This window comes from Pseudomonas sp. NPDC089741 (assembly GCF_044748825.1).
GTDB classification, from domain to species: domain Bacteria; phylum Pseudomonadota; class Gammaproteobacteria; order Pseudomonadales; family Pseudomonadaceae; genus Aquipseudomonas; species Aquipseudomonas helmanticensis.
Genome location: NZ_JBIVGT010000037.1, coordinates 1 through 55510, shown reverse-complemented (window position 1 = coordinate 55510; position 55510 = coordinate 1). Strand labels below are relative to the sequence as shown.

The following is a 55510-nucleotide window of genomic DNA, read 5'->3' as shown; positions in this document are numbered from 1 at the left end:
CGCAGTTCTGGCTACCGGTTGCAGCCGCGCATCGAAAGAAACCGAAGCACGTCTGACCGCTACTGAAGACGCAGCTGCTCGCTCCCAGGCTCGTGCAGACGAAGCTTACCGTAAAGCTGATGAAGCTCTGGCTGCTGCTCAAAAAGCACAACAGACTGCTGACGAAGCTAACGAGCGTGCACTGCGCATGCTGGACAAAGCTAGCCGCAAGTAATAATCCCTCGGGATTGTTATCAAGCCGACCCGATTTTCGGGTCGGCTTTTTTATTGCCTGCAGCTTTTGTTCAGGCAATAAAAAACCCGCCGATGCCTGACGCATCGACGGGTTCTGCACCGCGACTTACTGCTGCAAGTCGACGGGTGTATTCGAAACCATCGGCGCCGAAGTATTCGGCGTGCCGATTTCAGTTGGCAGGCCATCTTCGGCCGCGACCACATCACGCACTACATCCCAGTTCACGCGCAGGTTGCTGGTGACGTCTTCACGCTTGAGCATCGCATTGATCACCGCAGTGTGCTTGTCGACCACCGATGGATTGCCCTTGTCGTCGATCGGCGTGTGCGCTTCCAGATAGACCTTGCCGCCACTGCTGCCGAACTTGTACGCATCGTTGAGGATGCGCACCGAAGTCCCGACCGGAACCATGCTGGCCATTTCCAGCACGTTGTTGTTGAACATGCGGAAGCAGCCGTGGCTGGTGCGCATGCCGATACCGAACTTCTTGTTCGAACCGTGGATCAGGTAGCCCGGCGTGCCAAGGGTGAACTTGAACGGCCCCAGCGGGTTGTCAGGGCCGGCCGGCACCACGTTTGGCAACGGATCACCGTCAGCGGCGTGCTCAGCTTTGATCGACGCAGGAGGCGTCCAGGTCGGGTTTGGCGTTTTGGCGGTGATCGAGGTGTGCGCGATTGGCGAACCCCAACCCTCACGGCCGATACCCAGCGGGAAGGTGTACACGACGTTCCGGCCTTTCGGGTAGTAATAGAGGCGGTATTCGGCAAGGTTGATAACGATGCCTTCACGCGGACCCGGCGGCAGAATGAAGCGGGTCGGCAGGACGATTTCGGTACCGGCGCCCGGCAACCAGGCATCGACGCCCGGGTTGGCCGCGACCATTTCCGAATAGCCCAGATCGTAGGTCGTGCCGAGGTCGGCGAACGTGTCCTCGTACTTGGCCTTGATCACCTGCACCTGGCCGATGATGTCCTCACCGGGCGGTGGCAGGGGAAACTCCAATGCAGCAACGGGACCGGCCACACACAGGGCGGCAAGTGACAGGCAGCGGGTGACGGCAGGAAAGCGCGGCAACATCCGGAAAATCCTTCGCATGATCAACAAGGGTATAAGAGCGCGATTGTACACCGCACTTTGAATATTCGGGGAGCCACGCCGATGGACCGTGCTGAATGCGAAAAGATCGCAGCCTTCGGCAGCTCCTACAGGTGTACACCCTTCCTTGTAGGAGCTGCCGAAGGCTCGGGCCGCGATCGGACGATATTTTGACCTTAAAGCTCGAAACGCAGCTCCGGCCAGATCGGCGACGTGCCACGCTTCTGCGATTCCAGAATCGCCCGGCACAGCGAACACAGGCGCTGATCCTGGAACACCCGCCGATCCACGCTCGACCAGCGTGGCTGCGCCGGCAGCAGGCTGCCGCACAGGGTGCGATCCGCCGAACCACCGAGTTCCAGCTGACGCGTCACCAGATGCACCCGCACTTCCTGGCAGGCGAACAGATCCAGCTGCTCGTCAGGCTCGATCAGTTGATAGGCAAACAGGGACCAGGCAGAACGCGACATCTGGGGCTCCAAATAAGGGGGCGCCACATTAGCCGAAAGCCTGCCCTTAGAAAAGCCTCATAACAGCGGTTTTAGCGTCGGCCAGACATTTTCCAGCAACTTGTCCTGAGCCCCGGCTGCCGGGTGCAGACCATCGGCCTGCATCAAGTCCGGATGCCCGCCCACGCCGTCGAGGAAAAACGGCACCAGCGGGATCTTTTTAGCGTCGGCCAGTTTGCCGTAAACCTCGGCGAAAGCGTCGGTGTAACGCTTGCCGTAATTAGGCGGCAGTTGCATGCCGAGCAACAACACCTTGGCGCCGCTCTGGCGCGAACTGTCGATCATCGAGGCAAGATTTTGTTGCAATTGAATTGGCGGCATTCCGCGCAGGCCATCGTTACCCCCAAGCTCGAGGATCACCAACTCAGGTTTATGCTCTGCAAGCAGCGCCGGCAGGCGCGCCTGGCCTCCGGCACTGGTGTCGCCGCTGATCGAAGCATTGACCACTTTATCGTCGAAACCCTCCTGTTTGAGCCGTTGCTCAAGCAACGACACCCACCCCAAGCGGGTATCCAGTCCGAAACCGGCGCTGATACTATCGCCAACGATCAGGACAGTACCCGCCGCTGCGTTCTGGGCCATGCACATCAAGGCCAGGCCAGCACTCAAAAACCACACACGCATCGGATTCTCCATGGGCGCAAGCATTCTCACCGCGAAGAACCTCAGCAAAGTGGTTCCCAGCGCGGAAGGTGAACTGACTATCCTGCACGAACTCAGCCTGGAACTGAACAAGGGCGACAGCCTGGCCATCGTCGGCGCGTCCGGTTCCGGCAAATCCACCCTCCTCGGCTTGCTCGCCGGCCTCGACCTGCCGAGCAGCGGCGAAGTCATCCTCGCCGGCCAAAGCCTGAGCAATCTCGATGAAGACCAGCGCGCGCGCATCCGTGCCGAGCACGTCGGTTTCGTCTTTCAGTCCTTCCAGTTGCTCGACAGCCTCAATGCGCTGGAAAACGTCATGCTGCCGCTGGAACTCGATGGCCGCAAAGACGCCCGCGAGCGCGCCACCGAATTGTTACAGCGTGTTGGCCTCGGCCAGCGCCTGACCCACTCGCCGCGCCAGCTCTCCGGTGGCGAGCAGCAACGTGTGGCGATAGCCCGCGCGTTTGCCGCCGAACCTGACGTGCTGTTCGCCGACGAGCCGACCGGCAACCTCGACAGCCACACCGGCGAGCGCATCAGTGATTTGCTCTTCGAATTGAACAAGGAACGCGGCACCACCCTGGTGCTGGTGACCCACGACGAACGCCTGGCCCATCGCTGCCGGCGCCTGATCCGTCTTGAAGCCGGGCTGTTGGTCGCCCCTCTGGAGCCTTGATGGCACGTTTGCCGCTGTTGCGTCTGTTCAGTCTCGCCATCCGCCAGCTCATGCGCGATGCCCGCGCCGGAGAATTGCGCGTGTTGTTCTTCGCGCTGGTGGTCGCCGTGGCGGCGAGCACTGCCATCGGTTATTTCGGTGCTCGCCTCAACGGCGCCATGACCCTGCGCGCCACCGAGTTTCTTGGCGCCGACCTGGTGCTTGAAGGCAGCTCGCCGGCCCGCGAAGAACAGATCAAGAGCGGCACCGAGCTGCGTTTGGCTCACGCACAAGTGGTCGAGTTCTCCAGCGTGATTGCCACCGACAACGGCATTCAGCTGTCGAGCATCAAAGCCGTCGACCGCGCGTATCCATTGCGCGGCGAACTGAAAAGCGCGCCCGCACCTTTTGCCGCTGAAGACATTGGCGGCGAACCGCAACCCGGTGAAGCCTGGGTCGAGGCACGCCTGCTGACGGCGCTGGATCTGAAGATTGGCGACAGCATCGACGTCGGCATGAAGACGTTGAAGCTGACCCGGATTCTGACCTACGAGCCGGATCGCGCCGGCAACTTCTACAGCCTGACGCCACGGGTCATGATCAACCTCGACGACCTCGCCGCGACCGGGGTGGTGCAACCGGGCAGCCGGGTGAGTTACCGCGAACTCTGGCGCGGCGAACCACAGGCGCTGGAAACCTATCGACAACTGATCAAACCGGGGCTGGCGGCGAATCAACGGATTCAGGATGCCCGCGATGGCAACCGGCAGATTGGCGGTGCGCTGGGCAAGGCCGAGCGTTACCTGAACATGGCCAGTCTGGTCGCCGTGCTGCTGGCCGGTGTGGCCGTGGCATTGTCAGCGAATCGTTTTGCCAGTCGGCGCTTCGACGCCAGTGCCTTATTGCGCTGCCTCGGCTTGTCACGTTGGGAAACCATGCTGCTGTTCAGCATCCAGCTGACCGTACTCGGCCTGTTCGCCGCGCTCAGCGGTGCGGTGCTCGGCTGGTTGGCGCAGCTGGGTTTGTTCGCGCTGCTGCATGATCTGCTGCCAAGCGATGTGCCTCCGGGCGGTCTGTTTCCGGCCATCGCCGGCATCGGCACCGGGCTGGTGGCATTGGCCGGATTTGCCTTGCCGCCCCTCGCTGCGCTCGGTCGCGTACCACCGCTGCGTGTGCTGCGCCGCGACATGCTGCCAATTCCATCGAGTACCTGGATGGTTTACGGCGCGGCACTCGGCGCGCTCGGACTGATCATGTGGCGCCTGAGCCTGGATCTGCTGCTGACGTTCGCCCTGCTCGGCGGTGGCGTGGTCGCTGCGTTGCTACTGGGTGGCTTGCTGTTGTTGTTGCTGCAAAGTCTGCGGCGGATGCTCGCCAAGGCATCGTTGCCGTGGCGCCTGGGTCTTGGGCAGTTGTTGCGTCATCCACTGGCGGCGGCCGGTCAGTCGCTGGCATTCGGCCTGATCCTGTTGTCGATGGCATTGATCGCCCTGCTGCGCGGTGAATTGCTCGATACCTGGCAAAACCAGTTACCGAAAAACGCGCCCAACTATTTCGCCCTGAATATTCTGCCGGCCGACAAACAGGCCTTCAGCGATCACTTGATCAACGTGTCAGCACAAGCCGCGCCGCTCTACCCGGTTGTGCCGGGACGGCTGATCAGCATCAACGGCGATCCAGTGCAGCAAATCGTCAGCAAGGATTCGTCCGGAGATCGAGCGATTCAACGGGATCTGAGCCTGACCTGGGCGGCGGATTTGCCGGCGGGCAACAAGCTCACTGCAGGTGAGTGGTGGAAGGATCAGCCAAGCGACGCTGTACCCGGTGTCTCGGTGGAAGGCAAAGTCGCCGAAAGCCTCAAGCTCAAACTCGGCGATCACATGGTGTTCAGTGTCGGCGGGGTCAACCGCGAGGCGAAGGTCACCAGCCTGCGCGAAATCAACTGGGACAATTTCCAGCCGAACTTCTTCATGATCTTCCAGCCTGGCACCCTCAAGGATCTGCCGGCGACCTACCTGACCAGCTTCTATCTGGCGCCCGGTCATGACCAGCAGATCGTTGAACTGTCGCGAGCCTTTCCGGCCGTGACCATCCTGCAGGTCGAAGCCTTGCTCGAACAGCTGCGCAGCATCCTCGCCCAGGTCACTCTGGCCGTCGAATATGTGTTGTTGTTTGTCCTCGCGGCGGGGATGGCGGTGTTGTTCTCAGGCTTGCAGGCGACGCTGGATGAGCGCATTCGCCAAGGTGCGCTGTTGCGTGCCTTGGGGGCCGAACGCAAGTTGCTGATCAAGGCACGACGCATCGAGTTCGGTTTGCTGGGCGCGGTCAGCGGTCTGCTCGCGGCCATCGGTTCGGAAGTGGTGAGTCTGGTGTTGTATCGCTACGCCTTCGATCTGCCATGGCATCCGCACCCGTGGTTGCTGGTGCTGCCATTGATTGGCGCGGTGCTGATTGGCGGTGCCGGCGTGTTCGGCACACGGCGGGCACTGAATGCCAGCCCACTGACAGTGTTGCGCGAGGGTTGATAGACTCAGGCGCTCTTAACCACAAGAAGTTGCCATGAGCCGTTATCGCCCTCCTCGCACCGCCGGCACCGCGCTGATCACCCCTGAAGGTGAAGCGCGGATGCGCGCCGAATTCCATGAGCTGTGGCACGTGCGTCGCCCGCAGGTGACGCAATCGGTCAGCGAGGCGGCGGCTCAGGGCGATCGCTCGGAAAACGCCGAGTACACCTACGGTAAAAAGATGCTGCGCGAGATCGACAGTCGCGTGCGCTTCCTCACCAAACGCCTGGAAGCACTCAAGGTGGTCAGCGAAAAGCCCAGCGATCCGAACAAGGTCTACTTCGGCGCTTGGGTGACCATCGAAGACGAAGACGGCAAGCAATCGCGCTACCGCATCGTCGGGCCGGATGAACTGGATCTGAAACTGGGCCTGATCAGCATCGACTCGCCTCTGGCCCGCGCCCTGATCGGCAAGGCCCTGGACGCCGAAGTGCGGGTGCATACGCCGACCGGTGAGCAACTCGTCTACATCGTGGCGATCGATTACCCGTAAAGGCTGTCAGCGGCGGGTGATCAACCCCTGCCGCGCGACGCGGACCAGTTGCTTGATCATTTCCGGGGCGTCTTCAGTGTTGGGTGCCTGAATCACCGCCAGATCGAAACTGTCACTGGCAAAACGCGCCAGCGATTCACCGTGTTCAACGAACTGGATCAGGAAGGCCGCAGGGCCGCCGCTGCGACGTGGCCAGCCATCCAGATAACGCAACAGCGTCGGCTGGTGTTTGCCGCCAAGCAGGATTTTCGGGTTGCGCTGGGTGATATGTGCCGTGATCGGCGCGGGACGTGCTGGAGGGCGTAGTGCATTCATCGTGTCGTGTCTCTGCCTCAAAAGTCTGCATGGCAGGTGAGAGGCAACACCGAACCAGCGCTTTAGCGGTATTTCGAAGCCCTGTTCCGGCTTCTGACGGCAACTGTTGAAGTCACCTGGCGCCCCGCAAGTAGCTGTTTAAATCGGCGCATGAGCAACATCCTAGAGAACGTGACCGATCAGTGTCAAGAATCAGCCGCAACAAAAAAGGCCCGCACAATGCGGGCCTTTTGGCTGAGCCAGAGCGCTTAACCGGCGATGGCGCGATCCACCGAAAGCTTGCCGGCACCTTCGATCAGCACCGCGAGGCTGCCACCGAGCAGGGCCAGAGCGAACTCGTAACCGTTGTTGGCCATGAACAGACCGTTGCCGATGTGCACGGTGAAGATTGCCACCAGCGACAGGAAGGTCAGGCCCAACGCCGCCGGACGCACCAGCAGGCCGATGATCAAGGCCAGACCGGCGAAGAATTCGGTGCCGCCCGCCAAAGTGGCCATGACATAACCCGGGTGCAGACCGATGCTGTCCATGTATTGCGCGGTGCCCGCCAGACCGTACCCACCAAACAGACCGAAGAGTTTCTGCGAACCGTGAGCGGCGAAGATCACGCCGACGGCGATGCGCAGAATGGTCAGACCGTAACCGGCGCGGGTGAACAGTACCTTGTTGATCAGAGAGCTCATGGTGCATTCCTTGTTTTGCGAGAAGTTATGTGTGTTGGTTGGCCGCTATATTAATCAGTAAACCAAATGTTAAAAGCGCAATTATTTCGCCATAACAATCAGTTTAGTTGATCATTTGCGCGAAGCCACCTTCTGGCCTCCGGGCTCCAACGACTCCCGCTCCCGGTCGAACGCCAGGAAATACTTGTTCACGCTATTAACATAGCTGACAGGCCCCATTCCCACCTGCTCCATGGCAATACGCTCAACCTGGAAGAACCACTGGTTCGGATTCAGCCCACGCCGCCGGGCTTCAGCGCGCATGCCCTGGACGCGTTCCGGGCCGATGTTGTAGGCGGCCAGCGTGAAGGCCATGCGCTCGCGCTCGTTGAGTTTGGGGCTGTTGAAAAACTTGCGGCGGATCATCGCCAGGTACTTGGCCCCGGCCTGCACGTTCGCATCGAGATTCTGGATGTTATTGACGCCGACGCGCTGCGCGGCGGACGGTGTGATCTGCATCAGACCGGTCGGGCCGCTGCCGCTGCGGGCACTGGGTTGCAGCGCGGATTCCTTGAACGCCAGCGCCGCCAGGTTCAGCCAATCCATGTTCTGCGCAGCGGCATGTTTCTGCAGGGTCGGACGCAGTTTTTCCAGGCGCTGGCGGTCGGCCTTGGCCAATGGATAGTGGACTTGATAGAGACGGCGGTAGATGCGCAAAAACGCTACGTCCTCGTTCGAGGGCTTCTTGTAACCGCTGAGAAAGCGATCGATGCTCGCTCGCAGCATCGACGCATCACGACGCACGAACCAGTATTCCTCGCCCGGCTCGCTGATTATCATCTGCCGGTCGAAACGCAACTTCGGCAGGATCTTGCCCCAGCGTTCGGCGATCGGTTGCTCGACAATCGTCAGATGAAAAATCCCGCCCTGGACCATCTCCAGCACGTCTTCGACGGCCAGTGTCGGATCGACCCATTCGATCTTGATTGGCGCCAGTTTGTGCAGCGCCAGTTTCTGGTTGAGCTGACTGACCGCCTCCCCCGCCGCACTGCCGGTCGGCAACGCGAGGGTTTTACCGGAGAGTTGTTCGACCTTGGTGTAGCGTCGCTCGCCCTTGATGCCGACCAGCACCAGCGGCACGTTGCTGGCAATCGGTTCGCTGCTGGCGACCGCATGGCCTGCCTGCAGATCGAGCAACTCGCCCGGCGCCACCAGATCACCCTCGCCACGCTGCAAGGCGCCGAGCAATTGATCCTTGGCTTTGGGAATGATCTTGAGGGTGATTTCCTGGCCGTCGCGGGCATGGCCATTGAGGTATTGCTCGAAGGCGCGCAGGCGATGGTATTCGACACCGATGGCCTGGCCCTGGACTTCGCCGGAGCTGTTGCGGCTCTGATTGACCAGCACGCGCAGCACGCGGCTGCTGCGAATCTCCGAGAGGTCGCGCACCTTGGCGGCCGGCACCGCTTGCAGTGGCCCGGGCAGGCGCGCAACCGCCGTCATCGGCAGTAGCAACGAGGCACACAACAACAGCAAAATCGAGGGACGAATCATCCACTCTCCGGAAAGAATACGGGGCAATTTCACCGCTGAACGGTCGAAATCACCGACGAAAACAGAGCGCCTGGAGCGCTGGCAACGTGCGAGAGACTGGCACAGTGATGGCATCGTTGCCAGACCGGCTTGCCTCGCGGCATCAAGAGACAGCTATAACTCGTTGTAGTTCTTGGCTTTTCTTCTGAATCTACAGCTCTGGTATGCTTTCCGGCCTTCGGCCCGAGGTAGCAACCATGCAACTCATCGATATCGGCGTCAACCTGACCAACCCAAGTTTCGCCGACAAACACCAGGCCGTACTCGACCGCGCCTACGCCGCCGGGGTCTGCCAACTGGTGCTGACCGGCACCAGCGTCGAGGGTAGCGAGCAGGCGCTTGAACTGTGCCAGCAGCTGGATGAAAGCGGCCAGCGCCTGTTCGCCACCGCCGGTATTCACCCGCATTCGGCCAGTGACTGGAACGCTGACAGCGCGCGGCGTCTGCGCAGCCTGCTGAAGGAATCCAGCGTCGTCGCCGTGGGTGAATGCGGGCTGGATTTCAATCGTGATTTCTCCCCGCGCCCGCAACAGGAAAAAGTGCTCGAAGAGCATTTGGCGTTAGCCGTTGAACTGCAATTGCCGGTGTTTTTGCACGAGCGCGATGCCAGTCAGCGCCTGCTGGAAATCCTCAAGGACTACCGCGATCAACTGCCCGCTGCGGTGGTGCACTGCTTCACCGGCGAGCAAAAGGCCTTGTTCAGCTACCTCGATCTGGATCTGCACATCGGCATTACCGGCTGGATCTGTGACGAGCGTCGCGGCACGCATTTGCATCCGCTGGTCAAGGAAATCAAGCGGGGACGGCTGATGCTGGAAAGCGACGCGCCGTATCTGCTGCCGCGCACCTTGCGGCCGAAGCCGAAGAACGGGCGTAACGAGCCGGCGTATCTGACAGAAGTACTGCGTGAAGTCGCGTTGCATCGCGGTGAAACCGAGGACGATCTGGCGGCGCACACCACCGCTTGTGCACGCGCATTCTTCAATCTGCCGACATTGGTGTAATTCGTAAAAGATCGCAGCCTTCGGCAGCTCCTACAGGGGTACGCCATCCCAATGTAGGAGCTGCCGCAGGTTGCGATCTTTTAATCTGTTGACCCACATCAAATCCCCCTTCCTGCGTAGCGGCACAATGCTGGCACCTTGCCGAAACTGTTTCCGCTATCAGAGAAGACCTCCATGGGTGCCTGGCTTAGCAATATCTCGCTGAAATACAAATTCTGGGCGGTCAACGCGGTCGCCTTCGTCACCACCCTGCTGCTGGTGTTGTACGCCGTACAACTCGAACAACAGGCACGCAGCCATGCCTTACAGGCATCTGCGCAAGCTCAGGCGCAATTGCTCAAGGCCTGGCCAGCCGGTCAACAACTACCCAAAACTGATCAGGTGTTGACCTTCAAACGCGGTGAAGCGCCGCGCCTCAACGATCAACCGCTGCTGGAGATCACCGACAGCAACGGCTGGTTCGAGATTAATCACATGCCGCTGTTTGGCGATAACCCATTGATGGGCGCCGAAGTGTTCAGCCGCGCCGATGGCCAACAGGTCGCCGTGATTGCTCATGGCCCGAGCCTGAGCCAGGTGTTCAGCGAGCGTTTTGCCAACTACGCGGTCGCGGTGTTTATTCTGATGCTGGCGATGCTCGGCGCTTCGCAACTGCTGATCCGCTTCCTACTCAGTCAGCTCAACACCTTGAAGGACGTCATGCTCCACGTCGAGAAAAGCGGCGACCTTTCAGCCCGCGTGCCGTTGGCCGGTAAAGACGAAGTCGGGCAGATGGCCAATGCGTTCAACGCGATGCAGGCCGGTTACCAGCGCGTGGTCAGCACCGTGGCCAACACCGCCCGGCAACTGGATGTCGGCGCAGCGCGGCTGGCGTCGAGCATGAACGAGGTGCGCCACGGCATGCTCGGCCAGCAAAGCGAAACCGATCAGGCCGCCACCGCGATCAATGAAATGACCGCCACCGTCTACCACATCGCCCAACACGCCGGCGCCACCCGCGATCTGTCGCAGACTGCCGACGGCCTCGCCGGCAGCGGTCAGCAAGTGGTCGCCCGCGTGCAGCAGTCGATTGCTGGCCTGTCCAGCGGTGTGCAGCAGACAGCCGAGATGATTCAGCGCCTGGCCGAGGACAGCCAGAAGATCAACGGTGTGGTCAGCGTCATTCACAGCATCGCCGAGCAGACCAATCTGCTGGCCTTGAACGCTGCCATCGAAGCTGCCCGCGCCGGTGAGATGGGTCGGGGTTTTGCGGTGGTCGCCGATGAAGTGCGCAACCTCGCCAAACGCGTGCAGGCCTCGACCGACGAGATCACCACCATGGTTTCGGCGTTACAGGCCGGCACCCGCGATGCGGTGGATTTCATGCAGGAAAGTTCGTACAAGGCTGACGATTGCGTGCAGCAAGCGCAGGAGGCCGGCGCAGCGCTGGCGGAAATCACCGGGGCGGTGGCGCAGATGCGCGAGAGCAATACGCAGATTGCCGTGGCGGCGGAACAGCAAAGTCAGGTTGCGGAAGAGATGAACCGGGCGGTGGTGAGCATTCGCGATGTGACAGAGAACACTGTGCAGCAGACGGTGGACTCGGCGACGACGAGTAATGAGCTGGCGACGTTGGCTGGAGAATTGAGCAAGGCGATTGGGCAGTTGAAGCTTTGAAGATCAAAAGATCGCAGCCTTCGGCAGCTCCTACAGGTGTACGCATTTCAATGTAGGAGCTGCCGAAGGCTGCGATCTTTTTTGCTCATCACACCTATCAGGCCAATAGCCAAGCTTGATTCGCCGCCCTCCGCGCCCCGGCCTATTCTTCAACCATGTGTTCAACATGGATCGAGGAGTAGTCAACATGGGCAAACGTCACCCCAACCTTCCCGCGTGGCAATGGCGCGCGTACCCGAACAACCATCAGCACCCGACCAATCTGGTATTGCACCTGCTTGCCGTGCCGCTGTTCATCGTGGCGTTTTTGCTGATCGTTTCCGGAGTGTTCAGCCTGAGCCTGGCCAGCGTCGCCATCGGTGTGATCGGCATCATCGCCGCGTTGGGTCTGCAGCGTCACGGTCACAGCCTGGAGGCGCAAGCCTCCGAGCCGTTCAGTGATCGCAAAGATGCCGTGTCACGTTTGCTGGTCGAGCAGTTCCTGACCTTTCCAAGGTTTTTTCTCAGTGGCGGCTGGTGGCGCGCCTGGCGTGAGCGCCACCGTCGGCATTGATTCAGGCAAAGATCGTGACAGTCTGACGGCTCATGGCGATCAGCTCACCTTCCGCGCTCCACAGCTTGGCGGCGGCATGCCCGTAGCCGTCGGCGGCGTATTCGGTTTCCACGCGATATTTGCACCAGTCCAGCGTACTCAATGGCCGCAACGGCTGAACGAATTCGATGGTCCAGGTCAGCGTGCTGCCCATGGCCGGTTTCTTCAGGTGCGGCAACAGCGACGGCGGCCAGGCGTCGACCAGCGCGAGAATATGCGCCTCGCTCACCGGTTCTTCCTTGACGTCGCCGCGCAGGCGCACCCAACCGCCCATCTCCCGCGAATCGTTGCCGCTGAATGGCAGGCCACCGATGCTCCAGCGCATCGCCAGATGACGCATGAACTCCGGCAGAACACCTTTGATAAACGGCAGTTCCTGACATTCGTCCCAGTGTTTCATCTGCGGGGCCGGCAGCGCTGCGACCGCCACTTCCGAGGCGCGCGAGGCACCGAAACTGCCTTGCACCAACGTCACGACCTGACCGTTCTGCACCGCCCGCCCCAGCACTTGGCTGACCGCTTTGCCTTCGCGCAGCACGTCGACTTCAAAGCGCACCGGCACATCTGGCTCGACCGGGCCGACAAAGGTGATCGCCAGCGAACGCACGAGGCGATCGGCGGGCACCTTGGCGCGCATGGCTTCATATTGCAGCGCGGCGACCAGGCCACCGAAACTGGCGCGACCTTGAGCCCATTCGGCAGGAATGGTCAGTTCGGGATCGCGGCGGACGGCATCGAGCAGATCGCAAAAGCGCATGGCAACCTCAGAAAACGAAAAGTGGATGCAGGGATCTTAACCAGCTCAAGACGGGGCCGCAGCGTCTATTCCGGTCAAAGAGACTGACAGATCAGACACCACGTCCGTGTAGGAGCTACCGCAGGCTGCGATCTTTTTGATGTTGATCTGTTTAAAAACAGGATCAACGGATCGCAGCCTGCGGCAGCTCCTACAGGGGATGTGTGGTTTTCAGGATTTGAAGCAGGTTGAGCTGAGTTTTTCGAGTACGCGATCAGCCTTGATTTCGGCTTTGATCATGGTCGCCTGCCACGTCGCCACGCAGGGTTGCAGATCTGTTTCGAGTTCGGCTTTCGCCAGCCATTGCCAGCAATCATGCCAGTCGCCCAGCGCGCCTTGCGCAGACTTCAAACGCGCCAATGCCGCTTGCGGCAAACGATCCAGTTCGGGATAGGCTTCGATGCCATAGCGCACCCGTTTGATCAACAGACGCAGACGATGGCGGTCGTGCGCCGGATCACGCAGCGCTGCGCCGAGATTGTGCCATTGTTTGCCCAGGCGCTTTTCGATGCGCCGGTCCAGGCCCTTGAGCAGGCCTTGACGCTGAGAGGCACGCAGAAAGCGCGGGAAGGCGTCGAGAATCATCAGCAGCGAGGCCACTTCCGCACTCGCCGCCAGTGCCGGATAAGCTTCGGCCATCTGCGCCATGCGCCGTTGCGCAGCTTCCGGTTGCTGATGTTTCAGCAGATAGTCCGCGAGCACTTCGCGATCGCGCCACGGCGTAGTCAATTGGCCGACAGCGGACGCTGCGTCTTCGAGTTGCTCGACCCCCGGCAAACCGCGCAATGGCCGCAACAGGCTACGCAAGCGGCGTACCGTGGTGCGCAAATCGTGCAGCGCCTCGGGATCGGTGCGCGCGGTCAACCGCGCCTGACAGGCCAGCAAGCGCACCTCAAGGCTCAGGACATGAGCCACCAAGCGGTCAACCAACGCAGACATCTCTTGCTCCCGTATCAAATGGCCTGGGGGATGAGTCTGGCGCTTTGCCAAGCCTGCATCCTTGCTTCAGGTCAGCAGCTTAGCGCCCGGCGCGGGATTCGCGAATGTAGAAGCGCGCCTTCTCGGCTTTGCTGCTGCAACCTTCGAACCCTTCAAATTGCTGTTGGGTCTTGGCTGCGGTCAACAGCGACAGCGCTTTGGAATAACTGACGGTGCCGGCAAAACCTTCGGCCTTGGCCAGGTCCAGTTCATGCCAGGCGGCGTCGAGCTGGCTGCCACAACTGTCGCGGTAAGCGGTTTTACCGGCGCAACCGGCCAATGCCAGGGCAATCAACGGCACACAGATCCAGGCTTTCATCACTCACACCTCAAAGATTGGTCAACAGTCGTGCAGGTAAGACGGTCAGGCCGGGGAAAAGTGCCTTGCCGGCGGGTAAATCTGCGCTGGCGAAAAGGATAGCGCCGAAGGGTCACTGAGTATCGAAAAAACGACGTCAGCGGCGCACCCGACGACTTCGACGATTGAGCCGCCTGCCCGATGGGTGCATTGTGCAACCTTGTCGGGAGGAAGTTTGATGAAAAAGCGTGTCGCACTGGTGCTGGGCTCCGGTGGCGCCCGGGGCTACGCCCATATCGGGGTCATTGAAGAGATTGAACGACGCGGTTATGACATCGCCTGCATTGCCGGATGTTCGATGGGTGCGGTGGTCGGCGGGATCTATGCGGCTGGCAAGCTCGATGACTATCGCCGCTGGATCGAAAGTCTCGACTACCTCGATGTGTTGCGTCTGGTCGATGTCAGTTTTCGCCTCGGCGCGATTCGTGGCGAGAAGGTCTTCGGGCAGATTCGCAAGATCGTCGGCGAGATCAACATCGAAGACTTGCGCATCCCCTACACCGCCGTCGCCGCCGACCTCACCAATCAACAGGAAATCTGGTTTCAGGAAGGTTGTCTGCATCAGGCAATGCGCGCCTCGGCAGCGATTCCAAGCCTGTTCACGCCGGTGATGCAAGGCAATCGCATGCTGGTCGATGGCGGCATTCTCAATCCGTTGCCGATCGTGCCGGTGGTCTCCAGCCACTGCGATCTGATCATTGCGGTCAACCTCAACTCGACCAACCAGCGCCATTACAAATTGCCGGTGATCGAGCGTCCGCCGGCCTTCCGTTCGCGCTTCGACAGCCTGATCAACTCGCTGGGTTCGAAGATGCCGTTCCGCCGCAAACAGGCCGAGCAGTTACTGAAACTGGAGCAGGAAGCCTTGCGTGCCGAGGCCGCTGAGATCAATCCGTGGCTCGAAGGTGCCGAGCCGGAGAACCAGCAACCGGCGGCAGCTCCGGAGCGTGAAGGCGCGCCGAAATCCGCGACCGGTTCGTTCATCATCGATAACGTCGGGCCGGCGTCGCTGCTGGACTTGATCAACCAGAGTTTCGAGGTGATGCAGACCTCGCTGGCGCAGTACAAGATTGCTGGCTATCCGCCGGACATCCTGATCAACGTGCCGAAGCGGGTTTGCCGGTTTTTCGAGTTTTACAAGGCGCCGGAGTTGATCGCGCTGGGCCGCGAGATTGCGCGCGATACGCTGGATCGGTATGAGAGTGAGCAGCAGCAATAAGATCAAAAGATCGCAGCCTTCGGCAGCTCCTACATTGGAAAAGATTCCAACAACCGATAACCAACACCTGCCTCGGTCACGATAAACCGTGGCCGGGTCGGATCGTCCGCCAGTTTCTGGCGTAAATGCCCCACCACAATCCGCAGATAATGACTGTCCTCGGTGTGGGTCGGCCCCCAGATATCCTTGAGCAATTGCTGTTGGGTGATCACTCGGCCCGGATGCCGCGCCAGTTGCGCCAGCACCGCATACTCCTTGCGGGTCAGCGCTACTTCGACGCCGTCGAGCAACACCCGCCGATACGCCAGATCAACCGTCAGCGGGCCGAAATTCAGCGCCGCTTGCTGCGCCTCTCCTGCTGGCGCCTGGCGCAACAATGCCCGCACCCGCGCCAGAAATTCCTGAATCCCGAACGGCTTGGTCACGTAGTCGTTGGCGCCACCGTCGAGGGCCTGGACTTTCTGCCCTTCGCTGGCCCGCACCGACAGCACCAGTACCGGCGCCGTGGCCCATTCGCGAAACTCGCGCAGCACTTGCTGGCCGTCCATGTCCGGCAAACCGAGATCGAGCACCAGCAAATCGGGTTTGTTCAGCGCCGCTTGCGCGAGGCCTTCGGCACCGGTGCCGGCCTCAAGCACTTTGTAGCCTTGCGAAGCGAGGCTGATGCGCAGGAACTTGCGGATTTGCGGTTCGTCGTCGATGACCAAAATGGTCGCGGTCTGGCTCATGGATTCACATCAACAGAAAAGATTGGCAAGAGAGTAGCGCAGGCGAATTCAGGCTTCATCATCCATCCCCGGTTGCGCCTGCAAGGGCAAGTGCAAGGTGATGCAGGTGCCGCGCCCTTCGATGCCATCGGCAACGCTGATCCGCCCACCGTGCGCGCCGACCATACCCTGACAGATCGCCAACCCGAGACCGGTGCCCTGGCCGCCGCGATCACCGCGTGCGGCGGTGTAGAACATGTCGAAAATCTTCGCCCGCTCGTCTTCGGGAATCCCCGGCCCTTCGTCGCTGACCGAGAAGAAAATCTCCTGGTCATCGGCGCCAGCGCGCAATTCCAGACGTCCGTGAGGCGGCGAGAACCGTGCGGCGTTTTCCATGACATTGACCAGCGCCTGCTCGATCAGCGCGGCATGCACGAACAGCAGCGGCAACTCGGCCGGCACCTCGGTACTGACCTGCAACGGCGCGAGCACCGCGCGCAGGCGATTGAGCGAACTGCCGACAATGTCCGCCGGCGACACCCAGTCTCGCGCAAGTTTCAAGGCGCCGTGCCCGAGGCGGGTCATGTCGAGCAGATTCTGGATATAGCGATCAAGGCGTTCGGCTTCATCGCGGGTGCCTTCGAGCAGCTCGCGGCGATCCTCCAGCGGAATGGCTTCGCCCAGCGCCAGCAGACTGTCGATGCTGCCGCGCATGGCGGTCAGTGGCGTGCGCAGATCGTGGGACACCGAGGCCAGCAAGGCGCTACGTAATTGTTCGGTTTCGCCATGCAGGCGCGCAGCCTCCAGATCATCCGCCAGTTGCGCACGGGCCAGCGCTTGCGCCAGCGGTTGACTCAGCGCGGTGAGCAAACGCCGACGCTGACCGCTCAAGGTCTGGCCCTCTTTGGCGCAGACACCGAGCAATGCCAGCGGCCCGTCCTCAACCGACAGTGGCCACCACCACCAACGCCCGAGCGGCAGCGTGCCGGTGCCCATGCCCGCCGGTTGATCGTGTTGCCAGGCCCAGTCGGCGGCGGCGCGTTCGGGCTCGGTAAATTGCAGCGGGCCACCGGTCTCGACTTTCCAGCCGTTCTGGCCATCGCGATTGAGCAGGCACAGCTGCAGATCGCTCCAGCCATTGAGGTGTTGCGCGGCGGCGCTGACCACAGCCTGACGGTCGGTGGCGGCCGTCAATTTGCGCGACAGGTCGAGCAACTCGGTGGTCTCTTCCTGAGTGTCGCGCAACGCCTGCAATTGTCGTCGCTGACGCGCCGCGAGATTGCCGGTGAGCGCCGCCATCAGCAGGAAAAACAGCAAGGTCAGCACGTCTTCTTCGCGCTGGATGCTGAAGGAAAAATTCGGCGGAATGAACAGAAAATCGTAGGTCAGAAACGACAGCGCCGCACAGGCCAGCGCCGGGCCGAGGCTGCTGCGCACCGCGACCAGCAACACCGCCGCGAGGAACACCAGCGAGATGTTCGGCAACGGCAGCACACTCGACACGGCCCACGCCAAGGCACTGGCCAGCACCGTCGCGACCAGCGCCAGGGCATAGTCAAACCACACCAGTGTCAGCGGGCTTCGCGGACGCGATTGCGGGTGTTGATGATCGTTGTCGAGGACGTTGATTTCCAGGCCATGGGCCTGACGCAACAGACGCGCGGCCAAGCCACCGCCAAACAGGCGACGGCGCAGACTCGGCCGGGACTGGCCGACCAGCACCAGGCTCGCACGACGCTCGGCGGCATGCTGGATCAGGGTTTTCGCCACTTCACCGGCGCGCAGTAAAACCACCTCGCCACCGAGGCGTTCGGCCAATTGTTGCGCGTTTTGCAGACGCAGACGCGATTGCTCGTCACGCACGCTGCCGTTGTCGACATGCACCAGACTCCACGGCAAATGCCGACGCTGCGCTACACGACTGGCATGCCGCACCAGACGTTCGGCCTGGGCATCGCCGTCGACGCCGACCAGCAGCCTCCCGCGCACTGCTGGCGCGGCCTGACCGAGCTGGCGATAACCTTGCGCAAGATCGTTATCGACCTGCGCAGCGGCGGTTTGCATCGCCAGTTCGCGCAATGCCGTGAGGTTGGTCTGGGTGAAAAACGCATCGATGGCCGCCCGCGCCTGCTCCGGCACATAGACCTTGCCCTCGCGCAGACGCTCGAGCAACTCGCGTGGCGGCAGGTCGATCAGCAGCAGTTCATAGGCTTCTTGCAGGACCCAGTCCGGCAGGGTTTCGCGCACTTGTACGCCGGTAATGCCGCGCACCTGATCGTTGAGACTTTCGAGGTGCTGGACGTTGACCGTGGTGAACACGTCGATGCCGGCGGCGAGCAATTCCTGAATGTCTTGCCAGCGCTTGGTGTGACGACTGCCAGGAGCGTTGCTGTGCGCCAGTTCATCCACCAGCACCAGCTTCGGTCTGGCCGCGAGGATGCCGTCGAGGTCCATTTCTTCGAGCATCACGCCACGGTATTCCGAACGCACCAGCGGTTGCTGCGGCAAGCCGCCAAGCAACGCTTCGGTTTCGGCGCGGCCATGGGTTTCAACCACGCCGGCGATGACTTTGACGCCCTGACGCAGTTGCGTGTGGGCGGCCTGGAGCATCGCGTAAGTCTTGCCGACACCGGGGGCGGCGCCGAGGAATACCTTGAGCCGGCCACGGCCGTCGCGGGGCAGGTCTGCTAACAGTGCGTCGGCGCGGCCGGAGTCGCTCATCTGGGATTGCCTTGTGCGGTTTTGAATGATCGTTCCCACGCTCTGCGTGGGAATGCAGCCCGGGACGCTCTGCGTCCCACCAAAGCGGACGCGGAACGTCCATTGATACATTCCCACGCAGAGCGTGGGAATGATCATCTTCTACAGCTTTTCCAGTGCCATGTTCAGCTCCAGCACATTGACCACCGGCGGCCCCACCAACGGCTGTTCGATGTGCGCATCAAGCAGTTGCTGCAAAGTCGCCACCGGCAGGTTTCGCGCCGTCGCGACTCGCGCCAGTTGATAGGCAATTGCCGCCGGTGGCAAGTGCGGATCGAGGCCGCTGCCGGAGGTGGTCAACAGTGCCAATGGCACCGGGCCCTGGCCAGGCACCTGGAGCTTGTTGGCGTCATCGATCACTCGCGTGGCAAGGGCCGGATTACTCGGCGCCAGGTTACTTGCGCTACTGGAAACGGTGGCAAACGCACCGGCGGATGGACGCGGATGGAACCACGCATCGCCGACAAAATCCTGGGCGATCAGCGACGAGCCACGGACCTTGCCGTCGGCGTCATGGACCAGACTGCCATTGGCCTGTGCGGGAAACGCGACTTGCGCAACACCGGTCACCACCAGTGGGTAGGCAACGCCAGTGATCAAGGTCATCAGCACCAGCAGGCTCAGGGCCGGACGTATCATTGTGGACATTTCATAATCCTCGAATTCGTTGGGCAAACTTTTGTGGGGTGTCAGGGGGATCGTTTCCCCCTCACCCCAGCCCTCTCCCACAAGGGGGCGAGGGGAAAGGGAGCCGATCTTTGTGCTTTTGGAGACCTGAGTTCGACTCGATAGCTCAGGTCGACGTACCTCTGATAAACCACTCGGTCAGTCCCCTCTCCCTCCGGGAGAGGGCTAGGGTGAGGGGCTCTTAAAACTCAAACCAAATGCAAAGCCGTGAGCAACATGTCGATCGCCTTGATCCCCACGAACGGCACCAGAATCCCGCCCAGCCCATAGATCAACAAATTGCGCCGCAATAACGCAGCCGCACTCGCCGCCTGCACGCGCACACCGCGCAGCGCCAGCGGAATCAGCACGACGATGATCAAGGCGTTGAAGACGATCGCCGAGAGGATCGCGCTCTGCGGACTGCTCAGGTGCATGATGTTCAGCACCCCCAGTTGCGGATAGATCGAGGCGAACAGCGCCGGCAGGATCGCGAAGTATTTGGCGATGTCGTTGGCGATGGAGAACGTCGTCAAGGCTCCGCGAGTGACCAGCAATTCCTTGCCGATCTGCACCACGTCGAGCAGCTTGGTCGGATCGCTGTCGAGGTCGACCATGTTCGCCGCTTCGCGCGCCGCTTGTGTGCCGTCGTTCATCGCCATGCCGACGTCAGCCTGGGCCAGCGCCGGAGCATCGTTGGCACCGTCGCCGCACATTGCGACCAGTCGACCGTCGTTCTGCTCGTGGCGAATGCGCGCGAGTTTTTTCTCCGGCGTGGCTTCGGCGAGCACATCGTCAACCCCCGCTTCGGCAGCAATCGCCGCAGCGGTCAGCGGGTTGTCGCCGGTGACCATTACCGTACGAATCCCCAGTTTGCGCAGCTCGGCAAAGCGCTCGCGAATACCTGGCTTGACCACGTCCTTGAGGTGAATCGCGCCGAGCAATTTGCCGTCGGCACAGACCAGCAACGGCGTGCCGCCGCTCTGGGCGATCTTGTCGATTTCCCGCGCCAGCGCCGGGGCCAGATCAGCACGTTTCTGACCAAGGAAGGCCAGCAGCGAATCCACCGCGCCCTTGCGATAAACCCGGCCCTGATAGTCGACGCCGGACAGGCGGGTTTCAGCGCTGAACGGCACGGCGGTGAGGGTTTCCAGCGCCGGTTCCGCTTGCGGATGCAGACCGCGCAGGTACTCGACGACGGACTTGCCTTCAGCGGTGTCGTCGGCCAGCGAAGCAAACAGCGCACCTTCGGCCAGATCGCGACCACTCACACCCGGCGCGGCATACACGGCGCTGCAACGACGGTTACCGAAGGTGATGGTGCCAGTCTTGTCGAGCAGCAGCACATGCACATCGCCCGCCGCTTCTACGGCGCGACCGGATTTGGCGATCACGTTGAGGCGTACCAGACGGTCCATGCCGGCAATGCCGATGGCCGACAGCAGACCGCCGATGGTGGTCGGAATCAGCGTGACCAGCAGCGCCACCAGAAACACCAGCGGCAGGCTGCCGTTGGCGAAATGGGCGAACGGTTGCAGGGTCACCACGACCAACAGGAAGATCAACGTCAGGCCGATCAGCAGAATGTCCAGCGCGACTTCGTTCGGGGTCTTCTGGCGTTTCGCGCCTTCGACCAGCGCGATCATGCGGTCGAGAGTCGACTCACCGGGATTGACGGTGATTTTCACCAGCAACCAGTCGGACACCAGTCGCGTGTTGCCGGTGACCGCCGAACGGTCGCCGCCGGACTCGCGAATCACTGGCGCAGATTCACCGGTAATCGCCGCTTCGTTGACTGCGGCGATGCCTTCGATGACTTCGCCGTCACCGGGGATCATCTCCCCCGCTTCGACACGCACCACATCACCTTTGCGCAGACTCGCGGCAGGCACCACTTGAAAGCTGCCATTGGCCAGTTTGCGCCGCGCACTGAGGCCTTCGCTGCCAGCTTTGAGGCTGTCGGCGCGAGCCTTGCCGCGACCTTCAGCCAAGGCTTCGGCGAAGTTGGCGAACAGCACGGTGAACCACAGCCACAGTGCGATTTGTGCAGCAACAAAGGTCGGCACATCGGCGTCGGGAATGAAGCACAGCACGGTGGTGAAAATCGCCGTCAATTCGACCACCAGCATCACCGGCGAACGTTTCAACTGCCGAGGGTCGAGCTTGACGAAGGCTTGCACCAGCGCCGGACGCCAGAGGGCCGAAATCGCGGTTTTCGCTTGTTCCGGCGCCTTGACGGCGGCCGGTTTGATTGCGGGCATATTCATCATCCAGCTCCTAAAATGAAAGGCTTAGAAGCCCATACTCAGATGCTCTGCGATTGGCCCCAATGCGAGGGTCGGCAGAAAGGTCAGGCCGCCGACCAGCAAAATGGTCACGGTCAACAGGGTCACGAACAGCGGGCCATGAGTCGGGAAGCTGTTCTGGCCGATCGGTGCGGTTTTCTTCATTGCCAGGCTACCGGCCAGGGCCAGCACCGGGAGGATGTAGCCGAAGCGACCGATCAACATGCCCAGCCCGAGCATCAGGTTGTGGAACGGCGTGTTCGCGCTCAGGCCACCGAACGCCGAACCGTTGTTGGCACTCGCCGAGGTATAGGCGTAAAGCAACTGGCTGAAACCGTGTGGGCCGGGGTTGCTGATAGTGGCTGCCGCACTGGGAACCGTGGCAGCAATCGCACCGAGCACCAGCACGCCGACCGGCATCACCAGCAAGGTCACCACCAACAATTGCACTTCACGCGCCTGCAGTTTCTTGCCGAGGTATTCCGGGGTACGGCCGATCATCAAGCCGGCGAGGAACACCGCGATCAGCACGTTGAGCAACATGCCGTAGAGCCCGGCACCGACGCCGCCGAAGATCACTTCGCCGACCATCATGTTGACCAGCGCGACCATGCCACTGAGCGGGTTGAGGCTGTCGTGCATGCCGTTGACCGAACCGTTCGACGCGGCCGTGGTGGTCACCGACCAAAGCACGGTGGCGGTGGTGCCGAAGCGCGCTTCCTTGCCTTCCAGCGGCGCGGTCTGTTCGACGGCGGCGTTGTTCAGGGTCGGGTTCGGTTGGTACTCGGCCCACAGCGACGTCGCGCCACCGATCAGGAACAGCGCCAGCATGCAGGCGATGATCGCGCGGCTCTGACGCAGGTCTTTGACGTAATGGCCGAAGGTGAACACCAGCGCCACCGGGATCAGGATGATCGAAGCGACTTCGAACAGGTTGCTCCACGCGCTCGGGTTCTCGAACGGGTGCGCCGAGTTGACGCCGAAGAATCCGCCACCGTTGGTGCCCAGTTGCTTGATCGCAATCTGGCTGGCCGCAGGACCCAGCGGAATCACTTGATCAACACCTTGCATCGTCACCGCGTTGACATACTGCGCGAAGGTTTGCGGCACGCCCTGCCAGACCAGATACAGCGCCAGCAGCAGGCACAGCGGAAGCAAACCGTAGAGGGTGGCGCGGGTCATGTCGACCCAGAAGTTGCCCAGCGTCTTGGTCGATTTGCGACCGATACCGCGACACAACGCAACCAGCACGGCGAGGCCGGTGGCGGCGCTGACGAAGTTCTGCACGGTGAGGCCGACCATTTGGCTCAGATAGCTGAGGGTCGCTTCGCCGCTGTAGGACTGCCAGTTGGTGTTGGTCATGAAACTGACCGCGGTATTGAACGCCTGGGTCCATTCCTGGCCCGGCAGATTCTGCGGATTCAGTGGCAAGTGATCCTGGAACAGCAGGATCGCGAACAGCAGCAGGAACCCGGCGAGGTTGAACGCCAGCAGTGCCAGCGTGTACTTCTGCCAGCTCTGTTCAGCCTGCGGATCGACCCCGGCAACGCGGTAACAACCGCGCTCGACCGGGCCGAGAATCGGTGTCAGCCAGGTGCGCTGACCTTCCATCACTTTGTAGTAGAAGCGCCCGAGCAGCGGCGCCGGCAGCAGGACCACCGCGAAAAACGCGAGGATCAGCCAATAGTCATAACTGTGCATAGCCGCTCCTAGTTCCGATCCGCGCGCAACAGCGCAACCAACAGATAAATGAACAGCCCCACTGCCAGCAGCAGTGACACCCCGTCCAGAACGCTCATGGAAGATCTCCGTGTTACGGCGTATTGCCGCGTGTGGGGTGATTGTCGGAAAGGAGGCTGTAAAGGAACGAGACCGAGGGGTGCGGCGGGGCATAAAGAAAGCGTAAAGAGTGGGTTTATACGGGCGTTACAGGAGGTTTTGTGGCGTTTGGGCCGGCCTCTTCGCGAGCAGGCTCGCTCCCACATTTTCAAATGCATTCCCCTGTGGGAGCGAGCCTGCTCGCGAAGACGGCAGCACAGGCAACATCGCACCCAACTGGCGCACAAATGTGTGGCCATCCATCTGCGAACATCCCCGATACGACAGCTTTCAACTCATTACGACTTGTTTCACCGCAATGGCACGTCCACTGCACGCGCCCTCCCCCGAGCTTTCCAAACCGTTCAGGGAGCAACCGCATGAACACACAACTCAAACCCACGCTGGGCACTTTGCACCTGTGGGGCATTGCCGTGGGGCTGGTGATTTCCGGGGAGTATTTCGGATGGAGTTACGGCTGGGGCGTTGCCGGGACGCTTGGCTTTCTGGTGACTTCGTTCATGGTCGCGACCATGTACACCTGCTTCATCTTCAGCTTCACCGAACTGACCACCGCGATCCCACACGCGGGCGGGCCGTTTGCCTACAGCCGTCGTGCGTTCGGTGAAAAAGGAGGATTGATCGCCGGGCTGGCGACGCTGATCGAATTCGTCTTCGCCCCGCCAGCGATTGCTCTGGCCATTGGCGCTTACCTGAATGTGCAGTTTCCGGCGCTCGATCCGAAACACGCCGCGGTCGGCGCGTACATCGTGTTCATGGGGTTGAACATTCTCGGCGTGAAGCTGGCGGCGACGTTCGAATTGATCGTCTGCGTACTGGCTGTGGCTGAATTACTGGTGTTCATGGGCGTGGTCGCGCCAGCGTTCAGCTTCAGCAATTTCGCGCTTAATGGTTGGGCCGGCTCGGACGTATTCGGCGCGCCGGCGATTGCCGGGATGTTCGCCGCCATTCCATTCGCGATCTGGTTCTTCCTCGCCATCGAAGGCGCGGCTATGGCCGCCGAAGAAGCCAAGGACCCGAAACGCACGATTCCCAAGGCTTATATCAGTGGGATCCTGACATTGGTGTTACTGGCGATGGGCGTGATGTTCTTTGCTGGCGGCGTCGGCGACTGGCGCACCCTGGCCAACATCAACGACCCGTTGCCCCAAGCGATGAAAACCGTGGTCGGCGACAACTCCGGCTGGCTGCACATGCTGGTCTGGATCGGCTTGTTCGGCCTGGTGGCGAGTTTCCACGGGATCATCCTTGGCTATTCACGGCAGTTCTTTGCCCTGGCCCGCGCCGGTTACCTGCCTACCTCACTGGCGAAACTCTCGCGCTTCCAGACCCCGCACCGCGCGATCATCGCCGGCGGCATCATCGGCATCGCGGCGATCTACAGCGACGGCCTGATCAACCTCGGCGGCATGACCCTCACCGCCGCGATGATCACCATGGCGGTGTTCGGCGCGATCGTGATGTACATCATGAGCATGCTCAGCCTGTTCAAACTGCGTAAGTCGGAACCGAACCTGGAACGTACTTTCCGCGCGCCGTGCTATCCGTTGATCCCGCTGATCGCGCTGGTGCTGGCAGTGGTGTGCCTGATCGCCATGGCATGGTTCAACGCGCTGATCGGCTTGATCTTCCTCGGATTCATGGCCGTCGGTTTTACCTACTTCCTGCTTACCGGCCAGTTGCGCGCCAATGCCCCGGCCGACGCCATGCTCACGGGCCAGTGATCCCCTGTAGGAGCTGCGGCACGCTGCGATCTTTCGACTTTACTTTGCCAAAAGATCAAAAGATCGCAGCGTGCCGCGGCTCCTACAGGGATTTCGGGTGCAGCAGGGATAACCGGCCTAGAATGGAACCACTGCGAAGTCACTTCGCTCAAAAGTGGTAAGCAGCGTTGCACGGCGAAATCCTCGTCCGTCACGCTGACATTAAGGAGAGCCGTTATGCCCTGGTATGCCTGGTTGATTCTGGTCGTTGCAATCGGCTCGATCGTCGGCGGTTTGATGATGTTGCGTGACACCGCCAACAAGGTCGAACTGACCGATGAAGAACGCAAACGCGTCGCCGCCCGCAATGCCGAAGCGGACGCCAAAGAAGCGCAAGACCGCTGACAAAAACCCCGCCTGATTGGCGGGGTTTTTCGTTCGGGTTCCTTTCGGACTTATCTGCATGCTTTTTAGAAGTAGAAGTACAGTCACCATTTAATTTTCCTTGGTTAAGATGGTGGCATTGTTGCGGAGAGTTCCACATGCGTTACTCGCAGGACCATAAAGCCCAGACCCATCAGCGCATCATCAAGGAAGCCTCGGCACGATTCCGCAAGGACGGCATCGGCGCGACTGGCTTGCAGCCGTTGATGAAAGCACTGGGGTTGACCCATGGCGGCTTCTATTCGCACTTCAAGTCCAAGGACGAGTTGGTCGAGAAGGCTTTGCAGGAGGCAGGCGATCAGGTCGATGGTCTATGCGCTGAACTGTTTTCTCAGGAACACCCTCGCGAAGCATTCATCGAAACCTACCTGTCTGAATGGCACCTGACGTCGCCCCATGAGGGATGCCCGCTGTTGACCATTTCCTCTGAACTTGGCTTGCGTGGTCAGGCAAGTCCCACCAGCGACAAAATTCTCAATGCGCGGCTGGAGCAGATAGAGGAAACCCTGAGCGGCGAAAACAGCGCTGACCGTGCCATTGTCATCATGTCGACACTGGTTGGCGCGCTGCTGCTGTCACGCAGTGTCGCGGATGCCGATTTTGCGCAACGCATTCTCGATGTCGCCCGCGAACACCTCAAACAGTCCGAAGGTTAAGCCTGCCAGCGCTTGAACAGCACGCTGGCATTCACCCCGCCAAAACCGAAGCCGTTGGACAATGCATATTCGATCGGCATCGACCGCGCTTGCCCATGGACGATGTCCACGCCTTCGCTCGCCGGATCTGGATTGTCGAAGTTCAGCGTCGGCGGCACCACCTGATCGCGAATCGCCAACAACGTGAAGATCGCCTCGAGCCCACCCGCCGCACCCAGCAAGTGCCCCGTGGACGATTTGGTCGAGGTCACGGCAACTTTCTTCTCGGTGCCAAAGAGCGACTTGATCGCCGCCAATTCGCCAAGATCGCCGACCGGCGTGGAAGTGGCATGAGCATTAAGATGCTGGACCTGATCCGGGGTTACCCCGGCCTGCGCCAACGCCAGAGTCATCGCCCGGCGCGCGCCGCTGCCGTCCTCCGGCCCGGCGGTCAGGTGATAAGCGTCGGCACTGGTGCCATAACCGACCAGCTCGGCCAGAGGCTGAGCGCCCCGGGCCAAGGCATGTTCCAGCGATTCGATCACCAGCAGACCGGCACCCTCGCCCATTACGAAGCCATCACGACCGCTGTCAAAGGGACGTGATGCGCGCTCGGGAGTGTCGTTGTAACCACTGGACAATGCACGGGCAGCAGCAAACCCGGCAAGGCTGACCCGATCGATCGCCGCTTCCGCCCCTCCGCACACGGCGATATCCGCCTCACCGGCGCGAATCAGGCGTGCCGCATCACCAATCGCCTGAACCCCGGCAGCACACGCCGTCACCGGCGCGCCCAAGGGACCTTTCAAGCCGTGCTGGATCGACACGTGGCCGGCCGCCAGATTGACCAGAAACGACGGAATGGTGAATGGCGACAAACGTCGCGGGCCACGGCTATCGGTGGTGCGCACGGCGTCGGCAATGGCGCCGAAGCCGCCGACACCGGAGCCGATGATGGTCGCGGTGCGTTCCTGATCAACGCTGTCGGTCGGCTGCCACCCCGCCTGCTCAAGTGCCTGACGGGCGGCCTCCATGGCGAACTGAATGAAGCGGTCCATTTTCTTCTGTTCTTTCGGTGGCGTGGCGCGATCCGGATCAAATCCCGCCTCGGCATCCTCCTCAAGGGACAAAACCCTGCCGCCAACGCGGGTCGGCAAGTCGGCGACCACTGCATCGGGCAAATGACGCAGACCCGAGCGTCCGGCTAGCAATCGCTGCCAGACGATTTCGACATTACTGCCCAACGGCGAAACCAGGCCCATCCCTGTGACGACAACTCGACGCTGATCCATACCGTGGTTACCCCTGATCAATTGAATGGCCTTACTTGTAGCGTTGGGCTGCCGAACTGTGCGAAAGGTTCGGCGCCAGGACATGACGCGCAGCAACGAACGCCTGCCAATCCCCGGCATCGGGCAACGACGGGATGGTAATCAACTCACCCTGATCCAGACCGGCCAGTGCCGCGTCGACCATCTCGCCAGCTTCCATGACCATCGCGGCCGGAATGCCGCTGGCATCGATCCCGGAACGCTCCCAGATTTCCGTGCGGGTTACGCCGGGCAAAACCGCCTGGACTTGAACACCGGTACCTTCAAGTTCGGCGTTCAGCGATTGGCTCAGGCTCAGCACATAAGCTTTGCTGGCGCTATAGGTTGCATTGAAGCGCTCGGGAAACAGCGCCACTACCGAAGCGATATTGATGATCACGCCACGTCCAGCCTTGGTGAAACTCGCGGCGGCCGCCGCTGCCAGACGCGTGACAGCGGTGATGTTCAACTGGATCAAGCGCTCCAACTGATCGAGGTCTGCATTGGCCAGCAGACCGTCAGCGGCAACCCCGGCATTGTTCACCAGCAAGCTGATGCCCGAATCGCTGCGCAAGCGCTGTTCAAGTTTCAGCACGTCGTCCTTTTGCGTGAGATCCGCTTTGAGCACCTCAACCTGAATGCCATGCGCATCGCGTAATTTGGTCGCGGCGATCTCCAGACGTTCCTCATCACGGGCTACCAACAGCAAATCAAAACCGCGTGCAGCCAACCGCTCGGCGTAGATCGCACCGATACCGGATGAAGCGCCAGTGACGAGAGCTACGCCTTGGTGTTTTGCGGAATTCATGCCAGTACTCCTGAAAATGCTCGAAATGAAAAGCCACTGAGGGAACACGCGGTCAGAGGCGGTGATTTATTATAGGCATAATCTTAACGAGATATGATAGACGTAATTTTTTATCATCCGACGAACGTGTTCATGACCTTGTGGCCCGTCCGTGTACTGATGAAACAAAAAAGGCCGGTCAATGACCGGCCTCATGGCTTGGAAAACCCAGCTTAGTTCACTTCCAGCTTTTCACGATTGCGATCCAGAATCGCTTTGCCAATACCCTTTACTTCCAGCAACTCATCCACTGACGCGAACGGCCCATTTGTTTCTCGATATGCAACAATCGCCTTGGCCTTGGCCTCACCTACACCGGACAGCTCTTTCTGCAAGGTCGGCGCATCTGCGTCGTTCAGATCGATTTTTTCCTTCGAGGACGCGGCTGACACCTCCATCACCAGAGGCGCCTTTGGCAGCTCCGGCGTAGCAACTGGCGCCGCAATCGCCGTAATCGAGGCGCTGGTGAGCAGGGTAAAAATCAGCGAGTAGAAGTAACCGGTACGCATAAAGTGACGCTCCATCATCATTTGAGAAAGCAGCTTTCCGAAGCTGCTCCCCAAACTTAGGTCACGATGGGCATAAGTCAAAAATGCGTACGTTACAGGATGTGAAACAATCAGGGCTCGAGACGGCGCTGCTGGTAGATCCAGTCAACGATCTCGCCGTCGGGGGTGTAGCCGCTGACGGTTTCACGCAGGAGTTGGCGGACGCGGGAGTAATCATCCTTTTCGACCGCAACCAGCAATTCGCTCAGCCTGGCCTTCAGCACATCCCAAGGCAGGTGATCTTCGTTAGCGGTCATGATCATCGGGTGCGGTGTCGCTGCAACGTTGTCGCCGATCAGCAGCTCCTCGTAGAGCTTTTCACCAGGTCGCAGCCCCGTGAACTCAATGGCCAGATCACCCTGTGGATTGCGATCCGAACGAATGCTCAAACCGGAGAGATGAATCATTTTCTCCGCCAGTTCGACGATTTTTACCGGCTCGCCCATATCCAGAACAAAGACATCACCTCCCTGCCCCATCGAACCGGCCTGGATCACCAGTTGCGCAGCTTCAGGGATGGTCATGAAGTAGCGGGTGATCTTGGGGTGAGTGACTGTCAGCGGGCCGCCTGATTTGATCTGACTGTGAAACAGCGGAATCACCGAACCGGACGAACCCAGTACGTTACCGAAACGCACCATGGTGAATCGCGTCTTGTTGACTCGGGAGACGTTGGAACTGTCGCCAAACAATACCGGGGCAATCTCACGGCTCAACGCCTGAAGGGTCAACTCGGCCAGACGCTTGGTACTGCCCATGACGTTGGTCGGGCGCACGGCCTTGTCGGTTGAAATCAACACGAAGTTTGACACGCCAGACTGCAATGCCGCCTGGGCAGTATTGAGCGTGCCAATGACGTTATTGAGTACGCCTTCAGCGATATTGTGCTCGACCATCGGCACATGTTTATAAGCGGCGGCATGGTAGACCGTATCGACCTTCCACGTTTTCATCACGTCGAGCAGTTTGTCCGGATGACGGATCGAACCGAGGATCGGCAGCAGCTTGACGGGGACCGATTCACGACAGCTACGCTGTTCCAGCTCCGAAAGGATACTGTAAAGGTTGAACTCGCTGTGCTCGAACAACAACAGCGTGGTCGGCTCCAGGGAAAAGATCTGCCGGCACAGTTCGGAACCGATCGACCCGCCGGCACCGGTGACCATGACAATCTTGCCTTTGATGCAGCGCTCCAGCAGATCAGGCTGGGCCGGCACCGCGTCACGCCCAAGCAGGTCGGCAATATCGACTTCCTGGATGTCTTCGACCTTCACGCGGCCGCTGGCCAGGTCAGTGAAATTGGGAACACTGCGCACGTGCAGTGGAAAACCTTCAAGCAGATTGAGGATTTCCCGGCGTCGCGCACGCGTCGAGGACGGTAGCGCGAGGAGAATCTCCTGCGCGCCGGTCATGTCGATCATCTGCTGAATGTGTTTGGGTTTGTAGACCTGAAGCCCGGAAATCGAGCGATCCGAGATGCCCGGGTCATCATCGATAAAGGCTACCGGGCGCATGACCCGGCCCATACGAAGCGCTGCCACCAACTGATTACCTGCGACACCCGCGCCATAAACAGCAACTTTGGTCAGGCCGTCGTCACGATTGGTGAACGGTACATGCTGGGCTGCGGTGAACCAGTCGCCCATGAAGTAATGGCGCATGCACAGGCGCAGGCCGCCGATGATCACCAGGCTCAGCCACCAGTAATTGAAAATGATCGAGCGCGGTACGACCGCTTCGTGATTGCTGTACCAGTACACGACCAGCGCCAGGATCAACGAAGACAAGCTGACCGCCTTGATGATCACCACCAGTGCGTCGTTGCCGAAATAGCGCATGACTGCCCGGTACATGCCAAACCGGATGAACAGCGGGATGGCAACGATGGGAGCGCAGACGAACAGCCACAGGTGCACTTTGAACGGATTGACCATCTCGTCGATGCCCAGCCGGACGATGAACGCCAGCCACAGCGCCAGCCAGACGAGGCCGACATCGGTCAAAACCTGAATCAATCGTTTCTGGCGACGTGGCAATCCCAGCAAGAATTCGCGCATTCTGTTCATACTCCCCTGTACCAATCTGGCCTACTCCCTTGGGTTGAATCGGCGGTTGACATTGTACGGAGGTGAGGGCTTTCGTTACAGAAAAAAGAACTGGCCAAGCGCAGCAACTGTCGAAGCATGTAATTTGCGTCAATTACTCAGACCCTAGCAGCGACTTTCCCGTTCAGCCGGGAAAATTTTATCCACTGCCCGCCACGTGTTACTGCGACTGGTCAGGTGAGCGAGTATACTCTCGGGCGCGTTTGCGACCGGCTCCTGGCCTGTGCGAGCCGTTGGGTAGCTCTGCAAACTGAGTTCCCCGTCTTACGCGCCAAAGAAATCAACAATCAGAAAGTATAGGGAAGTGAGCACACGTTATGCACACCGGGTTCAGGATAAAGGTAAAGACACTTACAAAATGGACAGCCCTGGTCGTCATCCTGACACTGGCTCTAACGTGGTTACTACTCAAAAGTCCAATATTAACGCCGACGCTGAAAATCGAAACTCTTGAATTCCCTGCTGAAAAATCACAGTTATTCTACAAAAGACTTTCACCTTATACCGAGCAAAACTCCTCCTATACAAAACTCGACTCTTCCCGAACAGCGTTTCAGTTCAGTCTGCCAGTCTATGACGATGACCTGCGATGGGACCCACTCGAAAAAGCAGGGGATTTCTACCTGACATCGGTGAGTATTAACTTGCTGGTCTACCACTCCGTGGTGTCGATGGAAAATGTAAATCCATCGTTTCAACTTCAAAAGGGCATTCGCAACAACCGTACTTTCTTTATTGCACCAGCTGGTTCAACGGACCCCCAGATCTCCATTCACATAGACAGTGCGCATCTCGACAAAGTAAGAGTTGGCATGGCTATTACCTTGGCGGCATTGATTGCACTGGCGATCGTCATATGGATCAACTGGCACGCGGCCATTCTTGACTATACCCAACGGGAAAGCGGCTGGATCGCACGATTGAAAGGCGCGCTAAAAAAAGACGGTTTCTCGCCAACCGAGTTTTCAGCGCTGCTGGGCGCGGGGATTTTTCTGAATCTTATTCCCATGAGCCAGTTCTTCCTGTCAGTGGATGACGAGGTGGGTGCCTTTCGCACAGATCCTTCAGTCTGGATTTCGGACGGACGATGGACTGCGTTCCTGGTAGAAAAGTTTATTTTCCCATTGCCGGTCTTGCCATTTGCTCCGAACCTGTTTTTTTATATCTGCCTCGCCTTGTCATACATGGTGATATTACGTGCACATAACCTAAAGTTCAGCTGGATCACAACGTTCGCCTACTGTGCATTTGTCGCACACCCAACCTGGTGGTTCATTGGCGAGTTCTATTCAAACTTGCCATCAACCGGCCTTGGGGTATTGTGCTTATCCATCGCCGTATACATCACATCTCGTATAAATATTTCCGCTCGATTGTATCGAGGCCAGATACTCCAGTTCGCCAGCGCCAGCTTCTTTCTCTCACTGGCTATTGGCGCCTATCAGTCGCTGGCAATGTTTTATCTGGTGGTCGCAATCGGTAGCGTCATATTTGCGGCCCGAGACAAGATTAACGAACCACCTACTGCTTTGCTGGTGCTTGTTAAAAGGATTGCTGCGCTGGTAACTGTTTTCCTGAGCGGTTTGATTTTATATGCGTTCTTCAACAAGGTCGCGAAGCACTTTTACCCGGTGAATTACGGTTATCTGGACAGTTTCCTGAAAATTGATGAGCTACTCGCAAATCCTTTGCAGATCACAAAGCTGACCGTTAATGAGATGTTCAAGATCTATACGGGATCGGTGCAGAGCTTCGGCGTCAGTTTCTTCATTTCCACGGTGGTCCTTGGCATCGCCACACTGCTTCTGATTACGCAAAAAACGCTGATATCCTCCGCTCGCATGATGCTGTTTATAGGCGCCCTGCTACTCTCGCCTTTCCTGCTGCATTTTGTCACCGGGGGTTCGTTTCTTCCGATGCGCTCCATGCTGGCAGTGTCTTTCATCACGTGGCTCAGCGTCATGGTCATTCTTGAAAAACGAGGTGCTCTCCAGGCCTTGGGCCTCATTCTGGTTTCAGTGCTGATCTTCCAGATGGTAACCATCAACAGTCAGTATGCTGCCAGCACCATTCTGGCGACCACCCACGACCGCCTTACGGCAGAAGCCATCTATGCTCGGATAGCAGAGGTCGACCCTCATTTCGATCGAGAAGCTCGGGCACCGGTTGATATATATGGCAAGTTTTCCTTCAGTAGCCGATATCCATCTCCCGACTCTTCAACGATGAGCGCTTCGTTCTTCGACTGGGATGAAGGCAACGCCAACCGAATGCTCAAATATATGCAGCTGGTCGGTTTCAGCAACGTGTTCACACTCCACCCGACAATTCGTATAGGGCTCACGCCGAAGTTCAAGGATATGCCGGTCTGGCCCGCGCCTGGTTCTGTTCGCCTGGATAACGGTGTCTACCTGATCAAGCTTTCAGAGAAACCCGATCCGACCCACGCGCAATATCAATAGGCGATCAACGTCCTTCGCGAGCGGAGCTCCCTGGAGCTCCATTCCGGGCAACAGGATATGCACCTCATTACGTTGAACAACAGGCACTTTGAGTCATTGCGCGCTACCTACGAACGACGTGGATTGGCCCGACATGCGCGGCAACATCTGTAGTAACATTTCGCCCATCATCAAGTGCTCCGCCATATATTTCTGGATAAATCATGGAAGTGAATCAAACCGTTCCGTTGTTTTCTGCAGCCGCGGCGAACGCAGGCATCGACTTCTCCGAACCCCTGATGCGGGTAGTCAATCGACACTGGTACATCATGGGCGAGGAGGTCAAAGCCTTTGAGCGCGAATTTTCCGACTATGTAGGCGTTGAGCATTGCATCTCCGTCGCGAATGGCTCCGAAGCATTGGAGATCGCTTTACTTGCGCTTGGCGTAGGCCCGGGTGATCGTGTCATTACCGTGGCCAATGCCGGTTTCTACAGCAGCACGGCCATTCGCGCCGTGGGCGCCGAGCCGGTGTATGTCGATGTAAACGAACATTCGCTGACCATGTGCCCCGCTTCTCTGGAAAAAGCGCTGTCCCGGCCGGCCAAAGTCGTGATCGTCACTCACCTTTATGGTCAACTGGCTGAAATCGAAACGCTTGCCCAAATGGCGAAGGTGGCAGGTGCGGCGGTGCTGGAAGATTGCGCTCAATCTCACGGCGCAAGATCATCCGGCGGCCAATGTGGCTCCTTCGGCGATCTGGCCTGCTTCAGCTTTTATCCGACAAAAAATCTCGGGGCTTTGGGCGATGGCGGGGCAATCGTCACGTCCTCCGTCGAAATTGCCGAACGCTTACGTACGCTGCGCCAGTACGGCTGGTCGACCAAGTATCACGTCACCACAGCCCTTGGCCGCAACAGCCGTCTCGATGAAATGCAGGCTGCGATTCTTCGCGTCAAGTTGCCTCTGCTGGACCAATGGAATGAACAACGCCGGCATATCGCTCGCCGTTATACCCAGGGGCTCAAAGGCCTGCCGGTAACACTTCCGGTCAGCCTGGAAAACGATTTTGTTGCGCACTTGTTCGTCTTGCGTGTAGCGGACAGAGAGGCCTTTACCCAGTACCTGAAAGAGCACGGCGTCAGCACCGATGTTCATTACCCGGTACCCGATCATTGGCAGACGGCCTACACGTTGACCGAGCAATTCGACCTGCCGGTTACCGAGTCGGCGTGCTCTCGCCTCGTGTCCCTGCCTTGCTTCCCAGGGCTGACAGAATCTCAGGTAAACCGCGTCATTGAAGTGGTCAACAGCTACTTCAAACAGAGGACTTAACGTGCTGTCGCTCGTCATTCCGGTCTATCGCAACGAAGAATCACTCCCTTCACTGTTGAAGGCTGTCGACAACTTGAATGTCGAGCTTCACGGAGCACTGGAAGTGGTGTTCGTTGTAGATGGCAGCCCGGATCGCTCGTATGAGATTCTGCGCGACAGCCTGCCACTGCAAAATTTCGCGTCGCAGCTGATTCTATTGTCGAAGAACTTCGGCTCTTTCATGGCGATCAGAACCGGCCTGCAGCACGGTAAAGGCACGACGTTCGCTGTCATGGCTGCCGACCTGCAGGAACCACCTAGCCTGGTTCTGACCATGAATCGAGTGCTGAATACCGAACCAGTGGATGTTGTCGTAGGCGTGCGAGAAAGCCGTCAGGATCCGTTCCTGTCAAAGCTCGCTTCGAAAACATTCTGGGGACTTTATAAGCGCTACGTGATTCCGGAAATGCCGGCCGGCGGCGTCGATATGTTCGGCTGCAATCTGGAGTTTCGCGACAATCTGTTGAAGCTTGAAGAGCGGCATAGTTCGCTGATCGCCCAGATTTTCTGGCTCGGCTTCCGTCGTCAGATCGTCCACTATTCCCGGGTGGCCAGAGAGCACGGGAAATCGGCCTGGACGCTGCGCAAGAAGGTCAATTACCTGATGGATAGCGTCTTCTCGTTTACCGACCTGCCGATCCGGTTATTGATCCGGATCGGGGCCGTGGGGTCGGCGCTTTCTGCACTCTATGGATTCAGTGTCGTGCTGGCCAAGCTGGGTGGCCTTATTGACGTGCCCGGATACGCGATGACCTTGTTCACCATCACGCTGCTGGGCAGCCTGAATCTGCTGGGACTGGGCGTGATCGGTTCGTATGCCTGGCGCACCTATGAAAATACCAAAGGGCGCCCACTGGCGATCCCTATGAAAGTTTCTGAGTTTGGAGCCAATAAATGAGTGATTCGCGGGATTTTTTCGTTCACGACCGTGCGATTTGTGAATCGTCCACTATTGGCGCCGGCTCGAGGGTCTGGGCGTTTGCCCATGTGCTGCCGAACGCTCGGATCGGCGCCGAATGCAATATCTGCGACAACGTGTTCGTCGAGAACGACGTCATCATCGGTGACCGCGTGACACTGAAATGCGGCGTGCAGGTCTGGGACGGCATCACCATTGAGGACGATGTTTTCGTTGGACCGAATGTCACATTCACCAACGACAAGTTCCCGCGCAGCAAGGTCTATCCAGAAGCATTCTCCCGAACCATTATTCGTAAAGGTGCCTCTCTGGGCGCCAACTCAACGATTCTGCCGGGCATCATCGTTGGCACTTCGGCAATGATCGGCGCAGGCGCAGTGGTCACCAAATCGGTTCCACCCAATGCCATCGTGGTCGGCAACCCGGCAAAAATCATCGGCTACGTCGATGCCAAGCCTACCGATGGTGCATTGGTGGAAAATCCGGTCAAGGTCGGCAAATCGGATGTCTACCCTTGCGGCGTCACGCTGCACCGCATGATGGAAGCCGTCGATATGCGCGGCAGCCTGAGTGTCGGCGAATGCGGTAAAGATGTGCCGTTCGAAGTGAAACGTTACTTTCTGGTAACCAACGTTCCAACGGCAGAAACCCGTGGCGAGCACGCTCACCGCGAATGCCACCAGTTTCTGGTAGCGGTTAAAGGCACAGTACATGTCGTTGCCGACAACGGTAAGCATCGCCAGGAGTTCGTTCTGGACAACCACACGCTGGGCCTGTTCCTGCCAGCGATGACCTGGGGCATTCAGTACAAGTATTCGGCGGACGCCGTCCTGCTGGTGTTCGCCTCGGAACACTACATGGCCGACGACTATATCCGTGACTACGATCAGTTCCTGATCGAGAAGAAGCAGCAGGCAGTTTCGACAGAATGAATCTGAAAAAACTGCTGGAGATCAAGTTTGTCCGGTTTCTTCTGACCGGAGGACTCAACACTGCACTGACCTACGTTCTGTACCTGATTTTATTGAGTTTCCTGCCTTATATCTGGAGTTACTCAATCAGTTACGTCTGCGGAATCTTTCTGGCGTTCATGCTCAGCCGTTTCTTCGTATTCAAAGAACACCAAGGAATGAAGTCAGCCCTGTTGTTCCCTTTTGTCTATTTGGCGCAGTACGTCCTGGGCGTTATTATTGTCTGGCTGTGGGTCAAGAAGCTGTCACTTCCCGAATATCTGGCGCCACTCGCAGCCATTGCACTGACGCTGCCGCTGACCTTTGTGCTGAGCAAGTTGGTGTTTGTGAAGGGTAAAACGCCAGCGCATTGAACAGCCCCGTAGACATCCAGCCTGAACAGTTTTTTTGACGACCTGCAGGCATAAAAAAACCCGGCAAGCCGGGTTTTTTTATGCCTGCAGGTCAGGCTGTTTTTTCAAGCACCACCGGTGCCGAGAACTTCTTTTTGAACTGCATCGCCGGCTTTTCAATGTACCGCCACGAGAACCACGCCAAGCCCATGGAAAGCACACTGGCGGCAATCGCCAACCACCAGCCGTTGATCGACTTGTGGGAGATCGACACCAGCGCTTGCTGGATCGGGAAGGCGAAGAGATAGGTGCCATAAGATAGGTCGCCGAGCTTGCGCATGCCGTCTACGCAGACAGGACGACGATAAGCCAGGTACATCAGCAAGTACGGCAGCGCAATGAACAGCGCCAGGTTGGTATAACCAAATCGCGAGCCGATCAACAGTACAACCAGACACATTGCTGCGATGCTGCCTTTGAATGGCACGATGTCCTTGTACTTCCAGAGGAAGGTACCGACCAGGAACATCAGACCGAAACGCAGAACCGGCAATACTTCAGTCGTACCGAAAAACGTGATTGGTGCGATGGGGCCGTGGAAAAACAACCAGACAAAGAACGCCGAAATCAACGCCATTACCGGTACAACCAGTGAAAAGGTTCTACGTCCGACGAAGAAAATCGCGGCCAGCGCTACATAGCAAAACGCTTCGATCGGGATCGTCCACAACGAACCGTTCACCGTCTGCGGATAGGTAACATCCATGAAGACGCCAGGCAGTACGAACGCTGTCTGATACGGAATCGAATTGGTCAGATAACGATAGGTGCCGGAGTTCTGGAAATACTCACCAAGCGGCAGCGCGGTGAAAACAGGGCCCAATATCAATGCAGAAACGAACGAAGTGACCGCCAGTGCCGGGATAATGCGCAAGGCGCGTGCCTGCCAATATTCCGTGAACGTACGGCGCTCCAATGAACCCGCAATCAGAAAACCACTGATCGCAAAAAAAGCGCTGACCGCCAGGCTTCCCGGTTCATACCCCATAAACAGGGAATACCAGGTTGCCGGCGATTTTCCCGTGAGCGCAAAGCTATGGGTAATCAAGACGACCAAGGCCGCGCACAATCTGAGCAAGTCAAAATTGTTGGCGCGAAGCTTTACCATGTCGCCAAGTGTTGTTGTTGGCTTTTTAATATCGATCATTACGCGAACTCGTTTTGTTACCTTTTATTCGGCGCGCGCATGTTATCACGTAAGTGCAGCAGGATTATGCTGCCATTACGAATGCAACCGGGTGCTCCGATCAGCTCTACTCCGCCTTTCCTGCCTGGTACTTGAAGGCAAGAAACACCAAAGGAGCATAAGCAAGGATGAGCCCCGCCACCCCGTCCAGCCATAATCGGCTGACGCATACGGCAATCGGCAGCAACCACAGCAAATTGATCAACCCCACTGTAACCGTGACGGGCCAATGCTGGGCATATCGACGCGAAGCAAACTGATAGGCATGACTGCGGTGAGCCTCATAAACCTTCTCGCCGCGAAGCAGCCGGCGCAGGAGCGTAAACGTTGCGTCGACGATAAAAACGCCCAGCAGGATCAGCCATCCCCAAAACAGCTCGAATGACACCCAGCTGGCCGCAAGCGCGAGAATGCCCAGAATAAGACCAAGAAACCCGCTGCCGGCATCGCCCATGAAGATCCGCGCCTTCGGGAAATTCCAGACCAGGAATCCGCCCACAGCGGCAGCGAGCAATAGAGTCGACCCAATCAACGGGGCATCGGCGCCTAACGCGTACAGCAGGCATGCACCCAGGCAAACCGTGACCGCCTCGACACCGGCGATCCCGTCGATACCATCCATGAAGTTATAGAGGTTGAGCATCCATACGAGATAAAAAGCCGCCAATGCCGACCCGACCCAGCCCAGATTGACCACTTGGCCAAATGCATGAATCGGCGGCAAGCCTCCCAACCAATAAAGTGCCCATGCAGCCGCGGCGAAATGCCCCAAGAGCCGCCAACGTGCAGCGATGTGGCCATGATCATCCATGAAGCCAATAATTGCGACCAAAGCGCCGGCTCCCATCGCCGAGACAAACAGTCCTGTGGGGATCAACTCCCCTACAAACAACAGACAAAGCGCGGCCAGAAAAGTGACCACGATCGCCACGCCTCCGCCCCTCGGGGTCGGAATAGTGTGAGAACTCCGGTCGTTGGGAATATCGATAAGGCTTTTGGACAAGGCATAGCGGCGCAAGAGCGCCGTTAAAATGAAGGCACTGGCGAAAACCACTGGCACAAGCCAAACGCTACTCATAAGCCCAGTGGCTCCTTTGCAAAACTCGAATTCGACATTGCGTCAAAATACTCAGCCCCTTACCGCTGAAATTCAGCGGTAAGGGGGCATAACCGGCTCAGTTTTTGTGCAGGTCGACAATTTCGTGAAGTGGACGCTTGCTCAGCTTTCTCTTGATTTTCTGACGCAGGCCATACGGAACCGCACGGCTGAGTCGCTGCATGCCAGGCTTGCGGTACAACGTCCAGAGAGCGAGCAGCGCGATCTCCCGGGTGGTCAGCGGCACTTCGTACTCGGCTGCCGAAGCACTCGCTGCAGGAAGTTCGAGGAAACCGAGGTGTTCCTGGTGCGGCACATCGCTATTCACTAATTGCAAATAATCGACATCGTAGAAATCAGCATTCAACAGGCTTTGGACATGTGATGGCGCCCGGACGGAGTCTCCGGCAACCGACGACTTCACAAATGCACCCATCGCCCCCAGAAGCTCTGCCGGCTCGATGCCAAAACGGTATACGAGCGTATGTTCACGGCTGGCCAGACGCTCGGGGAATGCACCGATATCCGGCGCAATGATCGGCAAACCCGACTGCAGCGCATAACTGAGCGTGTAGCTGTAGGTTTCCGGCCACTGCGCAGGAAACAGGATCAAGTCGAGATCATGTTCCGCCATCAAACGCGCAAGGTCAGCGGCATCGTATTGACCGGTGGTGAAAACGCCTTTCAACTCCCGATAGGCAAACCCAAGCAGCTTGAAGTCGAAGGGCGCACTTGCAGCCTTCGCCTTCGCAGCCAGTTGCTCGAGATAATCAGCACCTTTTTCTTTGCCCAGCGCACCCAGCACACCCACGTTGTACCGCGGCTTGGCACTGATCGCCGCCACCGCAGAACTGACAGGTCGTTTCTCTTCAACGTGCAGCGCCACGATCGGACGCTGCAGAGCATAGTGCTGCTGGTAAAGCGACAGCGTGTACTCGGACGGGAAAACAACCGTTTTCGCGTTTTCGATGAAGCCTCTCAATTGATCTCGCCACGCGGCTGCCGAAACACCATCGGGCAGAGGGAAAGCAGGATTGAGCAAATCATCGGAATATTGGCCAGGAAAAACACCCGCGTCGTTGGTCAACGTCGGGTTGCCACCGATCCAGTAGAAGTCGTGGGCCGTCAATGCATACTCAGTCCCCAACTGCACCGGAAGGTCGAACAGTGCCGGGTTCAATCCAAGAGAGTGATGGAAATGGACGAATCCGACACCGCAGCCTTTAAGCAAGTCCACCAGCATCGGGAGTTCTTCCGGAAGACGGAATACCAGTTCGTCTGCCCCAGGGAATGTGCCCATGTACAGCGAGACGGCGCCGGTACCCTTGCGCGGCGTGAGAATCAGGTTGTAGGCATTCGCCTGAAGCGCTTCGCTCAGTTCCTCGACATGCTGCTTGACCCCGCCCCCGGCCTCATGGGAAACCTGCAGGATCTTGGGACGATCCAGTGTCGACAGCAACTGAACCAGACGATTGACGCGTACCAGCTTGACCGGATCTTCAGCAATGAACGTCTGAATATCCAGGTGATAGTCCGGGTGCAGTTCGACAATGGCCTTGAAGGCATTTTCGATCAAAGCCTGCTTGGTCGAGGAAAAACTGACACCGCCTTCATGGAACGCGTACAGGTTTGGAGTTATGACGTTGAACCAGCCAGCCTTGAGGGCACGCTGGCACAAATCGTTTTCTTCGCCATAGCCACGGCCGAATTTTTCCTCGTTCAACAGCCCGACGACGTCCAGGCAATCGCGGCGCACGTACATGCAGAAGCCGACACCGGTCGGTGCCTTCACATTCGGCAGTCGAGCACCGGCAAAGACTTTGTCGATCTGATGAACGTCCAGCCCGAACGCCTGTTCGTTTTCGTACAGGAAGGCCGGGAAACTGCAGATGGTCGCGTTATTCGAGAACGGCGTCACCGTACCGATATTCGGTGCACTGTAGGCTTCTGCGGTGAGTCGTTCCAGCCAGTTTTGCGGAACGATCACATCGCTGTTCAGGAACACGATGTCATCTTCGCCAGCTTGGCGCATGCCACGGTTAACGGTTTTGACGAACCCCAGATTATTCGGGTTGTCCAGAACCGTCAGCACGCCTGGCCATTGCGTTTCGAGCTCGAGCAACATGTCCAGCATACCGGCATCGGGGCTGCAGTCGTTGATCGCAATGATCTTTGAACCCGGCATCGAAAGAATGCCTGGCATGGCAGCTTCGATGCAGCGTTTGGTCATCTCGATGCCTTTATAGACAGGCAAGATCACGGTCACGGACCGGGCACGGGCGATTGGCGCCTCGACGATGTAACTCTTGTCAGCAGATACCGGAGCCTTGACCTCCTGGTCACGCAGATAAACGGTGGTTGCGCGCTTGCAGCTTTCCACGTTGCTGCGTAAAGCCTTTTTGCCATTACGCAATGAACGAACGACAAACCGGATCGGCTTGGTGATAAACCAGGAGTTCGAATGGATCACATCATTGTAGGCCACCTGACTTTCAGCCAGCCTCACAGACAAACGGTAGCGTTCCGACTGAGCACTTTCGAGTTCGCTTTGCAGCTGTCGAGACTCGGCCGCAACTCTTTCAATTTCTCGTCCGGCAGCGTCCAGCGCTTGTGTTTCTGTAGCCAAAGCGGCCTGAGACTTGTTGAAAGCCATCAACAAGTTGTCGATGACAACCCGACGATCCTCTTCCCACGTTAGAAACTCGCTTGGCTCGCGACCATTGACGGCACTTTGTACAGAGGCTTCCAGCGATAGGAATTGGTGAACATCTGCCTCGTCGATCAAATAGCCAGCCGCCGCAGAAGCGGCAAACACGAATTCCTTGTAAGTGGCTGTAGCGAAATCAGCACATGGGCTGAAGCGAGTCACCGACCCAAGCAATTGCCGCAGTGCCCTGAACAGCAAAAATTCGATGCGCAAACCGACCGTCAGCGACCACTCTTTATCGATCAGATGAGGCGCACCTTGCTGATCAATCAGAATGTTCTGCGGTACGGCATCGAACAGATGCCCCGGCAACAAACCATCTGCCCCCGGCTGCTCACCGGAAATATTTTTCAGTATATCCACGTAGCCGTTCAGGAATACGCCTACCTGGGCATAAGTCCAGCCTTCGGCATTGACGATCTCGATCAACTTCGTCGAGAGAACCTGCCCTTTGACATAAGGCTCTGAGGCCGTCAGTTTGAATTCGACGATAGAGTCCACAGCTGGCGCCGCTTGCGTCTCGGCCAACTTCTCGTAGTGAACGCGAATTGAGCTGTCAGCACCTTTTTTGAACGAGGAGCTCTTGCAGAACTCAGCCCGGCGGTCACTGCTGAAGTGAACGGCCAGCGTTCCTTTATCGAGGGTTTTACGGGCAACCGGCGAAGCACCGATGAGGAAGGAGTTGGACATGTCCATGCCCAAACCATTCTTGCAGATCTGCGGCCACGCCAACTCGAGCGAAAACGTACACAGCTCAGGCAACTGCGGGTCGCGCTGGGCGCTTTGCCAGGCAAAAGCCGCAGCATCGAAATCAGGGTCGACAAAGCCTTCTTCCGTGACAATCGAAACCGGCAGTTTGTAATCCGGAAATGGCGCAAAAAATTCGTTGGACGAGAAGCCGGCACCGGACAATAGCGAAGCCAGCGCCTGCTTGCCGTAAGTTTGTGGGGTCGCACTGTTGTAGCGACCCTCGACACCGAACATCGGTGTAACAACATGATCTTCCGGTGCGCCTGCAAAATACTTGAGGCCCAACTGGTTCTCGATGGCGATGATCAGCAAACCGTCCGGCTTTAACAACGAACGGACTTTTGCAAGCATGTTCGCGCCCGGGTTCTCACCCGACACAAACAGGTTGGCGTACTCAAAAACACCAATCAGCGTGATGACATCAAACTTCTTGTCAATCTGGAAGCTTTCGAATGTTTCGGCCAGCACCGATACGTTCGGCAAGTCTCTGGTGCGCGCGCGGGCAATGCTTGCGCGGCGGGCACTGCCTTCCAGCGCCAGGACATTGCCGCCCTGCTCGCCCAGATAGCGGGTAATGGCGCCGCAGCCAGCGCCGATTTCCAGGACGTCACCGCGAAGATCGGCATCAAACACCCGCAGCAGGTTCGCGCGAGTGCTGGACAGGTAATACAGCGATGGCCAATCCGTACACCAGCCACGTAGTTCATCGGAGAAAACACTGACATCACGTGCCTTGTCAATCAAGTACTTGATGCGCAGTTCGGTGGTATCGCCGTCACTGTAATTGATACTCGCGTAATCCGGTCGCGACCAGATCTTGAGTTCTTCGTTAAGTTGATAGCCCGCTTGCGTCAGTAAAGTATTCAATTTGTAACCTTTTTGGCACGAATGCTCGAATCTAGATTTACCAGCCCAAAAAACTTGTCTGTCGGCCGCACTTGAAGGTGCACAGAATCGTAACGGCGATCCCTTGGGGTCACTTCTTCACCGTCTTTGGTCGAAACGCCTAGGGAAATGAAGTAGTCACCCGGAGCCAGTTCGCAGGCAATCGACAGCTCGACCTCGACAATATCGCCCTTGCGCCCAAAGGCACGGAAATCCGCAGAGTCGAGCGTTTCACTGTTCACGCCGTAGACGGTTACACCTTCCTTGGTTTTGATGGTCATGCCGAGGATTGGACAAACCAGATCGGTATCAAATCTGACGAACACGGCCAGCTTGAGTTTCGCGCCGGTGTCAACTGCGACGGGATACTCTTGACCATCAGCGCTTAGATGAAAGTCGATGATCGTTGCCGCGCGATCGCCCCAACGATACTCATTGGGATTGTAGTTGGGGTGCGTATCAAACACGTCCATCCCGCCCTCAGGCGTGTGATACGTTTCCGGTGCGTCGACAGCAGGCTCGAGTTCAGTCACCACAGAGTTCTGGGTCTTGCCGAACAGCAGATCCAGATAGCGATTGACGACTTTGCGTGGCTCGCCTTGCTCTAACTGCACACCGTCATTCAACAGGAATGCCTTGTCGCAATGAGTCACGATCTGCTCACTCGAATGCGTCACGAGGAGGATGCTGGTGCCATTTTCCTTTAACTTCTTCAAGCGATCGAAACAGCGCGCCTGGAACTTCGCATCACCCACGGCCAACGCTTCGTCAACAATGAGAATGTCCGGCTCGACCTGCGCTTGAACGGAAAACGCCAGGCGGACGAGCATCCCGCTGGAATAGGTTTTTACCGGCTGATTGATAAACTCGCCGATGTCCGCAAACTCGATGATTGCATCGTACTTTTCATCGATCTCTTCTTTGCTCAAACCGAGGATAGTTGCGTTCAGGTAGACGTTTTCGCGGCCTGTAAACTCGGGATTGAAACCCGAGCCCAGTTCAAGCAACGCGGCGATCCGGCCGTGGGTTTCCACGGTGCCGCCGGTAGGGTTGAGGGTTCCGCAGAGGATCTGCAACAGCGTGGACTTGCCGCTGCCGTTTTTGCCTACAATCCCCACGGTCTCGCCTTTACGAATCTCGAACGAGACATCGTGGAGCGCCCAGAACTCCCGGCAATATTTCTTCTTGCCGCGGCTGAGCATCTGCAGCAGACGGTCATGTGGCTTGTCGTAAATCTCGTAGCATTTGCTGAGATTCTGAACTTTGATGGCAATCTCAGATGACATCAGCAAATCCTTTTCGAGTTTTCTGGAACCAGGCAAAGCCCAGCCAGGCGACCACTAGTGAGCCTGCGAAATAAATGCCCAGAACAGTGAAATCAGGCATACGCCCCCAAAACAGCACTTCGCGTGCGTATTCAATGGTTGGCGTGAGCGGGTTCAACATCAGCAAGTGTTGATATTTTTCGGGCAAGGCACTCGCCGGGTAGAAAATGGGCGAGAGGAACATCAGTACGGTGGTCAGGATCCCGATGAATTGCGCGACATCACGCAAGTAAACCCCGAGCGATGCCAGGGCCCACGTCAATCCCATGATCAATAGCACCAGAGGCAACATGATCAGCGGGAACAACAAGACCGTCAGATGCGGCGTACCAAACAGAAAGACATAGGCGATCAGCCATACGATCAGACTGATCACCATATGAAACAGTGCGGAACCCACGGTGACCCACGGCAGGATTTCCAGCGGGAAAACCACCTTCTTGACGTAGTTGGCGTTGGAAAGAATCAACGTCGGGCTGCGATTGAAGCACTCGGCGAACAGGTTGAATACGATCAGCCCCGCGAACAGGATGAGCGCGAATTCTGTCTTGGAATCACTGCCGCCACTCCAGCGAGCCTTGAACACGACACTGAAGACAAACGTGTACACAACCAGCATGAACACCGGATTGAAGAACGACCACAGAATCCCCATGAAAGACCCGCGATAGCGCCCGACAACCTCTCGCTGCACCAGAGCTTTGATCATGCTGCGATTGCGCCACAAGCTACCGAGCAATTCCCTCGGCGAAATCGAAAAATTACGCATTAAACACACACCTAAAAAAACGCAGGGAGATGAACCTCATCAAAAATTCTCTCGTTCAAATACCGCTAACGTGCCTGCAGAAAGCGTGCAAAGCGTCCTGCAAACGCGAATATCTTCATATTCTATTAATGATCGCGGCCAGGATCAGTCCCAGGCTACCCCACATAGTCTGTCGATAGACGCCGGACCGTCTCAACCACAAGAATCGCGCCGTGCCCCGGGACTTTCGGGCTTTCTGAAACAGATCCAGGGTCAATTGATTCTCTTCGCTCAAACTTGCGCGAACCGATTCAAGGGCAACGATATTCCTCTGGTTCCATCCTTTGAAGCGCCCGCTGAACATCATGCGCAATCTTGCCAAACGCGCGCGCGCGCCCATGTCGGAACCGATCAAATTGGTATCGTGCTGTCTGTAAAGAATGGTCGGCGCATGATCGTAGACAACTTGTCCGCCCGCACCGGTCACCAACAGATAGGCCCACCAGTCATGGGACACTATATCGAGATGTGCTCCGGCTGCCTGAAATAGCGCTTGCGCCGAACGGTTGAAAACCATGGTGTTGCCACCGGCAAGGCTCTGCACCAACGCATTGGCAAAACTGGCCGGCCGTGCAAACAATGGCGAACTGCCGATCACCGCTCCCGCATCGTCAATCAATTCAGTACGCGCGCAGTACAATGCTGGAATATCCATCGGCAACAGCTGCAGCGACTTGAGAGCCACCTCGAGTTTGCAGTCTTGCCAGATATCATCCTGATCGGCCCATGCATAAAAATCCGACTGAGCGGGGGCAATGCAGGCCAGTGACAGAAAGTTCGCAGCGAAACCTCGCTTCGGGCCTTGCCGGACAGTCAGCTTGCCTTCGCCCCAGGCCTCGGCGTATTGGCGCAACATGTCCAGAGTGCCATCGGTTGAGCCATCGTCCGATACCACGACATCCCAATTCTGAAAACTTTGACGAGCAATGGAATCCAGTTGTTGAGACAGAAAACGCTCACCGTTGTAAGTACACATAAGGATTGTGACGCGCGAAGCGTGCGAACCTTTACCCGGCTCGCGGGGAGGTAAATTGCCTGTCTGAACAGCTTGCGGAAGAGGGACTACCACCGAGCACTCCATTGCGTTAAGGATAAAATAATGACGGGATTGATTCGCCCGCCATCAAACTGCGCACTATCATTGGGGCAAGCCTTACATGCTCTTCTCATGGGCCGCTCCGACTGCGCAAAATTTGCCATTATAACAATGAGTCAAAGCCACTTGATAGCCCGGTGATATCACTGAAGGAAATACGGTCGGGCATTCACAGCACCGGAAAATTGAAATCGCATCGGCCTGGATTGAACTTCAATAGCCCGGCAAAGCTGCATTGGTTTGGGGGGGCGTAGGGTATCAAGCGCCCTGCATTGGCAAAAGGGGTGGCATTCTGCCAATTGGCACTTGCAGATCGATGGCCACTACTCCCCTAAACCTTCAACTCCATTCGAAAACAGCACGCGAATTGATCAATGATCGAGGTAATGCATCGCTGTGACCTTCAACGCCTTGTCGACACTGACAGGAGGCGACCACTGCAACAGCAAGCGGGTTTTATCGATGTCGACCTGCAGTGAACCGCAAAGTCTTTGCGCCATATCCCCTTTACCCACCAATTGTGCAGCAGCTCGCAGCAGCATTTTCGGCAGAGGCAACAAAAAGGCCCGCTTATCCAGAGCCGCCGCCATACGCCGCAGCAAGCGAGTGGTAGACAAGTCTTCGCCATCGCTGACCAGAAACGTCTGATTCGCCGCTGCGGGGTGCGCAATACAGGTAACAATCAGATCCACGAGATTGCCCAGCGCCACCAGACTGCGCTGATTTCGCAACGCCCCCAATGGCAACGGCAAGCCTTTGCGCAACCAGCTCATCATGCTGAGGAAGTTGGCTTTTACACCCGGGCCATACACCAGCGGCGGACGGATGATGACAATCTCCATGCCGGTCTCACGACCGATTTCACGCAAGCACTCTTCCGCCTCGCCTTTGGAAACACCATAGGGATCAACGGGTGCGGGCTGATCGTCAGCCTTGAAGGGCATTCCGGGCAATGTCGCTTCACCGTTGACCTTGATCGAACTGATGAACACAAAACGCCTGACACCCGCCTCGGCCGCTTTGCGCGCCAGGCGCGTTGTGCCCTGGACGTTGATCTCACGAAATTTTGCCAGAGGGTCGGCGGCAGTATCACTCATCACATGGACGCGGGCTGCACAGTGAACCACCGTATCAATCTGCATCAACGCTGGCAGTTCAATGCTGGCGCTCAAGTCGAACGGCACCACATCGCACAAACCGCTCAACCGGCTTTCACCGCGCACGGCGGCAACAGGCGCATACGCCTTGTCCAGCAACATGCGAAAAACCACTGCCTCACCGACAAAACCGGTGGCACCTGTAACCAACACCCGGCGCTTCGTCATTCAGCTTTTTTCCCAATGACCGCAGTGGCCCAACAAATACAGAAGAAAAACACCTTGTCCCGCTTTCGACGCCGGCAATGCCGGGCACTCAGGGACAATCTCAACAGCTGCCTGCGGCCTAACGACAACCAGCGCCGCACGAATACATCGTCCCCGACACCCACCAGCTTCGCGATCAACCGCACCTGGGAAAACCACCAGCCATCGTGAATCGTCTTGTAACGATCAATCAACGAACCGATACCGGTATTTGCCCCCACTTGATTTTGCTCATGCTGGCGATATTGCATGGACGACAACGGATCGATGAACCAGCTTAAGCCGTGACTGCGGGTGTAGGCGTAGCAATACCAGTCATGCAGGCTGACCTGCTGCAACTCGTCCCAATTGGCGAGCATCGACGCCTTTAACTGCGTCATCAGTTGTCGGCTCATGACATAGGTACAGCCCGGACCTGCAGCCTCGAACAAATAATCCCAGGCGACTTGCGGCTGCCCTTTGTCGAGCAGACAAGCTCGCCCGTCTGCCCAGAAGGCCGTGACATTGCTGGAGTAGGCGTCAACCTGACGTAACCGGATCGCCTGAGTCGCGCGATCAAGCTTGTCGAGATTCCAGATATCATCCTGGTCAGCGAAGGCGATGAAGTCATATTCTTCCACAGGCACATCGCGAATCAGCCTGAAGAAATTACGCGACGCGCCGCCAAAGCTGCCGGCTTCAGGCAGGACAATCACTTGCGCATGGCGCGCAGCATAGTCCGCGCACCAGGTTTCGGTACCGTCAGTGGAGGGGTCGATACTGATGTAAACGGTTACGTCGACGGCTGACTGGTCAAGGATCGAGGCCAACTGCTCCTCGATCCAGCGCATGCCGTTAAAGGCCGCCAACAACACTGCAACCTTGGGATGTTCTACTGGCATGCCAATCCTGATTAGACCGGTTAAACACTACTGCTCGAAAAAGGTATTTCGATCAGCGTGAAGGCGTGTCCAACAGCTTCTGCAAGTATTGGCCGTAACCGGTCTTTTTGAGCGCATCCGCTTGAGCGGCCAGCTGCTCGGCAGTAATCCAGCCGTTGTGATAGGCGATTTCTTCCAGGCAGGCGACTTTCAACCCCTGACGCTGTTCGATCGTGTGAACGAAGTGGCTCGCTTCCAGCAGGGAATCATGAGTGCCGGTATCCAGCCAGGCGAAACCACGCCCCAGCATCTCCACATTCAGCGATTTCTGCTCAAGGTAGGCACGATTGACGTCAGTGATCTCCAGCTCTCCACGCTCCGAAGGCTTGATGTTCTTGGCAATCTGTACAACCTGATTGTCATAGAAATACAGGCCTGTCACGGCATAGCTGGATTTTGGCTTCAACGGTTTTTCTTCGATGCTCAGCGCGCGGCCGGAAGCATCGAACTCGACCACACCAAAACGCTCCGGATCGGAAACGTGGTAACCGAATACAGTGGCGCCGTGCTGCTGGTTGGTCGCCGAACGCAGATTGTCGGAGAAATGCTGGCCGTAGAAAATGTTATCGCCCAGGATCAGGCAGCAAGGATCATCGCCGATAAACTCTTCACCAATGATGAAAGCTTGCGCCAGGCCATCGGGGCTTGGTTGCTCGGCATAAGTCAGCTTGATGCCATACAGACTGCCATCCCCCAGAAGCTTGCGGAAACAAGGCAAGTCTTCAGGGGTTGAGATAATCAGAATCTCGCGCATACCGGCGAGCATCAGCACCGACAGCGGATAAAAGATCATCGGCTTGTCGTAGATCGGCAACATCTGCTTCGAGACGCCAAGGGTCAACGGGTGCAGGCGCGTGCCCGAGCCACCGGCGAGGATGATGCCTTTACGATTTGTCGTGGTCATTTGTTCAGAACTTCCCTAAGCATTCGGGTTACACCACTTTGCCAATCCGGCAAGTGTAGAGAAAAATTGTCGCGCAGCTTCTGAGTATTCAAGCGTGAGTTCAGAGGCCGACGCGCGGGCGTCGGATAAGCAGTCGTATCGATCGGATTGACCGTCTCGACGGCGAGCTGCTCGCCGTTATCTTGAGCAAACGCAATCACATGACTTGCATAACCATGCCAGGACACTTCGCCAGCGGCCGCCAGATGATACAAACCTGACAGCTCGGGCTGCTGCAACACCTGGCGAATGGCCAATGCTGTAACGTCGGCAATCAGATCAGCCCCTGTTGGCGCTCCGATCTGATCGGCGATGACGCTCAACGTGTCGCGATCTTTGGCCAGGCGCAGCATGGTCTTGGCGAAATTATTGCCGCGAGCGCCATAGACCCAGCTTGTTCGAAAGATCAGATGCTTGCATCCGGACGCCGTGATGGCTTGCTCACCCGCCAGTTTGCTTGCGCCATACTGATTGACCGGAGCGACAGCATCAGTCTCCTGCCAAGGTGTGGTGCCTTGTCCATTGAAGACGTAATCGGTCGAGTAATGAATCAGCCAGCCACCCAGAATCGCGACTTCCTCGGCCATGAGCCGACTCGCCTGCGCGTTCACACGATCAGCCAGCTCGCTTTCCGATTCAGCTTTGTCGACAGCGGTGTACGCAGCCGCGTTGACGATGATATCGGGCCTGATTCGCCGGATAGTTGCACGCAACGCATCCAGACTGGACAGGTCGCCACATAAACCATCAACGGCATGACGATCGAGCGCGATCAACTCGCCAAGCGGGGCAAGGGAGCGTTGCAGCTCCCAACCTACCTGGCCATTTTTGCCGAGCAGGAGAATTTTCATGCCTTGTTCGTGCGATCCGCGTAGTTCTGGTCGATCCACTGCTGGTAGCTACCGCTTTTGACGTGAGCAACCCACTCAGTGTTGTTGAGGTACCACTCGACAGTCTTGCGGATACCGGTTTCGAATGTTTCTTGCGGCGTCCAGCCAAGTTCACGCTGGATCTTGCTGGCGTCGATGGCATAACGCTGGTCATGCCCAGGACGATCCTGAACATAGGTAATCAGACTGGCGTGCGGGCGATGAGCCGAGTCCGGACGCAACTCATCCAGCAACGCACACAATGTATGCACGACTTCGATGTTTTGCTTCTCGTTGTGACCGCCGATGTTGTAGGTCTCACCGATTACACCTTCGGTAACGACTTTATACAAAGCGCGAGCGTGATCTTCGACATAGAGCCAATCGCGGACTTGATTGCCTTTGCCATACACCGGCAGCGCCTTGCCTTCCAGCGCATTGAGAATGATCAGCGGGATCAATTTCTCCGGGAAGTGGCAAGGGCCGTAGTTGTTCGAGCAGTTGGTGACCAACGTTGGCAGGCCATAAGTACGGGCCCAGGCGCGAACGAGGTGATCGGAACTGGCCTTGCTGGCCGAATAAGGCGAGCTTGGCTGATAAGGCGTTGTTTCGGTGAAGAGGTCTTCCGGACCCTCGAGATCTCCGTAAACTTCGTCAGTCGAAATATGATGGAAGCGGAAGTTGGCTTTACGCGCATCATCCAGTGCCGCCCAATAATGGCGCGCAGCTTCCAGCAGAGTGTAAGTGCCGATGATGTTGGTCTGGATGAACTCGGACGGACCGGTAATCGAGCGATCGACGTGAGATTCTGCAGCCAAGTGCATGATGGCATCTGGCTGGTGTTCACGCAGGACACGGTCGATCTGATCACGATCACAAATGTCGACACGTTCGAACACGTAGCGCGAATCACCGCTGACTTCAGCCAGCGACTCGAGGTTACCGGCATACGTCAGCTTGTCGACGTTGATCACGGCGTCGGAGGTATTGGAAATGATGTGACGGATGACTGCCGAGCCGATGAACCCGGCGCCGCCGGTAACTAGAATTTTCACGCGAAACCATACCCTTGAGCTGCGGACAGTGACACCAACGAGCACTGTCTAATCCATGAATGCAGAAGCCATCAAACCTGAGGCTTCCGTCAGAGTCAGTCTGAATCGAAGTGGGAATAGGCCACTATCGAACAAGGGACGCATTTTACAGCTTAATGAATCTTTTACTAATGGATATAGACAGGCAGAGGTGCAATTTCGACAGACGCCATGCGCTTGTCGTTTTCAGACAAGACGCTTGCGCGCGGCTCTGGACGAGCGTCCCATAAACCAGCCAAGTATCGGACCGATAAACATACCGATCAGCAACGCTGCCACCACTACCAGGGACACTGGCAGCTGAGGACCAGCCCAGCCTAAAAACAACAACGACACCGTTTGTTGGTTCTCAAGCACAAACGCAAGAATCGCCAATACCAGCAAAAGAATAAAAACGCCAAGAAGGATGCGCTTGATATTACGCATGAGCAGCTCCCTGATAATCAGCGAAGATCAAACGCCCTCCTCCTCTTCCTCATTCACACGATCACGCAATTCTTTGCCCGGTTTGAAATGTGGAACGAATTTTCCGTCAAGGCTGACAGACTGACCTGTCTTTGGATTGCGCCCCACACGCGGTGCACGATAGTGCAGGGAGAAGCTGCCAAAGCCGCGGATCTCGATACGATCTCCGGTTGCCAGGCACTGGGACATTTGTTCAAGCATGGTCTTGATGGCCAACTCCACATCCTTGGATGAGAGCAGCCCTTGATGGGTGACAATTCGTTCGATCAACTCCGACTTCGTCATATTTTTCCCTTCTTTTTCAAGCAGCTAGATCAGCGCTTAAAAGGTTTTAGCATGCCCGCAAGGATTTGAACAGTCTGGAAGTTGACATATCCATTCAGAGGCATCCCCCCCTCACCTCTGCGCCCGCCGCACCACCAGCGAGCCGTCTACCGACATATCACCACCATGGTCCGGGTCAGGTAACCTGCCGGATTGAAGCCGAACGGAAAATCATCCTCTTCCCGCGCATCATCGGACCTCGCAACAACCTTGTATCCCGATGACTTGCACTCCTTCGCTGCACGTTTGAGACATCGATCCCATCCCGACCCCAGGCCCGAACAGTCGACCTCAATACCACTGACACCTCTTACCGCATGAGTTTTTGCACTCGTGGTACAACCGGCCAACAGCACCATCACAATCAGCACAATGATCTTGTTCATCCATTTCCTTATTGCGGACAACCGCTCCGGCAGCCTTTCAATTAAAGGTAAGACTAGCCTCGAATTGATATCCAGCCCGCCCCATTCAACAGACACCCCCGATCAATGAATGGTTTCACCTTCAAGCCCCCACGCTCCACAACCCAAAGAGCAATACCTGCGACGGAACCAAGCACGTTCAACCGGGCGCCCACAAAATTGCACAACACCATGAAAAAAGCCCGCGGGACGGCGGGCTGATTTCAGGCCGCTATGGGCCGTTTTTGTTTTAATTTACCCTGTAGAGAGTGCCTGAAGCGCTCAATGGGCGACTCGATAAAGACATACATGGCCGCCCCAGCCGCAATAGCGCCAAAGAACGCTAACAACGCGTAGAGTCCTCCTTTTTGTAATAGGGAGAGCTTCTGATAAAAAATCCAGTGAATCAGATAAATAGAGTAACTCCACGCCCCCAGCTTTCTTAGCACGACAGATTGCATCCACCCTCCAATCCGCCCCTGCCCGTTGGCCAGCGCCAGAACAAATACCATCCAGATAAAACTGAGGCATATGAACTTGTCCATCAACCAGCCATCGAGCGGCATGGCAAACATCACATTCCTGCCACCAGGACTTAGACCAAGCAGCGCTATCGCCACCGCAATAGCAAATCCTGTTGCCATTCGAGGCGTCAACCACTTGCCAACTCCCTCGATAGACACCGCGGCATAGCATCCAAAAATGAAACTTGGAATGTACCAGTGAGTGGAAATGCTGTTTTCCGGAGTCAGCCAATACGGCCATAACAACTGATGAACAATAATTAGCGAAAGCGCGAAAACCGCCACCGCAACAGCACCAAACCGCTGCTCCACGAAAATAAAAGCAAATGCTATGAACGGCAGAAAGAAATAAAACTTGAACTCTACCGGAATCGTCCACAAGTGGGAGTAACCCTGCCTGAAGGTCGCAGCCTTGGCAACATCCTCGACTGTCGCGATCCCTGCCACATTGAAATACCAGTAGAGAACGACAACAAGCAGAAACAAAGGCACGATTCTCAGGAAGCGGCCGACTGCATAGCCGACAAGCTCAGAAAAAGAAAAGCCGTTGCGCGCAAATTTGCTTGTCAGCAGGAAAGCACTTAATACAAAAAACAACCAAACGCCAAACTTGCCGGTTCCAGAAAAATATCCCGCTATCTGAGGGAAGAAAAACCCTGGCACATGTGCACAAAGCACCATCAGACAGGCGAGACCGCGAATACCGTCAGCCCCCGAAAAACGCCCAATCATCAATTCACTCCACCTTTTTGAGCGGCAAGCCTAGCACGACGCACTACCGAAGCCTACAGCCTCGAAAAGACCCAAAAAATTGCAGCGTTTGCGACAGTGAGCCGTAAAAAAATCACAAACAAGCTATTCAGATAATCGAAGCATGGAATATTTCAGGCACAAAAAAGGGCGACCGAAGTCGCCCTTTTTAATGATCAAGCAGAACTCAGTTCTGTTTGGCCATTGCTTGACGCAGCAGTGCCGCCATAGTGGTGTCAGCTGCTTCGCCTTCCGGAGCTGCTTTCAGGCTCTGGATAGCTTCTTTCTCTTCAGCATCGTCTTTCGATTTGATCGACAGCTGGATTACGCGGCTCTTACGATCAACGCTGATGATCTTGGCTTCTACTTGCTGGCCTTCTTTCAGAACGTTGCGCGCGTCTTCAACGCGGTCACGGCTGATTTCGGAGGCTTTCAGAGTCGCTTCGATATCGTCGGCCAGAACGATGATGGCGCCTTTGGCGTCAACTTCTTTCACGGTGCCAGTAACGATTGCGCCTTTGTCGTTAACCGAGACGTACTCGGAGAACGGATCGCTTTCCAGTTGCTTGATACCCAGGGAGATACGCTCGCGCTCTGGGTCAACCGACAGGATAACGGTGTCCAGTTCGTCGCCCTTCTTGAAACGACGAACAGCTTCTTCGCCAACTTCGTTCCAGGAGATGTCGGAC

General features: G+C 57.7%; 51 protein-coding genes. 16 read left to right on the top strand and 35 right to left on the bottom strand.

What is annotated here, in order from left to right; translation table 11 throughout:
* The coding region (locus tag ACIPZE_RS25055) for an Lpp/OprI family alanine-zipper lipoprotein (protein WP_400775997.1) at nt 1–214 on the top strand (214 nt) is incomplete at its 5' end.
* Nucleotides 215–340: 126 nt separating this feature from the next.
* On the opposite strand, the gene ACIPZE_RS25050 is transcribed toward ACIPZE_RS25055, so the two are convergent.
* The 3 genes from ACIPZE_RS25050 to ACIPZE_RS25040 all read right to left on the bottom strand — a co-directional run bounded on the left by ACIPZE_RS25050 (nt 341) and on the right by ACIPZE_RS25040 (nt 2463).
* Entirely contained in the window at nt 341–1312 is a 972-nt protein-coding gene (locus tag ACIPZE_RS25050) for a L,D-transpeptidase family protein (protein ID WP_129394914.1), read from the bottom strand.
* 194 nt (nt 1313–1506) lie between these two features.
* The gene (locus ACIPZE_RS25045) at nt 1507–1800 is read right to left on the bottom strand and encodes a hypothetical protein (RefSeq protein WP_007908575.1); all 294 of its coding nucleotides are present in this window, start codon (nt 1798–1800) and stop codon (nt 1507–1509) included.
* A gap of 57 nt (nt 1801–1857) precedes the next feature.
* Nucleotides 1858–2463 carry an arylesterase gene (locus tag ACIPZE_RS25040; RefSeq protein WP_400775993.1) on the bottom strand — a complete coding sequence of 202 codons (606 nt, stop codon included), beginning with the start codon at nt 2461–2463 and terminating at the stop codon, nt 1858–1860.
* 10 nt (nt 2464–2473) lie between these two features.
* On the opposite strand from ACIPZE_RS25040, the gene ACIPZE_RS25035 reads away from it, so the two are divergent.
* Genes ACIPZE_RS25035 through greB form a run of 3 tightly spaced genes read left to right on the top strand, consistent with a single transcriptional unit; the run spans nt 2474 to nt 6193 of the window.
* Nucleotides 2474–3157 (top strand): ABC transporter ATP-binding protein, encoded by a 684-nt coding sequence (locus tag ACIPZE_RS25035; protein ID WP_008079923.1) that lies wholly within the window; start codon nt 2474–2476, stop codon nt 3155–3157.
* Entirely contained in the window at nt 3157–5661 is a 2505-nt protein-coding gene (locus tag ACIPZE_RS25030; protein ID WP_400775990.1) for an ABC transporter permease, read from the top strand. The genes ACIPZE_RS25035 and ACIPZE_RS25030 overlap by 1 nt, the downstream gene beginning before the upstream one ends.
* 34 nt (nt 5662–5695) lie before the next feature.
* Nucleotides 5696–6193: a transcription elongation factor GreB gene (gene greB, locus ACIPZE_RS25025; protein WP_400775987.1), complete on the top strand. Its 498-nt coding sequence runs from the start codon at nt 5696–5698 to the stop codon at nt 6191–6193.
* A 6-nt stretch (nt 6194–6199) separates the two neighbouring features.
* Here the strand turns inward: greB and ACIPZE_RS25020 are convergent, their stop codons facing one another.
* From ACIPZE_RS25020 to ACIPZE_RS25010, 3 genes are all read right to left on the bottom strand, one after another.
* Nucleotides 6200–6508 carry a class I SAM-dependent methyltransferase gene (locus ACIPZE_RS25020; protein WP_129394919.1) on the bottom strand — a complete coding sequence of 103 codons (309 nt, stop codon included), beginning with the start codon at nt 6506–6508 and terminating at the stop codon, nt 6200–6202.
* 248 nt (nt 6509–6756) lie between these two features.
* On the bottom strand, nt 6757–7191 hold the full coding sequence (locus tag ACIPZE_RS25015) for a DoxX family protein (protein WP_008079893.1): 435 nt from the start codon (nt 7189–7191) through the stop codon (nt 6757–6759).
* Between the two features lie 111 nt (nt 7192–7302).
* The gene (locus ACIPZE_RS25010) at nt 7303–8724 is read right to left on the bottom strand and encodes a transglycosylase SLT domain-containing protein (RefSeq protein WP_400775984.1); all 1422 of its coding nucleotides are present in this window, start codon (nt 8722–8724) and stop codon (nt 7303–7305) included.
* A gap of 236 nt (nt 8725–8960) precedes the next feature.
* On the opposite strand from ACIPZE_RS25010, the gene ACIPZE_RS25005 reads away from it, so the two are divergent.
* The 3 genes from ACIPZE_RS25005 to ACIPZE_RS24995 all read left to right on the top strand — a co-directional run bounded on the left by ACIPZE_RS25005 (nt 8961) and on the right by ACIPZE_RS24995 (nt 11976).
* Nucleotides 8961–9767 (top strand): TatD family hydrolase, encoded by an 807-nt coding sequence (locus ACIPZE_RS25005; RefSeq protein WP_400775983.1) that lies wholly within the window; start codon nt 8961–8963, stop codon nt 9765–9767.
* Nucleotides 9768–9941: 174 nt separating this feature from the next.
* Nucleotides 9942–11423 carry a methyl-accepting chemotaxis protein gene (locus tag ACIPZE_RS25000; protein WP_400775980.1) on the top strand — a complete coding sequence of 494 codons (1482 nt, stop codon included), beginning with the start codon at nt 9942–9944 and terminating at the stop codon, nt 11421–11423.
* A 187-nt stretch (nt 11424–11610) separates the two neighbouring features.
* Entirely contained in the window at nt 11611–11976 is a 366-nt protein-coding gene (locus tag ACIPZE_RS24995; RefSeq protein WP_129394923.1) for a terminase, read from the top strand.
* A 1-nt stretch (nt 11977) separates the two neighbouring features.
* Here ACIPZE_RS24995 and ACIPZE_RS24990 read toward each other — a convergent pair whose 3' ends face one another.
* From ACIPZE_RS24990 to ACIPZE_RS24980, 3 genes are all read right to left on the bottom strand, one after another.
* Entirely contained in the window at nt 11978–12772 is a 795-nt protein-coding gene (locus tag ACIPZE_RS24990) for an acyl-CoA thioesterase II (RefSeq protein WP_129394924.1), read from the bottom strand.
* A gap of 210 nt (nt 12773–12982) precedes the next feature.
* Nucleotides 12983–13750: a CHAD domain-containing protein gene (locus ACIPZE_RS24985; protein WP_400775976.1), complete on the bottom strand. Its 768-nt coding sequence runs from the start codon at nt 13748–13750 to the stop codon at nt 12983–12985.
* Between the two features lie 79 nt (nt 13751–13829).
* Entirely contained in the window at nt 13830–14108 is a 279-nt protein-coding gene (locus ACIPZE_RS24980) for a hypothetical protein (protein WP_129394926.1), read from the bottom strand.
* A 217-nt stretch (nt 14109–14325) separates the two neighbouring features.
* Between ACIPZE_RS24980 and ACIPZE_RS24975 the strand changes: the two genes are divergently transcribed.
* A complete protein-coding gene (locus tag ACIPZE_RS24975; RefSeq protein WP_129394927.1) occupies nt 14326–15366 on the top strand; it encodes a patatin-like phospholipase family protein in 1041 nt (346 codons plus the stop codon).
* 29 nt (nt 15367–15395) lie between these two features.
* Here the strand turns inward: ACIPZE_RS24975 and ACIPZE_RS24970 are convergent, their stop codons facing one another.
* The 6 genes from ACIPZE_RS24970 to kdpF all read right to left on the bottom strand — a co-directional run bounded on the left by ACIPZE_RS24970 (nt 15396) and on the right by kdpF (nt 23583).
* A complete protein-coding gene (locus ACIPZE_RS24970; RefSeq protein ID WP_400775972.1) occupies nt 15396–16094 on the bottom strand; it encodes a response regulator in 699 nt (232 codons plus the stop codon).
* Nucleotides 16095–16142: 48 nt separating this feature from the next.
* A complete protein-coding gene (locus ACIPZE_RS24965; protein WP_400775969.1) occupies nt 16143–18794 on the bottom strand; it encodes a DUF4118 domain-containing protein in 2652 nt (883 codons plus the stop codon).
* 141 nt (nt 18795–18935) lie between these two features.
* A complete protein-coding gene (gene kdpC / locus ACIPZE_RS24960; RefSeq protein ID WP_129394930.1) occupies nt 18936–19481 on the bottom strand; it encodes a potassium-transporting ATPase subunit KdpC in 546 nt (181 codons plus the stop codon).
* Nucleotides 19482–19708: 227 nt separating this feature from the next.
* On the bottom strand, nt 19709–21766 hold the full coding sequence (gene kdpB, locus ACIPZE_RS24955) for a potassium-transporting ATPase subunit KdpB (protein ID WP_400775966.1): 2058 nt from the start codon (nt 21764–21766) through the stop codon (nt 19709–19711).
* A gap of 24 nt (nt 21767–21790) precedes the next feature.
* Entirely contained in the window at nt 21791–23485 is a 1695-nt protein-coding gene (gene kdpA / locus ACIPZE_RS24950) for a potassium-transporting ATPase subunit KdpA (protein ID WP_400775963.1), read from the bottom strand.
* 8 nt (nt 23486–23493) lie between these two features.
* Complete coding sequence (gene kdpF, locus ACIPZE_RS24945; protein ID WP_007899818.1) at nt 23494–23583, bottom strand: K(+)-transporting ATPase subunit F; 90 nt, start codon at nt 23581–23583, stop codon at nt 23494–23496.
* 399 nt (nt 23584–23982) lie between these two features.
* On the opposite strand from kdpF, the gene eat reads away from it, so the two are divergent.
* The 3 genes from eat (at nt 23983) to ACIPZE_RS24930 (ending at nt 26426) form a co-directional block, all read left to right on the top strand.
* Nucleotides 23983–25347 carry an ethanolamine permease gene (eat, locus tag ACIPZE_RS24940; RefSeq protein ID WP_400775960.1) on the top strand — a complete coding sequence of 455 codons (1365 nt, stop codon included), beginning with the start codon at nt 23983–23985 and terminating at the stop codon, nt 25345–25347.
* A 216-nt stretch (nt 25348–25563) separates the two neighbouring features.
* On the top strand, nt 25564–25731 hold the full coding sequence (locus ACIPZE_RS24935) for a DUF2897 family protein (protein WP_080896048.1): 168 nt from the start codon (nt 25564–25566) through the stop codon (nt 25729–25731).
* A 137-nt stretch (nt 25732–25868) separates the two neighbouring features.
* Entirely contained in the window at nt 25869–26426 is a 558-nt protein-coding gene (locus ACIPZE_RS24930) for a TetR/AcrR family transcriptional regulator (RefSeq protein WP_129394935.1), read from the top strand.
* Here the strand turns inward: ACIPZE_RS24930 and fabF are convergent.
* The 4 genes from fabF to ACIPZE_RS24910 all read right to left on the bottom strand — a co-directional run bounded on the left by fabF (nt 26423) and on the right by ACIPZE_RS24910 (nt 31176).
* Complete coding sequence (gene fabF, locus ACIPZE_RS24925; protein WP_400775956.1) at nt 26423–27697, bottom strand: beta-ketoacyl-ACP synthase II; 1275 nt, start codon at nt 27695–27697, stop codon at nt 26423–26425. The two genes, ACIPZE_RS24930 and fabF, sit on opposite strands and share 4 nt — an antisense overlap.
* A gap of 31 nt (nt 27698–27728) precedes the next feature.
* Nucleotides 27729–28523, bottom strand: coding sequence for an SDR family NAD(P)-dependent oxidoreductase (locus tag ACIPZE_RS24920; protein WP_400775953.1), 795 nt, complete (start codon nt 28521–28523; stop codon nt 27729–27731).
* Between the two features lie 212 nt (nt 28524–28735).
* Nucleotides 28736–29071: a helix-hairpin-helix domain-containing protein gene (locus tag ACIPZE_RS24915; protein WP_129394938.1), complete on the bottom strand. Its 336-nt coding sequence runs from the start codon at nt 29069–29071 to the stop codon at nt 28736–28738.
* A gap of 110 nt (nt 29072–29181) precedes the next feature.
* A complete protein-coding gene (locus tag ACIPZE_RS24910) occupies nt 29182–31176 on the bottom strand; it encodes a nucleoside-diphosphate sugar epimerase/dehydratase (protein ID WP_283438922.1) in 1995 nt (664 codons plus the stop codon).
* A gap of 356 nt (nt 31177–31532) precedes the next feature.
* Here ACIPZE_RS24910 and ACIPZE_RS24905 point away from each other — a divergent pair, with 356 nt between their 5' ends.
* From ACIPZE_RS24905 to ACIPZE_RS24885, 5 genes are all read left to right on the top strand, one after another.
* Nucleotides 31533–33677 carry a glucosyltransferase domain-containing protein gene (locus ACIPZE_RS24905; RefSeq protein ID WP_400775950.1) on the top strand — a complete coding sequence of 715 codons (2145 nt, stop codon included), beginning with the start codon at nt 31533–31535 and terminating at the stop codon, nt 33675–33677.
* Nucleotides 33678–33880: 203 nt separating this feature from the next.
* The gene (locus ACIPZE_RS24900; protein ID WP_283438924.1) at nt 33881–34990 is read left to right on the top strand and encodes a DegT/DnrJ/EryC1/StrS aminotransferase family protein; all 1110 of its coding nucleotides are present in this window, start codon (nt 33881–33883) and stop codon (nt 34988–34990) included.
* Between the two features lies 1 nt (nt 34991).
* A complete protein-coding gene (locus ACIPZE_RS24895) occupies nt 34992–35927 on the top strand; it encodes a glycosyltransferase family 2 protein (RefSeq protein WP_186567835.1) in 936 nt (311 codons plus the stop codon).
* Entirely contained in the window at nt 35924–36880 is a 957-nt protein-coding gene (locus tag ACIPZE_RS24890) for a WxcM-like domain-containing protein (RefSeq protein ID WP_400775946.1), read from the top strand. The genes ACIPZE_RS24895 and ACIPZE_RS24890 overlap by 4 nt, the downstream gene beginning before the upstream one ends.
* Nucleotides 36877–37272, top strand: coding sequence for a GtrA family protein (locus ACIPZE_RS24885; protein WP_283438926.1), 396 nt, complete (start codon nt 36877–36879; stop codon nt 37270–37272). The genes ACIPZE_RS24890 and ACIPZE_RS24885 overlap by 4 nt, the downstream gene beginning before the upstream one ends.
* 91 nt (nt 37273–37363) lie before the next feature.
* Here ACIPZE_RS24885 and ACIPZE_RS24880 read toward each other — a convergent pair whose 3' ends face one another.
* The 16 genes from ACIPZE_RS24880 to ACIPZE_RS24805 all read right to left on the bottom strand — a co-directional run.
* Nucleotides 37364–38458 (bottom strand): acyltransferase, encoded by a 1095-nt coding sequence (locus ACIPZE_RS24880; RefSeq protein WP_283438927.1) that lies wholly within the window; start codon nt 38456–38458, stop codon nt 37364–37366.
* A gap of 106 nt (nt 38459–38564) precedes the next feature.
* Entirely contained in the window at nt 38565–39575 is a 1011-nt protein-coding gene (locus tag ACIPZE_RS24875; RefSeq protein WP_283438928.1) for a glycosyltransferase family 4 protein, read from the bottom strand.
* A 97-nt stretch (nt 39576–39672) separates the two neighbouring features.
* A complete protein-coding gene (locus ACIPZE_RS24870; protein ID WP_400775942.1) occupies nt 39673–43917 on the bottom strand; it encodes a glycosyltransferase in 4245 nt (1414 codons plus the stop codon).
* A complete protein-coding gene (locus tag ACIPZE_RS24865; RefSeq protein WP_400775999.1) occupies nt 43914–45224 on the bottom strand; it encodes an ABC transporter ATP-binding protein in 1311 nt (436 codons plus the stop codon). The genes ACIPZE_RS24870 and ACIPZE_RS24865 overlap by 4 nt, the downstream gene beginning before the upstream one ends.
* A complete protein-coding gene (locus tag ACIPZE_RS24860; RefSeq protein WP_283438931.1) occupies nt 45211–46029 on the bottom strand; it encodes an ABC transporter permease in 819 nt (272 codons plus the stop codon). The genes ACIPZE_RS24865 and ACIPZE_RS24860 overlap by 14 nt, the downstream gene beginning before the upstream one ends.
* Nucleotides 46030–46144: 115 nt before the next feature.
* Nucleotides 46145–47137, bottom strand: a complete 993-nt coding sequence (locus tag ACIPZE_RS24855; protein WP_283438932.1) for a glycosyltransferase family 2 protein — start codon at nt 47135–47137, stop codon at nt 46145–46147.
* A gap of 398 nt (nt 47138–47535) precedes the next feature.
* The gene (locus tag ACIPZE_RS24850; RefSeq protein ID WP_283438933.1) at nt 47536–48489 is read right to left on the bottom strand and encodes an SDR family oxidoreductase; all 954 of its coding nucleotides are present in this window, start codon (nt 48487–48489) and stop codon (nt 47536–47538) included.
* On the bottom strand, nt 48486–49409 hold the full coding sequence (locus tag ACIPZE_RS24845) for a glycosyltransferase (RefSeq protein ID WP_283438934.1): 924 nt from the start codon (nt 49407–49409) through the stop codon (nt 48486–48488). Before ACIPZE_RS24845 ends, ACIPZE_RS24850 begins: the two co-directional genes overlap by 4 nt.
* 52 nt (nt 49410–49461) lie before the next feature.
* Nucleotides 49462–50352 (bottom strand): glucose-1-phosphate thymidylyltransferase RfbA, encoded by an 891-nt coding sequence (gene rfbA / locus ACIPZE_RS24840; protein ID WP_283438935.1) that lies wholly within the window; start codon nt 50350–50352, stop codon nt 49462–49464.
* Complete coding sequence (rfbD, locus tag ACIPZE_RS24835; protein ID WP_283438936.1) at nt 50349–51242, bottom strand: dTDP-4-dehydrorhamnose reductase; 894 nt, start codon at nt 51240–51242, stop codon at nt 50349–50351. The genes rfbA and rfbD overlap by 4 nt, the downstream gene beginning before the upstream one ends.
* Nucleotides 51239–52315: a dTDP-glucose 4,6-dehydratase gene (rfbB, locus tag ACIPZE_RS24830; protein WP_283438937.1), complete on the bottom strand. Its 1077-nt coding sequence runs from the start codon at nt 52313–52315 to the stop codon at nt 51239–51241. The genes rfbD and rfbB overlap by 4 nt, the downstream gene beginning before the upstream one ends.
* A 225-nt stretch (nt 52316–52540) precedes the next feature.
* Nucleotides 52541–52780 carry a LapA family protein gene (locus ACIPZE_RS24825; protein WP_400775940.1) on the bottom strand — a complete coding sequence of 80 codons (240 nt, stop codon included), beginning with the start codon at nt 52778–52780 and terminating at the stop codon, nt 52541–52543.
* A 27-nt stretch (nt 52781–52807) separates the two neighbouring features.
* Nucleotides 52808–53104 carry an integration host factor subunit beta gene (gene ihfB / locus ACIPZE_RS24820; RefSeq protein ID WP_003189779.1) on the bottom strand — a complete coding sequence of 99 codons (297 nt, stop codon included), beginning with the start codon at nt 53102–53104 and terminating at the stop codon, nt 52808–52810.
* Between the two features lie 146 nt (nt 53105–53250).
* Nucleotides 53251–53529, bottom strand: a complete 279-nt coding sequence (locus ACIPZE_RS24815) for a hypothetical protein (protein WP_283438939.1) — start codon at nt 53527–53529, stop codon at nt 53251–53253.
* Between the two features lie 242 nt (nt 53530–53771).
* Entirely contained in the window at nt 53772–54803 is a 1032-nt protein-coding gene (locus ACIPZE_RS24810; protein WP_400775937.1) for an acyltransferase family protein, read from the bottom strand.
* Nucleotides 54804–55008: 205 nt separating this feature from the next.
* On the bottom strand, nt 55009–55510 hold a 502-nt coding region (locus ACIPZE_RS24805; RefSeq protein WP_400775935.1), incomplete at its 5' end, for a S1 RNA-binding domain-containing protein.

Excerpts from the sequence above, each read along its gene's own strand:
- ACIPZE_RS24985 (WP_400775976.1), bottom strand. The coding sequence starts at position 13,750 with ATGTCTGCGTTGGTTGACCGCTTGGTGGCTCATGTCCTGAGCCTTGAG.
- ACIPZE_RS24900 (WP_283438924.1), top strand. The coding sequence starts at position 33,881 with ATGGAAGTGAATCAAACCGTTCCGTTGTTTTCTGCAGCCGCGGCGAAC.
- ACIPZE_RS25050 (WP_129394914.1), bottom strand. The coding sequence starts at position 1,312 with ATGTTGCCGCGCTTTCCTGCCGTCACCCGCTGCCTGTCACTTGCCGCC.
- ACIPZE_RS24860 (WP_283438931.1), bottom strand. The coding sequence starts at position 46,029 with ATGCGTAATTTTTCGATTTCGCCGAGGGAATTGCTCGGTAGCTTGTGG.
- kdpF (WP_007899818.1), bottom strand. The coding sequence starts at position 23,583 with ATGAGCGTTCTGGACGGGGTGTCACTGCTGCTGGCAGTGGGGCTGTTC.
- ACIPZE_RS24845 (WP_283438934.1), bottom strand. The coding sequence starts at position 49,409 with ATGCCAGTAGAACATCCCAAGGTTGCAGTGTTGTTGGCGGCCTTTAAC.
- ihfB (WP_003189779.1), bottom strand. The coding sequence starts at position 53,104 with ATGACGAAGTCGGAGTTGATCGAACGAATTGTCACCCATCAAGGGCTG.
- ACIPZE_RS24905 (WP_400775950.1), top strand. The coding sequence starts at position 31,533 with ATGCACACCGGGTTCAGGATAAAGGTAAAGACACTTACAAAATGGACA.
- rfbA (WP_283438935.1), bottom strand. The coding sequence starts at position 50,352 with ATGACCACGACAAATCGTAAAGGCATCATCCTCGCCGGTGGCTCGGGC.
- ACIPZE_RS24850 (WP_283438933.1), bottom strand. The coding sequence starts at position 48,489 with ATGACGAAGCGCCGGGTGTTGGTTACAGGTGCCACCGGTTTTGTCGGT.
- kdpC (WP_129394930.1), bottom strand. The coding sequence starts at position 19,481 with ATGTCCACAATGATACGTCCGGCCCTGAGCCTGCTGGTGCTGATGACC.
- ACIPZE_RS24910 (WP_283438922.1), bottom strand. The coding sequence starts at position 31,176 with ATGAACAGAATGCGCGAATTCTTGCTGGGATTGCCACGTCGCCAGAAA.
- ACIPZE_RS25005 (WP_400775983.1), top strand. The coding sequence starts at position 8,961 with ATGCAACTCATCGATATCGGCGTCAACCTGACCAACCCAAGTTTCGCC.
- kdpB (WP_400775966.1), bottom strand. The coding sequence starts at position 21,766 with ATGAATATGCCCGCAATCAAACCGGCCGCCGTCAAGGCGCCGGAACAA.
- ACIPZE_RS24965 (WP_400775969.1), bottom strand. The coding sequence starts at position 18,794 with ATGAGCGACTCCGGCCGCGCCGACGCACTGTTAGCAGACCTGCCCCGC.
- ACIPZE_RS24825 (WP_400775940.1), bottom strand. The coding sequence starts at position 52,780 with ATGCGTAATATCAAGCGCATCCTTCTTGGCGTTTTTATTCTTTTGCTG.
- ACIPZE_RS25045 (WP_007908575.1), bottom strand. The coding sequence starts at position 1,800 with ATGTCGCGTTCTGCCTGGTCCCTGTTTGCCTATCAACTGATCGAGCCT.
- ACIPZE_RS25020 (WP_129394919.1), bottom strand. The coding sequence starts at position 6,508 with ATGAATGCACTACGCCCTCCAGCACGTCCCGCGCCGATCACGGCACAT.
- ACIPZE_RS24875 (WP_283438928.1), bottom strand. The coding sequence starts at position 39,575 with ATGAGTAGCGTTTGGCTTGTGCCAGTGGTTTTCGCCAGTGCCTTCATT.
- ACIPZE_RS24970 (WP_400775972.1), bottom strand. The coding sequence starts at position 16,094 with ATGAGCCAGACCGCGACCATTTTGGTCATCGACGACGAACCGCAAATC.
- ACIPZE_RS25015 (WP_008079893.1), bottom strand. The coding sequence starts at position 7,191 with ATGAGCTCTCTGATCAACAAGGTACTGTTCACCCGCGCCGGTTACGGT.
- ACIPZE_RS24975 (WP_129394927.1), top strand. The coding sequence starts at position 14,326 with ATGAAAAAGCGTGTCGCACTGGTGCTGGGCTCCGGTGGCGCCCGGGGC.
- ACIPZE_RS24990 (WP_129394924.1), bottom strand. The coding sequence starts at position 12,772 with ATGCGCTTTTGCGATCTGCTCGATGCCGTCCGCCGCGATCCCGAACTG.
- ACIPZE_RS24930 (WP_129394935.1), top strand. The coding sequence starts at position 25,869 with ATGCGTTACTCGCAGGACCATAAAGCCCAGACCCATCAGCGCATCATC.
- ACIPZE_RS25000 (WP_400775980.1), top strand. The coding sequence starts at position 9,942 with ATGGGTGCCTGGCTTAGCAATATCTCGCTGAAATACAAATTCTGGGCG.
- ACIPZE_RS25035 (WP_008079923.1), top strand. The coding sequence starts at position 2,474 with ATGGGCGCAAGCATTCTCACCGCGAAGAACCTCAGCAAAGTGGTTCCC.
- ACIPZE_RS24920 (WP_400775953.1), bottom strand. The coding sequence starts at position 28,523 with ATGAATTCCGCAAAACACCAAGGCGTAGCTCTCGTCACTGGCGCTTCA.
- ACIPZE_RS24935 (WP_080896048.1), top strand. The coding sequence starts at position 25,564 with ATGCCCTGGTATGCCTGGTTGATTCTGGTCGTTGCAATCGGCTCGATC.
- kdpA (WP_400775963.1), bottom strand. The coding sequence starts at position 23,485 with ATGCACAGTTATGACTATTGGCTGATCCTCGCGTTTTTCGCGGTGGTC.
- ACIPZE_RS24890 (WP_400775946.1), top strand. The coding sequence starts at position 35,924 with ATGAGTGATTCGCGGGATTTTTTCGTTCACGACCGTGCGATTTGTGAA.
- ACIPZE_RS24915 (WP_129394938.1), bottom strand. The coding sequence starts at position 29,071 with ATGCGTACCGGTTACTTCTACTCGCTGATTTTTACCCTGCTCACCAGC.
- ACIPZE_RS24880 (WP_283438927.1), bottom strand. The coding sequence starts at position 38,458 with ATGATCGATATTAAAAAGCCAACAACAACACTTGGCGACATGGTAAAG.
- fabF (WP_400775956.1), bottom strand. The coding sequence starts at position 27,697 with ATGGATCAGCGTCGAGTTGTCGTCACAGGGATGGGCCTGGTTTCGCCG.
- ACIPZE_RS25030 (WP_400775990.1), top strand. The coding sequence starts at position 3,157 with ATGGCACGTTTGCCGCTGTTGCGTCTGTTCAGTCTCGCCATCCGCCAG.
- rfbD (WP_283438936.1), bottom strand. The coding sequence starts at position 51,242 with ATGAAAATTCTCCTGCTCGGCAAAAATGGCCAGGTAGGTTGGGAGCTG.
- ACIPZE_RS24815 (WP_283438939.1), bottom strand. The coding sequence starts at position 53,529 with ATGAACAAGATCATTGTGCTGATTGTGATGGTGCTGTTGGCCGGTTGT.
- greB (WP_400775987.1), top strand. The coding sequence starts at position 5,696 with ATGAGCCGTTATCGCCCTCCTCGCACCGCCGGCACCGCGCTGATCACC.
- eat (WP_400775960.1), top strand. The coding sequence starts at position 23,983 with ATGAACACACAACTCAAACCCACGCTGGGCACTTTGCACCTGTGGGGC.
- ACIPZE_RS24810 (WP_400775937.1), bottom strand. The coding sequence starts at position 54,803 with ATGATTGGGCGTTTTTCGGGGGCTGACGGTATTCGCGGTCTCGCCTGT.
- ACIPZE_RS25040 (WP_400775993.1), bottom strand. The coding sequence starts at position 2,463 with ATGCGTGTGTGGTTTTTGAGTGCTGGCCTGGCCTTGATGTGCATGGCC.
- ACIPZE_RS24885 (WP_283438926.1), top strand. The coding sequence starts at position 36,877 with ATGAATCTGAAAAAACTGCTGGAGATCAAGTTTGTCCGGTTTCTTCTG.
- ACIPZE_RS24995 (WP_129394923.1), top strand. The coding sequence starts at position 11,611 with ATGGGCAAACGTCACCCCAACCTTCCCGCGTGGCAATGGCGCGCGTAC.
- ACIPZE_RS24980 (WP_129394926.1), bottom strand. The coding sequence starts at position 14,108 with ATGAAAGCCTGGATCTGTGTGCCGTTGATTGCCCTGGCATTGGCCGGT.
- ACIPZE_RS25010 (WP_400775984.1), bottom strand. The coding sequence starts at position 8,724 with ATGATTCGTCCCTCGATTTTGCTGTTGTTGTGTGCCTCGTTGCTACTG.